The 57,671-nt window shown below is 38.4% G+C and carries 59 protein-coding genes and 1 riboswitch (2 of these 60 only partly in view); of the genes, 56 read left to right on the top strand and 3 right to left on the bottom strand.

The window, feature by feature from the left end:
* The 4 genes in view from RGB74_RS11070 to RGB74_RS11055 are tightly spaced (at most 29 nt apart) and all read left to right on the top strand, a layout consistent with a single transcriptional unit that may run on beyond the window.
* Window positions 1-80: the final stretch of a dihydroorotate dehydrogenase gene (locus RGB74_RS11070; RefSeq protein ID WP_310759369.1), read on the top strand. Its footprint begins 859 nt before the window's first position; only the last 80 of its 939 coding nucleotides appear in the window; the start codon falls outside the window, past its left edge; its stop codon occupies window positions 78-80.
* Window positions 53-787 carry an orotidine-5'-phosphate decarboxylase gene (gene pyrF / locus RGB74_RS11065; RefSeq protein WP_310759368.1) on the top strand — a complete coding sequence of 245 codons (735 nt, stop codon included), beginning with the start codon at window positions 53-55 and terminating at the stop codon, window positions 785-787. Before RGB74_RS11070 ends, pyrF begins: the two co-directional genes overlap by 28 nt.
* Entirely contained in the window at window positions 756-1,394 is a 639-nt protein-coding gene (pyrE, locus tag RGB74_RS11060) for an orotate phosphoribosyltransferase (protein WP_310759367.1), read from the top strand. The genes pyrF and pyrE overlap by 32 nt, the downstream gene beginning before the upstream one ends.
* A gap of 29 nt (window positions 1,395-1,423) precedes the next feature.
* Window positions 1,424-2,089 (top strand): class I SAM-dependent methyltransferase, encoded by a 666-nt coding sequence (locus RGB74_RS11055; RefSeq protein WP_310762854.1) that lies wholly within the window; start codon window positions 1,424-1,426, stop codon window positions 2,087-2,089.
* A 19-nt stretch (window positions 2,090-2,108) separates the two neighbouring features.
* On the opposite strand, the gene RGB74_RS11050 is transcribed toward RGB74_RS11055, so the two are convergent.
* Window positions 2,109-3,818: an Rqc2 family fibronectin-binding protein gene (locus RGB74_RS11050; protein ID WP_310759366.1), complete on the bottom strand. Its 1,710-nt coding sequence runs from the start codon at window positions 3,816-3,818 to the stop codon at window positions 2,109-2,111.
* A gap of 97 nt (window positions 3,819-3,915) precedes the next feature.
* Here RGB74_RS11050 and RGB74_RS11045 point away from each other — a divergent pair, with 97 nt between their 5' ends.
* The 17 genes from RGB74_RS11045 to spoVM all read left to right on the top strand — a co-directional run bounded on the left by RGB74_RS11045 (window position 3,916) and on the right by spoVM (window position 21,872).
* A complete protein-coding gene (locus RGB74_RS11045) occupies window positions 3,916-6,579 on the top strand; it encodes a calcium-translocating P-type ATPase, SERCA-type (protein ID WP_310759365.1) in 2,664 nt (887 codons plus the stop codon).
* A gap of 408 nt (window positions 6,580-6,987) precedes the next feature.
* Window positions 6,988-7,248: an extracellular matrix/biofilm regulator RemA gene (gene remA, locus RGB74_RS11040; RefSeq protein ID WP_310759364.1), complete on the top strand. Its 261-nt coding sequence runs from the start codon at window positions 6,988-6,990 to the stop codon at window positions 7,246-7,248.
* A gap of 15 nt (window positions 7,249-7,263) precedes the next feature.
* Window positions 7,264-7,881, top strand: coding sequence for a guanylate kinase (gene gmk / locus RGB74_RS11035; RefSeq protein WP_310759363.1), 618 nt, complete (start codon window positions 7,264-7,266; stop codon window positions 7,879-7,881).
* Window positions 7,881-8,087, top strand: a complete 207-nt coding sequence (rpoZ, locus tag RGB74_RS11030) for a DNA-directed RNA polymerase subunit omega (RefSeq protein WP_310759362.1) — start codon at window positions 7,881-7,883, stop codon at window positions 8,085-8,087. Before gmk ends, rpoZ begins: the two co-directional genes overlap by 1 nt.
* A gap of 408 nt (window positions 8,088-8,495) precedes the next feature.
* A complete protein-coding gene (gene coaBC / locus RGB74_RS11025) occupies window positions 8,496-9,704 on the top strand; it encodes a bifunctional phosphopantothenoylcysteine decarboxylase/phosphopantothenate--cysteine ligase CoaBC (RefSeq protein ID WP_310762852.1) in 1,209 nt (402 codons plus the stop codon).
* Complete coding sequence (gene priA, locus RGB74_RS11020; RefSeq protein ID WP_310759361.1) at window positions 9,701-12,109, top strand: primosomal protein N'; 2,409 nt, start codon at window positions 9,701-9,703, stop codon at window positions 12,107-12,109. Before coaBC ends, priA begins: the two co-directional genes overlap by 4 nt.
* Window positions 12,110-12,127: 18 nt before the next feature.
* Window positions 12,128-12,601, top strand: a complete 474-nt coding sequence (def, locus tag RGB74_RS11015; RefSeq protein ID WP_310759360.1) for a peptide deformylase — start codon at window positions 12,128-12,130, stop codon at window positions 12,599-12,601.
* 6 nt (window positions 12,602-12,607) lie between these two features.
* Window positions 12,608-13,537, top strand: coding sequence for a methionyl-tRNA formyltransferase (gene fmt / locus RGB74_RS11010; protein ID WP_310759359.1), 930 nt, complete (start codon window positions 12,608-12,610; stop codon window positions 13,535-13,537).
* 1 nt (window position 13,538) lies between these two features.
* A complete protein-coding gene (rsmB, locus tag RGB74_RS11005; RefSeq protein WP_310759358.1) occupies window positions 13,539-14,912 on the top strand; it encodes a 16S rRNA (cytosine(967)-C(5))-methyltransferase RsmB in 1,374 nt (457 codons plus the stop codon).
* Window positions 14,905-15,990, top strand: coding sequence for a dual-specificity RNA methyltransferase RlmN (rlmN, locus tag RGB74_RS11000; protein ID WP_310759357.1), 1,086 nt, complete (start codon window positions 14,905-14,907; stop codon window positions 15,988-15,990). The genes rsmB and rlmN overlap by 8 nt, the downstream gene beginning before the upstream one ends.
* 7 nt (window positions 15,991-15,997) lie before the next feature.
* A complete protein-coding gene (locus tag RGB74_RS10995) occupies window positions 15,998-16,756 on the top strand; it encodes a Stp1/IreP family PP2C-type Ser/Thr phosphatase (RefSeq protein WP_310759356.1) in 759 nt (252 codons plus the stop codon).
* Window positions 16,753-18,702: a Stk1 family PASTA domain-containing Ser/Thr kinase gene (gene pknB / locus RGB74_RS10990; protein WP_310759355.1), complete on the top strand. Its 1,950-nt coding sequence runs from the start codon at window positions 16,753-16,755 to the stop codon at window positions 18,700-18,702. Before RGB74_RS10995 ends, pknB begins: the two co-directional genes overlap by 4 nt.
* 23 nt (window positions 18,703-18,725) lie before the next feature.
* The gene (gene rsgA / locus RGB74_RS10985; protein ID WP_310759354.1) at window positions 18,726-19,610 is read left to right on the top strand and encodes a ribosome small subunit-dependent GTPase A; all 885 of its coding nucleotides are present in this window, start codon (window positions 18,726-18,728) and stop codon (window positions 19,608-19,610) included.
* Window positions 19,611-20,258: a ribulose-phosphate 3-epimerase gene (gene rpe / locus RGB74_RS10980; protein WP_310759353.1), complete on the top strand. Its 648-nt coding sequence runs from the start codon at window positions 19,611-19,613 to the stop codon at window positions 20,256-20,258.
* A gap of 21 nt (window positions 20,259-20,279) precedes the next feature.
* A riboswitch (TPP riboswitch) is annotated at window positions 20,280-20,387 on the top strand.
* A 79-nt stretch (window positions 20,388-20,466) separates the two neighbouring features.
* On the top strand, window positions 20,467-21,036 hold the full coding sequence (gene thiT, locus RGB74_RS10975; protein WP_310759352.1) for an energy-coupled thiamine transporter ThiT: 570 nt from the start codon (window positions 20,467-20,469) through the stop codon (window positions 21,034-21,036).
* A complete protein-coding gene (locus tag RGB74_RS10970) occupies window positions 21,033-21,680 on the top strand; it encodes a thiamine diphosphokinase (protein WP_310759351.1) in 648 nt (215 codons plus the stop codon). Before thiT ends, RGB74_RS10970 begins: the two co-directional genes overlap by 4 nt.
* Window positions 21,681-21,791: 111 nt before the next feature.
* Window positions 21,792-21,872, top strand: coding sequence for a stage V sporulation protein SpoVM (spoVM, locus tag RGB74_RS10965; RefSeq protein WP_310261718.1), 81 nt, complete (start codon window positions 21,792-21,794; stop codon window positions 21,870-21,872).
* A 333-nt stretch (window positions 21,873-22,205) separates the two neighbouring features.
* Here the strand turns inward: spoVM and rpmB are convergent, their stop codons facing one another.
* Window positions 22,206-22,394: a 50S ribosomal protein L28 gene (rpmB, locus tag RGB74_RS10960; RefSeq protein WP_066240673.1), complete on the bottom strand. Its 189-nt coding sequence runs from the start codon at window positions 22,392-22,394 to the stop codon at window positions 22,206-22,208.
* A 233-nt stretch (window positions 22,395-22,627) separates the two neighbouring features.
* On the opposite strand from rpmB, the gene RGB74_RS10955 reads away from it, so the two are divergent.
* The 11 genes from RGB74_RS10955 to rnc all read left to right on the top strand — a co-directional run bounded on the left by RGB74_RS10955 (window position 22,628) and on the right by rnc (window position 33,015).
* Window positions 22,628-22,990: an Asp23/Gls24 family envelope stress response protein gene (locus tag RGB74_RS10955; RefSeq protein WP_066240675.1), complete on the top strand. Its 363-nt coding sequence runs from the start codon at window positions 22,628-22,630 to the stop codon at window positions 22,988-22,990.
* 15 nt (window positions 22,991-23,005) lie between these two features.
* Window positions 23,006-24,676 (top strand): DAK2 domain-containing protein, encoded by a 1,671-nt coding sequence (locus tag RGB74_RS10950; protein ID WP_310759350.1) that lies wholly within the window; start codon window positions 23,006-23,008, stop codon window positions 24,674-24,676.
* A gap of 94 nt (window positions 24,677-24,770) precedes the next feature.
* On the top strand, window positions 24,771-25,433 hold the full coding sequence (sdaAB, locus tag RGB74_RS10945; protein WP_310759349.1) for an L-serine ammonia-lyase, iron-sulfur-dependent subunit beta: 663 nt from the start codon (window positions 24,771-24,773) through the stop codon (window positions 25,431-25,433).
* Window positions 25,434-25,445: 12 nt separating this feature from the next.
* Window positions 25,446-26,333: an L-serine ammonia-lyase, iron-sulfur-dependent, subunit alpha gene (sdaAA, locus tag RGB74_RS10940; RefSeq protein ID WP_310759348.1), complete on the top strand. Its 888-nt coding sequence runs from the start codon at window positions 25,446-25,448 to the stop codon at window positions 26,331-26,333.
* Complete coding sequence (gene recG / locus RGB74_RS10935) at window positions 26,330-28,372, top strand: ATP-dependent DNA helicase RecG (RefSeq protein WP_310759347.1); 2,043 nt, start codon at window positions 26,330-26,332, stop codon at window positions 28,370-28,372. Before sdaAA ends, recG begins: the two co-directional genes overlap by 4 nt.
* A 169-nt stretch (window positions 28,373-28,541) precedes the next feature.
* Entirely contained in the window at window positions 28,542-29,114 is a 573-nt protein-coding gene (gene fapR / locus RGB74_RS10930) for a transcription factor FapR (protein WP_310759346.1), read from the top strand.
* Between the two features lie 6 nt (window positions 29,115-29,120).
* Window positions 29,121-30,119, top strand: a complete 999-nt coding sequence (gene plsX, locus RGB74_RS10925; RefSeq protein WP_310759345.1) for a phosphate acyltransferase PlsX — start codon at window positions 29,121-29,123, stop codon at window positions 30,117-30,119.
* A gap of 3 nt (window positions 30,120-30,122) precedes the next feature.
* Entirely contained in the window at window positions 30,123-31,076 is a 954-nt protein-coding gene (gene fabD / locus RGB74_RS10920) for an ACP S-malonyltransferase (RefSeq protein WP_310759344.1), read from the top strand.
* A complete protein-coding gene (fabG, locus tag RGB74_RS10915; protein WP_310759343.1) occupies window positions 31,066-31,806 on the top strand; it encodes a 3-oxoacyl-[acyl-carrier-protein] reductase in 741 nt (246 codons plus the stop codon). Before fabD ends, fabG begins: the two co-directional genes overlap by 11 nt.
* 92 nt (window positions 31,807-31,898) lie before the next feature.
* Window positions 31,899-32,132 (top strand): acyl carrier protein, encoded by a 234-nt coding sequence (gene acpP / locus RGB74_RS10910; protein ID WP_310759342.1) that lies wholly within the window; start codon window positions 31,899-31,901, stop codon window positions 32,130-32,132.
* Window positions 32,133-32,304: 172 nt separating this feature from the next.
* A complete protein-coding gene (gene rnc / locus RGB74_RS10905) occupies window positions 32,305-33,015 on the top strand; it encodes a ribonuclease III (protein ID WP_310762847.1) in 711 nt (236 codons plus the stop codon).
* 51 nt (window positions 33,016-33,066) lie between these two features.
* Here rnc and RGB74_RS10900 read toward each other — a convergent pair whose 3' ends face one another.
* Window positions 33,067-33,291 carry a DUF1128 domain-containing protein gene (locus RGB74_RS10900; protein ID WP_310759341.1) on the bottom strand — a complete coding sequence of 75 codons (225 nt, stop codon included), beginning with the start codon at window positions 33,289-33,291 and terminating at the stop codon, window positions 33,067-33,069.
* Window positions 33,292-33,504: 213 nt separating this feature from the next.
* Between RGB74_RS10900 and smc the strand changes: the two genes are divergently transcribed.
* From smc to codY, 24 genes are all read left to right on the top strand, one after another.
* Window positions 33,505-37,071, top strand: coding sequence for a chromosome segregation protein SMC (smc, locus tag RGB74_RS10895; protein ID WP_310759340.1), 3,567 nt, complete (start codon window positions 33,505-33,507; stop codon window positions 37,069-37,071).
* A 12-nt stretch (window positions 37,072-37,083) separates the two neighbouring features.
* Window positions 37,084-38,082 (top strand): signal recognition particle-docking protein FtsY, encoded by a 999-nt coding sequence (gene ftsY, locus RGB74_RS10890; protein WP_310759339.1) that lies wholly within the window; start codon window positions 37,084-37,086, stop codon window positions 38,080-38,082.
* 541 nt (window positions 38,083-38,623) lie between these two features.
* The gene (locus RGB74_RS10885; protein WP_310759338.1) at window positions 38,624-38,947 is read left to right on the top strand and encodes a putative DNA-binding protein; all 324 of its coding nucleotides are present in this window, start codon (window positions 38,624-38,626) and stop codon (window positions 38,945-38,947) included.
* Window positions 38,948-38,962: 15 nt separating this feature from the next.
* Window positions 38,963-40,309 (top strand): signal recognition particle protein, encoded by a 1,347-nt coding sequence (gene ffh, locus RGB74_RS10880; protein WP_310759337.1) that lies wholly within the window; start codon window positions 38,963-38,965, stop codon window positions 40,307-40,309.
* An 82-nt stretch (window positions 40,310-40,391) separates the two neighbouring features.
* Window positions 40,392-40,664, top strand: coding sequence for a 30S ribosomal protein S16 (gene rpsP, locus RGB74_RS10875; protein WP_066393596.1), 273 nt, complete (start codon window positions 40,392-40,394; stop codon window positions 40,662-40,664).
* Between the two features lie 21 nt (window positions 40,665-40,685).
* Window positions 40,686-40,913, top strand: coding sequence for a KH domain-containing protein (locus RGB74_RS10870; protein WP_310261652.1), 228 nt, complete (start codon window positions 40,686-40,688; stop codon window positions 40,911-40,913).
* A gap of 123 nt (window positions 40,914-41,036) precedes the next feature.
* Window positions 41,037-41,552 carry a ribosome maturation factor RimM gene (gene rimM, locus RGB74_RS10865; RefSeq protein ID WP_310759336.1) on the top strand — a complete coding sequence of 172 codons (516 nt, stop codon included), beginning with the start codon at window positions 41,037-41,039 and terminating at the stop codon, window positions 41,550-41,552.
* Window positions 41,552-42,298, top strand: coding sequence for a tRNA (guanosine(37)-N1)-methyltransferase TrmD (gene trmD / locus RGB74_RS10860; protein WP_310759335.1), 747 nt, complete (start codon window positions 41,552-41,554; stop codon window positions 42,296-42,298). The genes rimM and trmD overlap by 1 nt, the downstream gene beginning before the upstream one ends.
* A 114-nt stretch (window positions 42,299-42,412) precedes the next feature.
* Window positions 42,413-42,757: a 50S ribosomal protein L19 gene (gene rplS, locus RGB74_RS10855; RefSeq protein ID WP_310759334.1), complete on the top strand. Its 345-nt coding sequence runs from the start codon at window positions 42,413-42,415 to the stop codon at window positions 42,755-42,757.
* A gap of 83 nt (window positions 42,758-42,840) precedes the next feature.
* Window positions 42,841-43,392 carry a signal peptidase I gene (gene lepB / locus RGB74_RS10850; RefSeq protein ID WP_310759333.1) on the top strand — a complete coding sequence of 184 codons (552 nt, stop codon included), beginning with the start codon at window positions 42,841-42,843 and terminating at the stop codon, window positions 43,390-43,392.
* Window positions 43,393-43,402: 10 nt separating this feature from the next.
* On the top strand, window positions 43,403-44,248 hold the full coding sequence (gene ylqF / locus RGB74_RS10845; protein ID WP_310759332.1) for a ribosome biogenesis GTPase YlqF: 846 nt from the start codon (window positions 43,403-43,405) through the stop codon (window positions 44,246-44,248).
* A gap of 196 nt (window positions 44,249-44,444) precedes the next feature.
* Window positions 44,445-45,230, top strand: coding sequence for a ribonuclease HII (locus RGB74_RS10840; RefSeq protein WP_310759331.1), 786 nt, complete (start codon window positions 44,445-44,447; stop codon window positions 45,228-45,230).
* A 1-nt stretch (window position 45,231) separates the two neighbouring features.
* A complete protein-coding gene (locus RGB74_RS10835) occupies window positions 45,232-46,524 on the top strand; it encodes a hypothetical protein (protein WP_310759330.1) in 1,293 nt (430 codons plus the stop codon).
* Between the two features lie 178 nt (window positions 46,525-46,702).
* Window positions 46,703-46,978 carry an EscU/YscU/HrcU family type III secretion system export apparatus switch protein gene (locus tag RGB74_RS10830; protein WP_310759329.1) on the top strand — a complete coding sequence of 92 codons (276 nt, stop codon included), beginning with the start codon at window positions 46,703-46,705 and terminating at the stop codon, window positions 46,976-46,978.
* A gap of 45 nt (window positions 46,979-47,023) precedes the next feature.
* Complete coding sequence (locus RGB74_RS10825; RefSeq protein WP_310759328.1) at window positions 47,024-47,182, top strand: small, acid-soluble spore protein, alpha/beta type; 159 nt, start codon at window positions 47,024-47,026, stop codon at window positions 47,180-47,182.
* Window positions 47,183-47,384: 202 nt separating this feature from the next.
* Window positions 47,385-48,545, top strand: coding sequence for an ADP-forming succinate--CoA ligase subunit beta (gene sucC / locus RGB74_RS10820; protein WP_310759327.1), 1,161 nt, complete (start codon window positions 47,385-47,387; stop codon window positions 48,543-48,545).
* Between the two features lie 35 nt (window positions 48,546-48,580).
* The gene (gene sucD / locus RGB74_RS10815; RefSeq protein ID WP_310759326.1) at window positions 48,581-49,495 is read left to right on the top strand and encodes a succinate--CoA ligase subunit alpha; all 915 of its coding nucleotides are present in this window, start codon (window positions 48,581-48,583) and stop codon (window positions 49,493-49,495) included.
* A 100-nt stretch (window positions 49,496-49,595) separates the two neighbouring features.
* Window positions 49,596-50,462 (top strand): DNA-processing protein DprA, encoded by an 867-nt coding sequence (gene dprA / locus RGB74_RS10810; RefSeq protein WP_310759325.1) that lies wholly within the window; start codon window positions 49,596-49,598, stop codon window positions 50,460-50,462.
* Between the two features lie 101 nt (window positions 50,463-50,563).
* Window positions 50,564-52,639, top strand: coding sequence for a type I DNA topoisomerase (gene topA, locus RGB74_RS10805; RefSeq protein ID WP_310759324.1), 2,076 nt, complete (start codon window positions 50,564-50,566; stop codon window positions 52,637-52,639).
* 12 nt (window positions 52,640-52,651) lie between these two features.
* Window positions 52,652-53,959: an FADH(2)-oxidizing methylenetetrahydrofolate--tRNA-(uracil(54)-C(5))-methyltransferase TrmFO gene (trmFO, locus tag RGB74_RS10800; protein ID WP_310759323.1), complete on the top strand. Its 1,308-nt coding sequence runs from the start codon at window positions 52,652-52,654 to the stop codon at window positions 53,957-53,959.
* 61 nt (window positions 53,960-54,020) lie between these two features.
* Window positions 54,021-54,923, top strand: coding sequence for a tyrosine recombinase XerC (gene xerC / locus RGB74_RS10795; protein ID WP_310762845.1), 903 nt, complete (start codon window positions 54,021-54,023; stop codon window positions 54,921-54,923).
* 24 nt (window positions 54,924-54,947) lie between these two features.
* Complete coding sequence (gene hslV / locus RGB74_RS10790) at window positions 54,948-55,487, top strand: ATP-dependent protease subunit HslV (RefSeq protein ID WP_310759322.1); 540 nt, start codon at window positions 54,948-54,950, stop codon at window positions 55,485-55,487.
* Between the two features lie 23 nt (window positions 55,488-55,510).
* Entirely contained in the window at window positions 55,511-56,905 is a 1,395-nt protein-coding gene (gene hslU, locus RGB74_RS10785; RefSeq protein ID WP_310759321.1) for an ATP-dependent protease ATPase subunit HslU, read from the top strand.
* Window positions 56,906-56,929: 24 nt separating this feature from the next.
* On the top strand, window positions 56,930-57,671 hold the 5' portion of the coding sequence (gene codY, locus RGB74_RS10780; protein ID WP_310261701.1) for a GTP-sensing pleiotropic transcriptional regulator CodY. 38 nt of this gene lie beyond the right edge of the window; the window shows 742 of its 780 coding nt (coding positions 1-742); the start codon lies at window positions 56,930-56,932; the stop codon falls past the right edge of the window.

Genomic DNA, 57,671 nt, shown 5'->3' with positions numbered 1-57,671 from the left:
ATGAAATTGGTGTCGATCAAATCAGTGAACTGACAGGGAGGAGCACAGTAAAATGGAAAACCCCGTTATCGTCGCTTTAGATTTTGAAAATGGTAATAAAGCAAAGGAATTTTTATTATCTTTTGAAGGATTGACTCCTTATGTAAAAGTAGGAATGGAACTGTTTTATGCGGAGGGAATTCCTTTTTTAAACTGGTTAAAAGAACGGAATTTTCCTATTTTCTTAGATTTAAAACTTCATGATATTCCAACGACTGTTTATAAAGCCATGAAAGTACTTGGATCGACCGGTGTCGATATGATAAATGTGCATGCTGCAGGTGGAACGAGTATGATGAAAGCGGCAAAAGAAGGCTTGCTCGACTCAGGTGCACACCAAACAAAATTAATTGCTGTTACACAATTAACAAGCACAGACGAAAAAATGCTCCATACTGAACTTTTGATCAAACAGGCAAATTTGCTAGAATGTGTAACTCATTACGCATCATTAGCAAAACAATCGGGGTTGGATGGAGTCGTATGCTCTGCTCATGAAGTAGAGAGCATCAAAGCAGCATGCGGCAAGTCCTTTTTAACCGTAACACCTGGAATTCGAATGTCAAACCAACAAGTACATGATCAAGTGAGGGTATCCACACCGTGTGACGCTGCTCACAAAGGCGTAGACTACATGGTTATCGGAAGAAATATAACGCAGTCTGATGAACCTGTTAAGGTGTATGAAAAAATCATAAAAGAATGGAGAGAAGTTCATGAAAACAACAATCGCTCAACAATTGCTTAATATTAAGGCTGTGTCATTATCACCTGAAGAACCTTTTACTTGGTCATCCGGTATGAAATCTCCAATCTATTGTGATAACCGGCTTATTCTAGCGTATCCTGAATTCCGTAATCAAGTAGCAGATGTACTGGTATCCTTGATCAAGACACATTATCCTAATATCGATGTAATCGCAGGTACTGCTACAGCAGGGATTCCGCATGCTGCTTTTGTAGCTGAGAAGATGCAGCTGCCGATGTGCTATGTAAGATCGAGTGCGAAAAGCCACGGTAAAGGAAAGCAAATCGAAGGCTTAAGTGAAAATAGTAAAAAAGCGGTTGTGATAGAAGATTTAATTTCTACAGGGAAAAGTTCTATTCAAGCTTGTCAGGCACTTCGTGAGTCTGGTATTGAAGTTGCTGGAGTCGTGGGAATATTTAGCTATGGTCTTAAGAAAGCGGAAGAAGCTTTTGAAAATGAGGGGCTATCCTTTCAAACTGCTACAAAGTTTAGTACATTAATAAAGGAAGCTGAAAAGAGCGGCACGATAAGTGACAGAGGACTTTCTTTATTAAATGACTGGCAGAAAGACCCTGAAAATTGGGAGACCGCAACCATTTCCAAATAGAAAAGGAGATGAGGGTTACCTTGCGTAAAATGAACGGCGAGGAATTTGATGAGCTTGTTTCTTTCTTTGACAGTATGGCGAGAACTTCATGGCTCAAAAAAATTCATGAATCATTAAAAGAAACAACGGGATCGTGGAATGGGAAAGATGTTTTAGATGTAGGCTGTGGAACAGGGAGACTTTTGCTGCGAGGAGCGGAAGAGGCTAATAAATTAGTCGGTGTCGATCTTTCATCAGAGATGGTAAAAGCAAGTATCCAGCAATTTTTTTATCATGAATTAAGCGGCAAAAGTGAGTTTTTAATAGCTGACGCAGAGAAACTGCCTTTTAATGCTCACTCCTTTGATCTTGGAATATCGACATGTGTAATGTTCTTATTGCCTCATCCTGAACAAGGAATTAAAGAAATACACCGCGTGTTGAAACAAGGAGGGCAGATCGCAATGCTCAATCCTACAGAAAAAATGAGTCAGGAAACAGCAGCACAATATGGAAAAGAAAATGGAATTTCTGGCTTTGAGAGAACAGCTCTGTTGAAATGGTCGAATGTCAGTACGAAAAGACACAGATATACTACGGATGAAATGACTGAGCTCCTTGAGAAACTGCATTTTACTGAAATAAGTCACAAAGAAGTACTTGGGGGACTCGCTATTATTACAATTGCAAAGAAAAAGCAGAACATCCCATCTTAATGGACTGTTCTGCTTTTGTTTATTTCTTCAGTTTCCAAACGACATCTTCATCTGGAGTGACATAAAGCGTTTGCTGATTATCATATATAACAAATCCGGGTTTAGAACCATTTGGCTTTTTAACATGTTTAATCAAAGTGAAGTCTACAGGAACTGAACTGGAGTTTTTCGCTTTACTATAAAATCCAGCTAAAACAGCTGCTTCCGTTAAGGCTGTTTCACTCGGAGAATCCGATTTGATCACAACATGTGAACCAGGTATATCTTTCGTATGAAGCCATGTCTCATTTGCTCTGGATAACTTGAAAGTTAAATAATCATTTTGCTTGTTATTCTTGCCGACAAGTATTTCTGTTCCATCTGTAGAGACAAACTGTTCAGGCTTTGGAATGGATTTTTGTTTTTTCTTTTGTTTTGATTGTCTATGCTTCAAATATCCGCCTTCGCTAAGTTCTTCGCGAATTTCCTCTACGTCTTTCATAGATGCCGAATCCATTTGAACAATCAGACGTTCAAAATAAAGAAGTTCTTCTCCTGATTTATCGATTTGATCTTTAATGATAGAAACGGATTTTTTAAGTTTGGCATATTTTTTAAAATACGATTGTGCATTATCAGCAGGATTTTTAAGAGGATCGAGTTCTATTTTTATAATTGGCTGTTCCTCTGTGAAATAGTCTTCAACCTCTATTTCCTTATCGCCTTTTTTTGCTAAATACATATAAGCTGTTAAGAGTTCACCTTTTTTTTGAAATTCTTCTGCGTTTACGGTTTGCTCCAGCTCTTTATTTAGTTTGCCGATTTTCTTTGCGATTTTATCGTACTCATTAGACAAATACTTTTCCAAATCGTTTGCTTGCTGTTTTATACGGTCACGGTCCGCCTTGCCATAATAATAACGGTCAAGCAAGCGGCTTACGTCATCAAACCTTTTTACCTCTCCTGTTACATGATTTAGTTCAATGATAGAAAAATATTCTTTTGTATCATTCGTAATCATCTGAGGTTCATATCGATCATCGTTAAGCTGCGTGATAATTGAAAGGAAAGATTCTGCTACTTTTTCTTTTACTGAAAGTCCCGCCCTGCATACGATTTCTTTAGCGATAAGAGGAGAAAGGCCGCTGAACGTGGAAACGATCTGCTTATCTAGTTTTCCTTCGTTCCAATTTATCTTGGAGATAAATTCTTCTTTGGAGTGTATCGAAAAAGGATTTACTTTTTCTTGTGCAGGAGGAAGTACGTAAGAGAAACCAGGCAATATCGTACGATGACGGTTTTGAAAACTAGGTATATGCTTAATACTGTCTATAATTTTTCCTGTTTTTTCATCGGTTAAAATGATGTTGCTGTGTCTCCCCATAATTTCCACATAAAGAACTTTTGTTGTCTCATCACCGATCTCATCTCTGTTTTTTACAGTGATTTTGATCATTCTCTCCATATCGAGCTGCTCAATAGATTCTATGAATGCACTTTCCAAATGTTTTCTTAATAGCATACAAAACATAGGAGGTGTGTCTGGGTTCTCGTATTGATGTTCTGTTAAATGAATACGGGCGAATGATGGGTTTGCCGATAATAATAATTTGTGATTTCTTCCATTCGCGCGAATTGTAAAAACGAGATCCGTTTTGTGCGGCTGATAAACTTTTGAAATTCGTCCAGATGTCAATGTTTCTTGTAATTGTTTAGCTATTGCGCGTGTCATTATTCCATCAAAACTCATGATTGGTTCACCTCTTATTTCTCATACATAGTATAGCATTTTTACGGACATGCCTGCATATAAATGGCTTTAACTAATCTTAATAGAGGTGGAAGCTATGAATTGGTACCAGCTGCCGCAACATGAAATTGAGTCAATTCTCAACAGCAGGCTGAACGAAGGACTAACGAAGAATGAACAGGAAAAACGTTTAAAGCTTAATGGTCCTAACCAGCTAGAAGAAGGGGAAAAGCCTTCAGCTATTTTGATGTTCTTAGCCCAGTTTAAAGATTTTATGGTACTCGTGCTTTTAGCAGCAACTTTGTTATCAGGGTTTTTAGGAGAATACTTGGATGCGATCGCGATTATTCTTATTGTTGTGATGAATGGGATACTCGGATTTATCCAAGAACGAAAAGCAGAAAAATCACTTGCCTCGTTAAAGGAACTGTCAGCTCCAACTGCGCAAGTTTTAAGAGAAGGGCGATGGGTCTCAATTCCGGCAAAAGATGTAGTAATTGGTGATGTAATCAAAATTTTGAGCGGTGACAGAGTGGGAGCAGATATCCGTCTCCTAAAAACTACTGGTCTTCAAATTGAAGAATCCGCTTTAACCGGTGAATCAGTACCTTCTCAAAAACATAACCGGGAAATCAGCGGCGATGAACTGCCGCTTGGTGATCAGGACAATATGGCGTTTATGGGTACGATGGTTACAAGAGGCGCTGGAGAAGGAATTGTAATCGCAACAGGAATGGGAACAGAGATGGGGAAGATTGCTCATTTGATACAAACGGCAGAGAACATGGCAACTCCTCTCCAAATGAAATTAGAGCAGCTAGGAAAAATTTTGATTGCCCTTTCACTATTATTAACAGTAATGGTCGTCATTGCTGGAGTTATGCAAGGACACGATCTTTATAGCATGATTCTAGCTGGTGTGTCATTAGCTGTTGCTGCGATACCAGAAGGACTTCCTGCGATAGTAACGATTGCTCTTGCGCTCGGGGTTCAAAAAATGATCCGGAAGAGAGCGATCGTCAGAAAGCTGCCTTCGGTAGAAACGCTTGGTTGTGCAACTGTTATTTGTTCAGATAAAACAGGAACTCTGACACAAAATAAAATGACTGTTACTCGAATTTGGGCACAAGGAAATCAATGGAGTGTAGGGGAAAATGGGTTTGAAAGTACGTCAGGAGGAGATGCATCTCGTGAGCACGTACTAACAGAAGTACTGGCTTTTGGTGCACTATGCAATAACTCTACAATAGAAGAAGGGAAAAAGGGATCACTTATAGAAATCGGGGATCCGACAGAAACAGCTTTGTTAATAAGTGCTTATAAAGCAGGAATAACGAAAGAGTCACTAAGTGAGCAATTTTCTGTTGAACATGAATTTCCTTTCGATTCATCGAGAAAGATGATGAGTGTCATTGTCAACGATTCGGATGGAAATAAGATGCTCGTAGTAAAAGGAGCACCAGATGTATTATTGGAGAAAAGTGATTATATCGTGTGGGAAGATAAAAAACAGCTGATTAAACAATCTCATAAAGAACGAATTAAAGAAGCGATTTATGCTTTAGGAAGTCAGGCGCTCCGGACAATCGCAGTTGCTGTTAGACCTTTAAAAGAAGACGAGTATTATGCTCAAGCAACATTCGCTGAAAGAAGTCTCACATTTATTGGACTTCAAGGAATGATGGATCCGCCTCGTCCAGAAGTAGAGCAAAGTATAAGAGATTGTCACACCGCTGGTATCAAAACCATCATGATTACCGGAGATCATGTAGTGACTGCTGCGAGTATTGCCAAAAAATTAAACATGCTCCCTGAAGGCGGAAGAGTAATGGAAGGCGCAGAATTAGCTCAGCTTAACGATGATGAACTCGATAAAATCTCTGAGAATGTATATGTATATGCCAGAGTGTCTCCTGAACATAAACTCAAAATTGTTAAATCTCTGCAGCGACGGGGACATGTTGTTGCAATGACTGGAGACGGTGTAAATGATGCACCTGCTATTAAATCAGCTAATATTGGTATAGCTATGGGTATAACAGGAACAGATGTGGCGAAAGAAGCCTCATCTCTTGTACTTGGTGATGATAATTTCGCAACGATTCGCTCTGCTATTGAAGAGGGAAGAAATATTTACGAAAATATCCGTAAATTCATACGCTATTTACTTGCGTCAAATGTGGGAGAAATTCTCGTCATGCTTTTTGCAATGATTATGGCTTTGCCCCTTCCGCTCGTTCCGATTCAAATCCTTTGGGTAAACCTTGTGACAGATGGGTTGCCTGCAATGGCACTGGGCGTTGACCAAGCTGAAGAAGATGTGATGAGAAGAAGACCAAGGCAAGCAAAAGAGGGTGTTTTCTCCAGAGGACTAGGATGGAAAATCATTTCTCGAGGATTTCTAATTGGTGCAGCTACCATTCTAGCTTTTTGGGTTACGCTAAAAGAGAATCCGGACCAGCTGATCGTTGCACAGTCAGTAGCCTTTGCAACACTAGTCATGGCGCAGCTGATTCATGTCTTTGACTGCCGAAGTGAACATTCAGTGTTCCACCGCAATCCGCTGCAAAATGGCTATCTTGTGCTCGCCGTTATCTCATCAGTACTTCTTTTGCTGGTCGTTATGTATGTACAGCCATTGCAAGAAATATTTCACACGGTTGCTCTAAGCTTAAGACAATGGCTGCTTGTTCTAGGAATGGCATCCATCCCATCTTTTGCTCTTGCAGGATTTCAATTGTTTAAACGGGATAAAATTTGATATAAAAAGAAGCTGGCTCAAAAGTTGTATACTTTTATGCCAGCTTTTCTTGTTATTAAATGAAGTTATTTTTGTAATAGGCAACTTTGGTAAGATTAATCATAACAAACTTAAGATAAAATTTGGTTGAATTATATTGAAGAATTACAGCAAAGGCATGCGTGTATTGCGTTCTTACTTTAGATTAGTCATGCATTCGTCATATTCGCGAAATCCTTTGTAATAAAAAGGATTGTTTGCTAACTGTATTTCATGGTTTTCCAAAAGTTAAGCAAAATATGTTTAGATTCTATGTTTTCTGTGCTAAAATGTAAGAACATGTGTACAGTTTTTCACAATATCGTACAATTAGCGTATGACCCGTTATTCCATTTGACTAGAATAGTAGCAGGTTAGGGGCGTTTAGAGATGAAATTAATTAATATTGGGTACGGAAATATTGTTGCGGCTCACCGTATCATTGCGGTAGTCAGTCCAGAATCTGCACCGATCAAAAGGTTAATTACGGTCGCCAGAGAAAAAAATATGCTGATTGATGCTACATACGGCAGGAGAACAAGAGCGGTTGTTGTTACCGACAGTGATCATGTCATTTTGTCGGCTGTGCAGCCAGAAACTGTAGCTCATAGACTGATGTCGATTGACGAGGGCTCAGCAGAAGAAAGTTAGGTTGTGGAGGTTTTTATGGAAAAAGAAAGAGGCATTCTGTTTGTGCTTTCCGGACCGTCTGGTGTAGGAAAGGGTACTGTTTGTAAAGCATTAAGAGCACAAAAGCTGGACATTCAATACTCAGTTTCAGCCACTACTAGACAGCCGCGTGAAGGCGAACAACATGGGGTAGAATACTTCTTTAAAACAAAAGAAGAGTTTTTACGCATGATTGAAAATAAAGAACTGCTAGAGTGGGCAGAATACGTGGGCAACTATTATGGGACACCGATTGAATATGTGAACCAAACACTCGATGAAGGTAAGGATGTCATTTTAGAAATTGAAGTTCAAGGTGCACTTCAAGTGAAAAATATTTTTCCGGATGGTGTCTTTATCTTTTTAACACCTCCAAGTCTTGCCGAGCTAAGAAATCGTATTGTTGGACGAGGGACAGAAACAGAAGATATCGTTAACAATCGAATGAGTGTTGCAAAAGAAGAGATTGATCTCATGCAGCATTATCACTATTCAGTAGTGAACGATGAGATCGAGTCTGCTTGTAATAGAATTAAAGCCATAATAACTACAGAACACTGTCGCGTAGACCGAGTGCGACCCAAATATCAAAGAATTTTAGGAGCTGACGAATAATGCTATATCCATCCATTGACTCTCTTATGGAAATCATTGATTCAAAATATTCTCTTGTAACTTTAAGTTCAAAACGTGCAAGAGAAATCCAAAAGTATGAAAACCAGCAAATCGCAAAGCCAGTTTCTTACAAATTTGTAGGGAAAGCATTAGAAGAAATTCAATCTGGTATTTTAACTCCGGTCGGCGAAATTCAAAAAGACTAATAATAGCAGTAGAAAATATACAACCTTGAAAAAAGGTTGTTATTTTTTTGCGCTTTAATTTAAGATAATTTGTGAGTAAGTAATAATAGGTACAGGGACAAGTCGGCACGTTAAGACAAGGTGACAGCCGAATCCGAATTTTCTTTATTTATTAGACTCTTTTCTAAAAGATTGTTTCTTCTGAGGGATTATTATAACTGCCTCGCATGATTGGAGAGTAAGGTGAGAGGCTCCTCGAAAATGAAAATCGAAAGTGAGCATCCTGAAACGGAGATCAACTACTTTCAAAAACAACAAAGATTGCGAAGACAGCCATTTATTAATAAGCCAATTAAGTTTTTTAATAGAATTAAATGCTGTAAAATAGATGTGAATTGTATAGGAATGAGCGGAGGAAGGGGTTTGTTTATGGAAAAAAAGAAAATATTACTTGCCGTATCTGGCGGAATTGCTGCGTATAAAGCAGCGACTGTTGCCAGCAGATTATATCAAGGCGGATATGAAGTAAAAGTCATTCTGACAGAATCTGCTCAAAAATTTATTACACCATTAACATTTCAAACATTAACGAGACAAGAGGTGTATACCGACACATTTGATGAAAAAGATCCTTCAGCTGTTAGCCACATTGAAATAGGAGATTGGGCAGATCTAGTATTAATTGCACCTGCTACAGCGAATGTAATTGGAAAACTGGCGAACGGAATCGCTGATGATATGCTGACTACTACATTACTTGCAACGAAAGCTGATGTAATAATTGCACCTGCAATGAATGTAAATATGTTTAATCACCCAGCAGTACAAAAAAATATGGAGACTCTTGCAAGTTTCAACTGGCGTTTTATCGAACCGAATGAAGGCTTGCTTGCCTGTGGATGGATCGGAAAAGGAAGGCTTGCAGAACCTGAGGAATTGATCGAAGCGGTTCATTCTTATTTTAATGAAACGAATAGTGAAAAGCCTCTGCCTCTTTCAGGAAAGAAATTGTTAGTAACGGCAGGACCTACAAGAGAAGAACTTGATCCAGTCCGTTATTTTACGAACCATTCTTCTGGAAAAATGGGATATGCGATTGCTGCAGCAGCTAGAGAATGGGGGGCAGAAGTAACGCTTGTTACAGGACCAACTTCCTTGCAGCCGCCTAATGGGATTAAAGTTGAAAATGTTACCTCGGCTAGAGAGATGTACGAAAAAGTGCTTTCTCATTACAACACTCAAGATATCGTTATTAAATGTGCGGCTGTTGCTGATTATACGCCAGTATCTGTATTTGAAAACAAATTCAAGAAAAAAAATGATACATGGACGGTTGAATTAAAAAAGACTGATGATATTTTGAGAGCACTTGGCGAAAAGAAGGAACATCAAATTCTTGTAGGATTTGCAGCTGAAACAGAAAATCTTGAGAGTTATGCCCACGATAAGTTAGTTAGGAAAAATTTAGACATGGTGATAGGCAACAATGTATCAAAAGAAGGTTCTGGTTTCGGAAGTGATACGAACGAAATTATGATGCTAAAAAAAGATGGATCAAAACGTTCTCTTCCAATCCTATCTAAGGAGAAAGTTGCCAAAGAAATTTTAGAACAAGTGCTGGATATGATGAAACGATGATCGCGGCAGTCGTAGTAGATGTTCCATCAGGCAGTGTGAACAAAACTTTCGATTACAAAGTACCTGAAAAGTGCGCAGAGTGGGCAGAACCGGGGATGAGGGTCATCGTACCTTTTGGACCTAGGAAGCTCCAGGGCTTCATTTTAGAAATAAAACCTTCTTCAACCGTTAAGGGGTTAAAAAACATCTCTGAAATTTTAGATCCATTGCCTGTTCTGACAACTGAACTCATAGAGCTTGGGCAATGGCTGGCTAAGCAAACGCTGAGTTTTTATATCACCACGTATCAAGCGATGCTTCCTGCAGCGATGAAAGCAACATATGAAAAATTCTTTGTGATTTTGACACCGGAAAAGCTTCCCGAACATCTGGCAGTTACTTTTACGCAGCAGGATGAATTGAGCTTTAACGAAGTGATGAAAGATTTTCCTGAGCGATTAAATGAATTGCTTTTATTAGTTAAAGCTGGAACTTTAGATGTCATTTATAAAGTGAAAGACAAGGCAAACAAGAAGAAAATAAAATTCGTAACCATCTTAAATAAAGTAGCAGCTGCAGAATTTCTGGAGGAAAACGAAAGAAAAGCTGAAAAACAAAAGGCAGTCATTTCAGAATTGCTTCATCGTCCGCCTGGGTATTACTCAATGCAGGAAATACTAATGGAAACAGGGGCATCTCTTCCTTCTGTCCTAGCACTAGCTAAAAAAGGATTCGTCAAAATTGAGGAAAAAGAAGTCTATAGAGACCCTTATAATGGAAGGAATATTAAGCAAACAGATCCATTACCGTTAACGGAAAATCAGCAGAGCGCGATACTGCCGATTTTAAACTCCATTGAAAATGATCGGCATGACACCATTCTCGTCCATGGGGTTACAGGAAGCGGAAAGACGGAGGTCTATCTACAATCTATTCAAGCGGTGTTAGATAAAGGAAAGGAAGCTATTTGTCTTGTTCCAGAGATTTCCCTTACACCAATGATGGTAAATCGATTTAAAGCACGATTTGGAAGCAGAGTTGCTGTCTTGCACAGCGGTTTGTCTGTTGGTGAAAAATACGACGAATGGCGTAAAATACTAAGGAAAGAAGTTTCAGTCGTCGTAGGAGCACGTTCTGCAGCCTTTGCGCCTTTTACAAATCTGGGAATCGTAATAATAGATGAAGAACATGAATCCAGTTATAAACAAGAAGATCATCCTCGATATCATGCGAGGGACGTTTCCATTTGGAGAGGAAAGTACCATTCATGTCCGATTGTACTCGGCAGTGCGACACCCTCTTTAGAAACATATGCTCGTGCTAAAAAGGGGCTATACATTCTTTCAGAACTAAGATCACGCGTGCATTCAAATCCAATGCCTGAAGTAAAGATTGTAGACATGCGAGAAGAATTGAAAAACGGCAATAGGTCCATGTTTTCGGACAATTTAATGGAAATGATGAAAGAAGGATTAAGTAAGCAAGAACAAACGGTTTTATTTTTAAATCGGAGAGGTTATGCTTCTTTTATTTTGTGCCGTGATTGCGGTTATGTAGCTGAATGTCCTCATTGTGATATCTCTCTTACTTATCATAAAAGGAATGGAGCATTAAAGTGTCATTATTGCGGTTATCAAGAAACCATTCCTTCAGCTTGTCCATCATGTACAAGTGAACATATTCGCTTTTTTGGTACGGGTACACAAAAAGTGGAAGAAGAACTCGCAAAAGTTTTGCCTGAAGCACGCGTAATAAGGATGGATGTTGATACAACATCAAAAAAGGGCAGCCATGAACGCCTCTTAACTGCATTCGAAAATGAAGAGGCGGATATATTGTTAGGAACACAAATGATCGCTAAAGGTTTGGATTTTCCAAAAGTGACGCTTGTGGGGATCTTAGCAGCTGATACGATGCTGCATCTTCCTGATTTCAGAGCTTCTGAAAAAACATTTCAATTATTAACACAAGTCAGCGGCCGAGCAGGAAGGCATGAACTCGAAGGTAAGGTAATTATCCAAGGCTATGATACGGAGCATTACAGTGTCCAGCTCGCATCCAGACATGATTACCTTTCTTTTTACGATTATGAAATGAAAACGAGAAAACTCCATCAATATCCACCCTTTTTCTATTTAGGTTTATTAACTTTCAGTCATCCTGATCTTATGCAAGTTGTGGCTGCGAGCGAAAAAGCAGCAAGCTTTCTATCTGCCAGACTGTCAAATCAAAGCATTTTGCTTGGCCCTGTGACTTCACCAATAGCACGCATCAAAGATAGATATCGGTATCAGGTCATGATAAAATACAAAAATGAACCAGAGCTAGGCTTGTGGTTTGAAGAAATTATATCTCATTTTCAAAAGGATAAAAGCATTAAAGACCTGCAGATTACGGCAGAATTAAATGCACAAACATTAATGTAGCTGTTATAAGGAGAAAATATGACGATTCGTAAAATAGTAGAATATCCCAATCCTGTTTTAGAAACCAAATGTGAAAAAGTTACAACGTTCGATAAAAAATTAAAAACCTTGATCAAAGATATGTTTGATACGATGTATGATGCTGATGGAGTAGGATTAGCTGCTCCTCAAATCGGCATTCCAAAACAGATTGCTGTAGTTGATGTTGGAGATGATTCAGATCAGATCGTATTGATTAATCCAGAAGTCTTATCGGCTACTGGAACTCAGACTGGACCCGAAGGATGTTTAAGTTTCCCAGGATTATTTGGAGATGTTGAACGGCCTTTAAATGTTTCTGTTAAAGCACAAAACAGAGAAGGTAAAGAGTTTACACTTAAAGCAGAAGGTTTTCTGGCTCGGGCACTTTTACATGAAATAGACCATCTTCATGGAGTTCTGTTTACTTCTAAAGTGATTGCTTATTACGAAAAAGAAGAAATGGAAGGGTAGGATACAATGAAAATCGTATTTATGGGTACTCCAGACTTTTCTGTTCCTGTACTTCGTCAATTGGTTGAAGACGGTTATGAAGTCGCAGGAGTTGTTACTCAGCCGGACAAGCCTGTTGGAAGAAAAAAAGAAATAAAGCAAACCCCTGTTAAAGAAGAAGCGTTAAAGCATGATATTAAAGTGTATCAACCAATAAAACTGCGTGAAGAATATAAAGAGATCATAGATCTACAGCCAGATTTAATCGTTACTGCTGCCTATGGACAAATATTGCCTTCCGCAATATTAGAAGCCCCGAAATATGGATGTATTAATGTGCATGCTTCTCTGCTTCCGAAATACAGAGGCGGAGCACCAATTCACAAAAGTATAATCGACGGTAATGAAAAAACGGGTATCACCATCATGTATATGGTTGAAAAATTAGATGCTGGTGATATACTTACTCAAGTTGAAGTTCCAATAAACGAAAAAGATCATGTAGGATCATTACATGATAAATTAAGTGCAGCAGGTGCGAAGCTATTATCCGAAACTATACCTTTACTGCTTAATGATAAGATTGTATCCATTCCGCAAAATCCTGATGAAGTAACGTTCGCTTGGAATATCACACGGGAACAAGAAAAAATCGATTGGACTTTATCAGGCGGTGAAATATATAACCACATTCGGGGACTTCACCCCTGGCCAGTGGCGTATACAACTTATAATGGTCAGCCACTGAAAGTTTGGTGGGGTGAAAAAGAAGCAGCGTCAAAGCATGCTGAACCAGGGACAATACTTGCATTTGCTGATAAAGGACTCCAAATCGCAACTGGTGATGATACAAGTATTGTAATTACCGATCTGCAGTTATCAGGTAAGAGAAGAATGTCTGCAATTGATTTTTTAAAAGGAACAAATGTAGAACTAGGTTTGAAATTAGGTGAATAATTTGAGTGGCAACTTAAGGGCAATCGCTCTAGATGTATTGGTAAAAGTAGAACAGAATCAAGCGTACAGCAACCTGCAGTTAAATCAGGCACTTCTAAAAGCTGACGTAAATGATAAAGACAAAAGTCTTTTAACGAGTATAGTGTATGGAACAATACAGCGTAAGAACACGATCGATTTTTATTTGGAACAGCTCTTAAACAAACCGATTAAGAAAAAAGATCGCTGGGTACTTAGTTTACTGCGCTTATCCATTTTTCAAATGCTGTACATGGATCGTGTTCCTGATCATGCCATCATTCATGAAGCGGTTGAGATCGCTAAATACAAAGGACACAAAGGATTGGCAGGAATGGTTAACGGCATTCTTCGCAAACTGCAAAGAGAAGGCACTGCTGCAATGGATGAAAAAATCGGCAATAGTGCTGAAAAAGACGCATTGAAATATAGTATGCCATCTTGGCTTTATGAACGTTGGAGCAACCAGTTTGGGGCAGAAAATGCTGAAAAAATGGCAGAGATTAATCTGATTCCAGCGCCTGTAACAGCGAGAATCAATACGATGCTAATAAATCAAGATACTGTTTTCGATATGTTGAGAGAAGAAGGAATAACTGCTGAAAAAGGAGAATTGTCTCCAGAGGGGATCGTTATCAAGGACGGTTACCTTCCTAAGTCGAATGCCTATAATCAAGGTTTGGTTACAATTCAAGATGAGAGTTCAATGCTGGTCGCTAGAGCTGTAAGTCCTGAACCTGGAGAAAAGGTACTTGATGCGTGTGCAGCTCCAGGAGGAAAATCCACTCATTTAGCTGAAATGATGAAGGGTGAAGGAAGAGTCGTTTCCCTTGATCTGCATCAGCACAAAGTTGAGTTAATCAAGAAACAGGCAGACAGATTAGGATTAAACAATATAGATGCCAGAACATTAGACGCTAGAAAAGTAAAAGAAGAATTTGAAATTGAATCATTTGACAGAGTTCTTGTGGATGCTCCGTGCAGCGGTTTTGGTGTGATCCGAAAAAAGCCTGACTTAAAATGGGCGAAGACAGAGCAAGATGTAGAAAGACTTACAAGTATACAAAAAGATATACTTCATGCTGCTTCACAGATGGTGAAACCAGATGGGATTCTCGTCTACAGCACTTGTACTGTTGATAAAGAAGAAAATGCTGAAGTAGCAGAATGGTTCTTGTCACAGCATCCAGAATTTGAATGGGATCCGCATTTTTCAGAAAAGATGCCAGAAACTGTGAAACCATTTATAATAGAAGAAAGATCTGATCTGCAAATTATGCCTCATTATTTTAATAGTGACGGATTTTATATCGCGGCTTACAGAAAAAAGATAACAGGTGGTGAGAAACATGCTTAAACCATTAACAGATAAACAAACAAAGCCAGACATCAAACCTTCCATTTATTCGCTAGAACTGCATGAACTAGAATCATGGCTGACGGATATTAGAGAACCGAAGTTCAGAGGCAAGCAAATTTTTGAATGGCTTTATAAAAAACGTGTGTCTTCTTTTGAAGAAATGACGAACTTGCCTTTAGGACTGCGTGAAAAACTAGAAAAAGATTATTACATCAAGCCTCTTAAAGAAGTGGTGCGTCAAGAATCTTCAGATGGAACAATAAAGTTCCTATTTGAACTTCAAGACGGCTATTCAATTGAAACAGTTCTAATGAGACATGAATACGGAAACAGTATTTGCGTAACAACTCAAGTAGGATGCCGTTTAGGTTGTACGTTCTGCGCCTCGACTTTAGGCGGATTAAAACGGAACCTTTTAGCTGGCGAAATTGTTGCTCAAGTACTTCAAGTACAGCGTGCATTGGATGAAACTGATGAAAGAGTCAGTTCGATTGTAGTAATGGGAATTGGAGAGCCATTTGATAACTATGATGGTCTTATGTCATTCTTGAAAATCGTTAATCATGATTTAGGTCTGAATATTGGAGCTCGTCATATTACGATCTCAACGAGTGGTGTAGTCCCTTATATTTACAAATTTGCAGATGAAGGCATGCAAATTAATTTTGCAATATCCCTTCATGCAGCGAATACAGAAACGAGAAGCCGTTTAATGCCTGTAAACCGAATGTATCCACTTAACGAATTAATGGATTCTATTCGTTATTATATTAAGAAAACGGGCAGACGAGTTACATTTGAGTATGGTTTATTTGGAAAAGTAAACGACTCAGTTGAAAGTGCAAATGAACTAGCTGATCTTATTTCTGATATTAAGTGCCACGTAAACTTGATTCCTGTGAACTATGTACCGGAAAGAGATTATGTGCGAACACCGAAAGCACAAATATTTAAGTTCTTAGAGACGTTAAACTCAAGAGGCATAAATGCCACCATCAGAAGAGAACAAGGTCATGATATCGACGCTGCATGCGGTCAGCTGCGTGCGAAGGAACGTAAAGAAGAGACGAGGTGACGTGAAAATGCAAATTGCCTTTCAAACAGATGTTGGAATGGTAAGGAAGCATAATGAAGACAGCGGGGAAGTGTTCACGAGAGGTGAACACTTTCTTGCAGTTATTGCTGATGGAATGGGTGGACATAAAGCAGGTGATATTGCCAGCCAGGAAGCCTTAAAATGTATTAAAGATGCTTGGGGTCAATTTGAAGAAAATATAGGAAACATTAAAGAGTGGATCACAACGGTATTAAAGGATACAAATCAGCACATTTTTCAATTTTCACAAGAAAATCCTGAAACACGAGGAATGGGAACGACCATTGTTGCTGCTTTAGGTACAAATAAAGAGGTTACTGTAGTACATATTGGGGATAGCCGCTGTTATTTATATTCACAAGGTATTCTGAAACGGGTAACGGATGATCATTCACTCGTCCAAGAATTAGTGAAATCAGGACAGATTACAGAAGACGAAGCTGAAATTCACCCACGACGCAATATGATTATGAAAGCAGTCGGAACAGATGAATCCGTTGAACCTGAGTTTAATATCATCACTTGGGACACAGGCGATTACATCCTTCTTTGTTCTGATGGATTATCTGATAAAGTCTCTTTTAAGAGAATTGAAGAAGCATTGAACAATCCGGATGAAGCTGTCAGTGAAAAAGTAGAAAAATTGATAACATGGGCGAAAAATGCGGGTGGAGAAGACAATATAACTGCTATCCTTATACAAAATAGTTCTGACACAGAGACAAAAGGGGAAGCAAGAACATGATTGGAAAAAGAGTCAGCGGCCGCTACAAGCTTTTAGAGGTTATAGGTGACGGCGGAATGGCCATCGTTTATCGGGCAAAGGATTTAATTCTTGATAGAGATGTTGCTGTAAAAGTGCTTCGTTCGGAGTTTAATAAAGATGAAGATTTTATTAGACGCTTTAAAAGAGAAGCAGAATCTGCTACAAGTTTGGACCACCCGAATATTGTAAGCATTTTTGATGTAGGTGAAGACGACGATATATATTTTATCGTTATGGAGTATGTACAAGGTAAAACACTCAAACAATACATAAAAGAACACGGAAAGCTTTCTGTTGAAGAATCATTGCATATTATGAAACAAATAGGATCTGGAATGGCAGTGGCTCATGATCATGGAATCATCCACCGTGATATAAAACCTCATAACATTCTAATAACTGAAAACGGAGTTGCAAAGCTTACTGATTTCGGTATTGCATTAGCTATAACATCTGCAACGATCACGCATACGAATTCTATTTTAGGCTCTGTGCATTATTTTTCACCAGAACAAGCCCGTGGCGGAATCGCTAATGCAAAGTCTGATATTTATTCTTTTGGTGCTGTTCTTTACGAAATGGTTACAGGAAGAGTACCCTTTGTAGGTGAATCGCCTGTTTCAGTCGCACTCAAACATCTGCAGGAAAATGTGATCGAGCCAAGGAGATTGAACCCTGAGATTCCGCAAAGTGTCGAAAACATTATATTAAAAGCCTTGGCGAAAAATCCATTGCACAGATACAGCAGTGCACAAGAGTTATTAAATGATATGAATTCAGCGTTGGATCCAAATCGGATGTATGAGCAAAAATGGAATGAAGCTTCTGATGATGATGAAAAAACAAAATTCATTACACCAATAGTACCCCCTGATGCTCCAGTAAGTCCTCTTGTTGATGAGGAAAAGGGGAAAGGGAAAAAGAAGAAGAAAAAGAAATGGTGGCTTATTATTCTTCTGTCCTTACTTTTATTAGGTGGTGCTGGATTAGCTTCGGTGACACTGCTTCCTTCTATTTTTCAACTAAAAGAAGTCAGTGTGCCGGATGTAGTAGGAAATGATTATGAAGATGCTTTCGATAAGCTCAAAGCAGAAGGTTTAGATGTAAAACGCCAAGAAGTATTTGATAAAGAAGTGGAGGACGGAAAGGTAATTCGTCAAGATCCGGCTCCCCAAACCAAAGTAAAAGAGCGCAGTTTGGTAACTTTACAAGTTTCAAAAGGCCCTGAAAAAGAAAACATGCCAGATGTAGAGGGTATGAACATTGATTCCGCAGAAGCACTTCTAAATGATAAAGGGTTTACAAATATTAGTAAAAATTATGAGGACTCAGATACAGAGCCGGAAGGAACGGTCTTATCTCAAAATCCTGATCAAGATGAAAAAGTAACACCATCAGATACGACCGTTGAATTGACGGTCAGCAGCGGGAAACCATCGATTCAAGTAGAGAATCTTGCCGGGTTAACGAAGGAGCAAGTATCGAACTATGCGAATGATGCAGGTCTTGTTGTTGAATACAGTGAGGATTTTTCTGACTCGGTAGAAGAAGGAAAAGTTATTTCGCAAGATCCTTCTCCATTTACTCAAGTTGAGAAAGGCGCTACGATCAGTGTTGTGCTGTCAAAAGGACCAGAAGAAACAGAACCGCCGCCACCGCCGCCACAAGAAACGGCTCCTGATCGAACAACTACAGAGAAAATAGATGTTAAAGTCAAAGGGAAACCCAAGAAAGAAACAGTCCATGTGAAAATTGTTTATTCAGATAAAAATGCAACTGACAAAGTTTTTATTGAAGAAGATATCGCTGAAAATAAAATTTACTCCCTTCCGTTAACTATTGCTGAAGGTGGTACAGCTTCTTATACTGTGTTTATTAATGATAAACAAGATCAAGCAGTAACCATAAATTATGATGATATTTAGGAAGGGGACGATGGTGATTAAGCATGACTGAAGGAAGAATTGTTAAAGCGTTAGCGGGGTTCTATTACGTAATGGATCAAGGTCAGATTTTCCAGTGCAGAGGAAGGGGAAACTTCCGCAAAAGGAAAGTAAATCCATTAGTAGGGGACTGGGTAGAATATGAGTCCAGCAATAAAACGGATGGTTATATTATGGACGTAAAAGAACGGAAAAATGAACTCGTTCGGCCGCCGATCGCAAACGTAGATCAAGCCATTCTCGTATTTTCAGCAGTGCAGCCTGACTTTAGTCCTTTGCTACTAGACAGATTTCTCGTTCATATTGAAGCAAACGATATTTTACCTGTTATCTGTGTTTCGAAAATGGACTTAGTTGAAGAAACGTCTGAATATGAAAAAATTCAAATATACATTGAGAAATATAGAGACCTAGGATATGAAGTCATCCCTACCTCAACGAAGACAGATGAAAGTTTAGAAATGTTTTATCCGCTATTTAAAGATAAATTGACTGTGTTTGCTGGTCAATCCGGAGTGGGGAAATCTTCTTTGCTTAACGCAATTAATCCGGAACTTATGCTCGAAACGAATGAGATTTCTACTCACCTGGGACGAGGAAAACATACAACACGCCATGTTGAATTAATATTATTTGGCAATGGTCTTGTAGCTGATACGCCTGGTTTTAGTTCACTGGATTTCTTAAATATCGAAGCGGAAGAATTGTCTGGATATTTTCCAGAGATGAACGCACGGCGAGGAGATTGTAAATTTCGAGGATGTTCACATACATCTGAGCCTAAATGTGCGATAAGAGCAAGTGTGGAAACAGGTGAAATTCCTGAATTCCGCTATGATCATTATGTGAGTTTTTTACAAGAAATAAAGGATCAAAAACGGAGGTACTAAATGATTAAAATAGCCCCTTCAATTTTATCGGCTGACTTTTCAAAGTTGGGTGATGAGATTAAAGCAGTAGAAACAGCAGGTGCAGATTATATTCATATCGATGTGATGGACGGACATTTTGTGCCGAATATTACGTTGGGACCTCTAGTTGTTCAAGCTGTACGACCATTAACAAAGTTACCTTTAGATGTTCATTTAATGATTGAAAATCCAGATCAGTATATTGAAGCATTCGCAAGTGCAGGTGCAGATATTATTACAGTTCATGTTGAAGCATCTGCGCACCTTCATAGAACGATCCAATTGATCAAGAAAACTGGTGTAAAGGCTGGGGTTGTTTTAAATCCGGCGACACCTGCAGATTCGCTCAAACATATTATTCATGATATTGATATGGTCTTGCTTATGACTGTCAATCCGGGATTTGGAGGACAATCATTTATTAAAAGTGTTGTTTCTAAAATAAAAGAAGTTAAAAGCTTAATTGATGAAAATGAATTGGATGTTGAAATAGAAGTAGACGGCGGTGTAAATGCAGAAACAGCTCCATTGTGCATTGATGCAGGTGCAACCGTATTAGTAGCCGGATCTGCCATTTATGGGAAAGACGATTTAAAGCGTGCGATAAACGCTATCCGTGGTGTATAATAGTATTTGGAAAAATAAATAAGCAACCACAGGGGGAGTCTTTTTAAAAGGCTGAGAGGGGAGTGCACTCCCGACCCTTTGAACCTGAAGCTGGATCATACCTGCGTAGGAATGTGGAGTCGTGTAACTTTTTGTAAAGAAAAGCAACCGTGCGCTCACATGCCGGTTGCTTTTTTGTTTTCCTTCAAATGAAGAGGGGGAAGAAGAAATGAATAATAGCAAAATCTTATTTTTGACCGAATTAGCAATTATGGCTGCACTTTCACTTATTTTAGGGTTGATTAAGTTCTCAGGATTATGGGCTCAAGGTGGATCTGTGTCATTGGAGATGGTTCCAATCTTTATCATGGCCTTTAGAAGAGGTGTTAAAGCAGGAGTTTTCACAGGCCTGTTAGTGGGATTGCTGCAGCTGGCTGTAAACCCTCAAATCTATTACTTTGCACAAGTAATATTGGACTATCCGCTTGCATTTGCTTTATCAGGATTAGCAGGATTGTTTGCTCCATCTATTAAACAAAATACGGCAAAGAGAACGGCGTTGATGATTACGGGTATTTTTGTCGGCTGTACTTTGCGTCTTTTATCTCATGTAATCTCAGGAGTTATCTTCTTCAGCCAATTTGCAGGAAAAATGAACGTTTGGTTATATTCTATTTTTTATAATGGTTCATTTATGGTTATTATTTTCGTTATTACTTGCATCGTTGTAATCTTATTAACAAACACAGCTCCGAAACTGCTTCATACAGAACGAAAAACGCTTCAGCCCACAATATGAAAATTAGAATTGTTGCAGGTGGACCGGTTAGCTTAATACCAGATTTAAAAAAATATGTTGGTGGTCCAGATACAATTTGGATAGGTGTGGATAGAGGGACATTTGTTCTTATAGAAACAGGGATCAGACCAAAACATGCATTTGGCGATTTTGATTCTGTTTCTGAAAATGAAAAGGAAGCGATTGTTCATGCGTCTATTCATCTGAATGTGTATCGGTCAGAAAAAGATCAGACAGACATGGAAATTGCATTTGCATGGGCAATGGATCAAGATCCAGAGGAAGTTTTATTATTCGGAGCCACTGGGGCCAGATTGGATCATGAACTTTTAAATATTCAGCTCTTATCTAATTGTCTTCATAAAAAAGGCACTATAGTAAAAGTTGTAGACTGTCGTAATGAAATAACGCTGCATGCTCCTGGCACATATGTCATCAGTCAAGATGACAGGTTTTCCTATATATCATTTTTGCCATTTGAAGGAGAAGTAACGGGTATTACTTTAGAAGGGTTTAAATATCCTTTGCAAAACGCATCTTTGCAGATGGGATCATCTCTTTGCATTTCAAATGAGCTTGTAAATAAAAATGGTACTTATTCTTTTGACTCCGGCATAATAATGATGGTAAAGAGCCGTGATTAATATATAATCGCGGAAAACAGGCCCCGAGGCACCATTTATAAAACGGGGAATAAATTATAATTATTACGTGTTTGCTCTTATCATTTTTTATGGGCCTGGAGGAGGGGTAAGATGAAATTTTATACCATTAAACTACCTAGATTTTTAGGGGGATTCGTTCGAGCCATTTTAGGATCTATGAAAAAAGGATAACAAACAAAAAAAGCGCTAATATAGCGCTTTTTTTGTTTGACAGATTTTTTACTTTTTTTAAAAGACCTTTGAAAAAAATGATTGTTGCATACAAATCTCTTTTTATTCTTCTTTGACAGTTGATTGTAGTGTGCCAGCGACTTGAAAAATCTTCTCGCAAGACATGCGACGAGGAAATAGCTTCGATAGAATTTGCTAGAAGACGCAGGAGCAGATTATTTATGGGCTCACCGCCTGCCCCGCGGAAAGCGAGCAACCTGAATCGAAAATCAACTACTTCCAAGAACAAACTTTTAGACAAAGAAAAAAACAGCAGTTAAACTGCTGTTTTTATTAAACGCGTTCTACTTTGCCAGACTTAAGTGCACGAGCAGATACGTATACGCGCTTAGGTTTTCCGTCCACAAGAATGCGAACCTTTTGGACATTAGCTCCCCAGCTTTTCTTTGATTTGTTCATAGCGTGAGAACGCTTGTTTCCTGTTTTAGGTCCTTTTCCAGTAATAAAACATTTACGAGCCATAGTATGTGAACCTCCTTTACAGCAAAAGCTTTGCATCAATTCAATCGTATGTTAAATACTAAATAATATTAGCATGACTCAAGTTGCAATGCAACACATTCATTTTTCTTTTTCAAGTAATTTTCCTTGACATTACTTTTTACATAGTGTGAAATGTAGATGTCCTTTTAAAAAACGACGATATATAGTACAATGTTTGTTAGCCATTTAACATTCTAAAGGGGGATGTAAGCATGTCCATTGAAATGAAAACAACCTATGGTCAAATTGATATTTCGAATGAAGTAATTGCTACAATAGCTGGCGGAGCAGCGATCGACTGTTACGGGATTGTCGGTATGGCTTCAAGAAAGCAATTGAAAGATGGGATAACTGAACTTTTAGGACGTGAAAATTTCTCCCGCGGGATCGTTGTCAGACAAGAAGAAGATGAAGTACATATTGATATGTATATCATTGTAAGTTACGGAACAAAGATTTCTGAAGTGGCTCACAATGTTCAGAACAAAGTGAAATATACCCTGGATCAAATGCTTGGTTTAGCGGTTGACTCAGTCAATATTTATGTTCAGGGTGTCAGGGTGACAACCCCTTAGTTAGGAGGAAGGTTCGTGTCTTTAAAAGTATTAGATGGAAAAAAGTTTGCTAACATGGTTCTTGAAGGAGCAGCAAACTTAACTAGAAACGCAGCAATGGTTGATGCACTGAATGTTTTCCCTGTTCCCGATGGTGATACAGGAACAAACATGAACTTGACAATTACATCAGGTGCCAAAGAAGTAGAAAAAAACATGAATAATAATGTTAGTACTATTGCAAATGCATTTGCAAAAGGATTATTGATGGGTGCCAGAGGAAACTCAGGTGTTATCTTATCCCAACTCTTCAGAGGGTTTTCTAAAGCTGTTGAAGGCAAAGAAATAATCACAGCTTCAGAGTTTGCCAATGCCTTTGATAAAGGTGTAGAAACAGCTTATAAAGCAGTAATGAAACCTGTTGAAGGAACAATTCTAACAGTTGCTAAAGATGCTGCAAAAAAAGCCGTTAAGGAAGCAAAAAAATCAGATGACGTACTTCATATTATGAAAGAAGTCTTGAAAGAATCAAAAGCTTCTTTAAACCGGACTCCTGATCTTCTTCCTGTTTTAAAAGAAGTGGGTGTTGTAGATTCAGGCGGACAAGGGCTTGTTACAGTGTATGAAGGCTTTTTAGCTGTATTAGAAGGCAGAGAACTTCCGAAGGTATCGGCAAACGCTGCTTCTATGAATGAACTCGTAAACGCAGAGCATCATAAAGCTCAAATTCATATGAAAACAGAAGATATTCATTTTGGATACTGCACAGAGTTCATGGTTAGATTTGAAACAGCTAAATTGAAAAACAATCCATTCGATGAAAATAACTTCCGTAACGAATTAAATGAGCACGGAGATTCATTGCTAGTTGTTGCAGATGAAGAAGTTGTGAAAGTTCATATTCATACTGAGCAGCCTGGTAATATGCTTACACTCGCTCATCGTTATGGAAGCTTAATCAACATTAAAATTGAAAATATGCGTGAACAGCACTCTGCCATTTTGGAAAGCGAGAATACGGTTATTCCTGCTTATACTCAATCTGAAAAAAAGAAAGAGTATGGAATTGTAACAGTTGCAATGGGTGAAGGGATCGAAGAAATGTTCTCTTCTATGGGAGCATCTGTCATTCAAGGCGGACAAACCATGAATCCAAGTACGGAAGATATTGTTCGTGCTATTCGTGAGGTAAACGCAGAAAAGGTTTTCATCCTTCCGAACAACAGTAATATCATTATGGCTTCTGAGCAAGCTGCAAGTGTCGTTGATGAAGAAGTTGTAATCATAAGAACGAAGACTGTTCCACAAGGGATTTCATCGATTCTGGCTTTTAATCCTTCAGCTAATATAAAGGAAAATGAAGAAAAGATGAACGAAGCGATTTCCAGTGTGAGATCCGGTCAAGTTACTTATGCTGTTCGTGACACATCTATTGATGGTGTTGAGATAGCAAAAGGTGACTTTATGGGTATATCTGAAGGAAAGATCATAACTTCGAAAACCGATAAACTGGTAGTAACAAAAGAACTTTTAGAAAAAATGATGGATGAAGATTCAGAAATCGTAACTATTATATATGGTGAAGATTCTTCTGAAGATGAGGCGCAGGAATTAGCAGATTTTCTTGAGGAAAAGTTCCCTGATGCCGAAGCTGAAATTCATAATGGAAAGCAGCCGATTTACTCTTTCATTTTGGCGGTTGAATAAAAACTAAAAGTATTCTCTCTTAAACTTAAAGTATGATAAAGTTAAGAGGGAATACTTATTTTATTGGGAAAAATGTAATGTGAAGGAGATTGACATGAAGTATAAAAGCGTATTTGATATTATTGGGCCGATAATGATTGGTCCGTCAAGTTCACATACAGCAGGAGCTGCCCGGATAGGCAGAGTGGCAAGGCATTTATTTGGAAGAAAGCCTGAATTTGCAAAAATATCTTTTTATGGTTCTTTTGCCAAAACGTATAGAGGACACGGGACAGATGTTGCAATAGTAGGGGGGATTCTGGATTATGATACTTTTGATACCCGGATTGTGGATGCGCTTACAATAGCGAAGTCAGAAGGGATCAAAGTTTCAATGTCGGAAGAAGATGCTGTAACTGATCACCCAAACACAGCTCGCGTCATTATTGGTGACAGTGATGGCCAGATAGAACTAGTGGGGATCTCTATTGGTGGAGGTAAGATTGAAATTACCGAACTGAATGGTTTTGAATTAAGACTCTCGGGTAATCACCCGGCACTTTTAATTGTGCATAACGATAAATATGGTGCCATTGCTGGTGTAGCGAACATTTTGGCAAAGCATGAGATTAATATCGGCCATATGGAAGTATCACGCAAAGAAAAGGGAAAAGAAGCACTCATGGTAATTGAAATAGATCAGAATGTTGATGATGTAATAACCAATGAATTGAATTCTCTTCCGATCGTCCAGCAAGTAGTTAAGATACATGATTAAGAGGTGAGTAGAATGTTTCGGAATGTAGCTGAATTAGTAGAACTTGCAGAATCAAAAAAATGCAAAGTATCAGAAATTATGATTGAACAAGAAATGGAAGTAACCGGGCGAACGAGAGAAGAAGTGTTTGCTTTTATGGATCGAAACTTAACGGTAATGGAAGAAGCAGTTGAACGAGGGATCACTGAGGATATCAAATCTCACTCAGGACTGACTGGCGGTGACGGAAAACTGCTGCAAGAATACATCAAAGCGGGTAAGTCATTATCCGGTGATCTGATGCTTGATGCAGTAAGTAAAGCAATGGCAACCAATGAAGTGAATGCAGCTATGGGGACTATTTGTGCAACACCAACTGCTGGTTCAGCAGGTGTCGTCCCTGGTACTTTGTTTGCTTTGAGGGAGAAGTTGAATCCGACTCGGGATCAAATGATTCAATACTTATTTGCATCAGGAGCGTTTGGATTTGTTGTTGCGAATAATGCATCCATTTCAGGTGCAGCTGGCGGATGTCAAGCGGAAGTAGGTTCCGCTACTGGAATGGCTGCTGCGGCTATTGTTGAATTAGCTGGTGGAACACCTTCCCAATCTGCCGAGGCATTTGCGATTGCCTTAAAGAACATGCTCGGATTAGTATGCGACCCTGTCGCAGGACTTGTAGAAGTACCTTGTGTAAAAAGAAATGCAATGGGAGCAAGCAATGCGATTGTGGCTGCAGATATGGCGCTTGCAGGAATCGTTAGCCGTATACCATGTGATGAAGTGATAGATGCCATGTACAAGATTGGATTGTCTATGCCGTCAGCTTTGCGTGAAACTGCACAAGGCGGTTTGGCAGCAACACCAACGGGAAGAGAGCTAGAAGCAAAAATTTTCGGAATACCGTTGAATAAAAAATGATGCTTCTTAACGATCAAACAACAGCAATTCAAGGTATTGGCGAGAAAAAAGCAGAAGAATTGATGAGTATGGGTATTTATTCAATTCAGGATCTTTTGGAGTATTTACCCTATCGTTATGAAGATTATCAATTAAAAGACTTAGCAGATATTGCACATGATGAAAAAGCAACAATAGAAGGGAAGGTTCATACTGAACCTTCTCTACGTTATTTTCCGAAAAAAAAATCTAGGTTATCTTTTCGGATGCTTGTAAGCAAATATTTGATTACTGCGGTTATTTTTAACCGGCCATTTTTTAAAAATCAAATTTCACTCGGACAAACTTTAACGGTTACTGGAAAATGGGACCGGAATAAAATGACATTAACAGTAAGTGATGTTCATTTTGGTACATTTTCAGAAGATCATAATATCGAGCCTGTATACTCTCTAAAAGGGCAAATGCACGGAAAAACGATGAGAAAAATAATGGCACAAGCTTTTGCTCAGTATAAAGGCCAGATCCCTGAGCCGCTCCCGGAGTATTTACGCGATACCTACCGCCTTCCGGGAAAAGAAGCGGCATTAAAGATGATGCACTTTCCACTGAATTTTAAGGAATTAAAGGCCGGCAGAAGAAGGCTAGCATATGAAGAACTTTTGTTTTTTCAATTGAAAATGCAGATTTTCAGGAAATGGAACAGACAACAATCTGAAGGGTCTTCAATAGTATTTGATCGCTCAAAAATAGAAATGTTTATTAAAGGTCTTCCATTTCAATTAACTGATGCTCAAGCCAAGGTGGTAAATGAAATATTAACAGATCTTACTGATACAAGCCGTATGAACAGACTTCTTCAAGGAGATGTAGGCTCTGGTAAAACAGTAGTAGCAGCGATTGCTCTTTATGCAGCTGTTACAGGAGGCAGACAGGGTGCTTTAATGGTCCCAACCGAGATATTGGCAGAACAGCATTTTACTTCACTAAAAGAATTGTTTGCTCCATACGGTATCACGGTAGCGCTATTAACGAGTTCTGTAAAAGGGAAATTAAGGAAAGAAACCTTACACATGCTGAGTCAAGGTGAAATACAGATCATGGTCGGGACACATGCCCTTATACAAGATGAAGTGAATTTTCAAAGACTTGGTTTAGTTATTACCGATGAGCAGCACCGGTTTGGAGTTAACCAAAGAAGAGTATTGCGTGAAAAAGGTTCGAGTCCCGATGTGTTGTTTATGACGGCTACTCCTATACCTCGTACACTCGCGATTTCTGCTTTTGGTGACATGGATGTTTCTACAATCGATGTAATGCCCGCTGGCAGAAAGCCAATCATCACCCATTGGGCAAAACACGGTATGCTTGAACAGGTGTTAGATTTCATGAAAAAAGAAATTTTGGCTGGAAGACAAGCCTATGTGATATGTCCTTTAATTGAGGAATCAGAAAAGGTAGATGTGCAAAATGCGATTGATGTACATGCTCAGTTAAGTGTATATTTTCAAGAATATCAAGTTGGATTAATGCATGGGAGGCTGCACTCTTCTGAGAAAGATGAAGTAATGAGGCAGTTCGCTTCAAATTCTTGCCAGATACTTGTTTCAACAACTGTTGTTGAAGTGGGTGTAAATGTTCCAAATGCTACGGTAATGGTTATTTATGATGCTGAAAGATTTGGATTGTCACAGCTGCATCAATTAAGAGGAAGAGTCGGCCGGGGAAGTGATCAATCATATTGTGTGCTGATTGCAGATCCAAAAACCGAAGAAGGTCAAGAACGTATGAGAATAATGACTGAGACAGTTAACGGATTTGAACTTTCAGAAAAGGATTTAGAGTTGCGAGGACCGGGAGACTTTTTCGGAAACAAGCAGAGCGGTTTGCCTGAATTTAAGGTTGCAGATCTAATCCATGATTATCGAATATTGGAAACGGCAAGAAATGATGCACAAAAACTAGTTAATTCCGAAGAGTTTTGGAATGACGAAATATATGCACCTATTAGAGAACTCCTTGAGAGTAGAGGAGTCTTGGATAAGGAAAGACTCGATTAATTGTTGAAAGATGAATACTGATACTATATACTACTATTAGTACCAGCTCATAATATCGGAAAACATATGCAGGTATGCCTTGTTATGGCACCTGCTTTTATAACGCCTTGCAACAATGAGGTGTTTTTGACATAAATGAGACCTTTCCAAAGGAAGAAGGAAATGATTTATGAAGAAAACGAAAAAGGAGCGACAAATGCTTCTTACTGAAACGATCAAACAAACACCATTCATAACAGACGAAGAGCTCGCTGAAAAGTTTGGAGTAAGTGTCCAGACAATCAGACTGGACCGCCTTGAACTTTCCATTCCTGAACTAAGAGAACGAATTAAATCAGTTGCGGTTACGAAACTAGATGAAGTTAAGGCTTTGCCTCTTGATGAAGTGATAGGTGAAATTATCGACCTACAATTGGATCAATCTGCTATTTCAATCTTGGATATTAGAGAAGAGCACGTTTTCTCAAGAAATAAAATAGCAAGAGGTCATCATGTTTTTGCACAAGCTAATTCTTTAGCTGTCGCTATTATTAATGATGAGCTTGCATTAACGGCAAAAGCAAATATTCGTTTTTCCCGGACGGTAAAAGCAGGGGAAAGAATTATTGCAAAAGCAAGGGTTTTAGAAAAGGCCTCAGAACGCACAATTGTCGAAGTAAATAGTTTTGTTGATAAAGAACTTGTTTTTAACGGTGAATTTACGATGTACAGATCAAAACAAGATTCGAAGGAAGGAAGTTAAATCAACATGAATATCGCAATAGACGCAATGGGCGGCGACAATGCACCAAAGGAGATTGTTAAAGGTGCACTGCTAGCTGTTGAACAATATCCTGATCTTGTAATTACATTAGTCGGTAATGAAAATAAAATCAAAGAGCATTTAACGAATGATCACCCTTTCAAGATCATACATACAGAAGAAGTGATCGAAACATCGGAAGAACCGGTTCGCGCTGTTCGTCGTAAAAAAAATGCTTCTATGGTTCTAGCAGCTAATGAAGTGAAATCTGGTAATGCAGATGCTTATATATCAGCAGGAAATACCGGAGCACTAATGGCAAGCGGATTATTCTATGTTGGAAGAATAAAAGGAATCGAAAGACCAGCACTTGCACCAACACTTCCAACGTTAGACGGCCGCGGATTTTTATTTTTAGATGTAGGTGCAAATATGGATGCGAAACCTGAACATTTATTGCAGTATGCACTTATGGGTTCAGTTTATTGTAAGCAAGTAAGAGGAATCGAAAATCCTCGAGTAGGTTTGCTGAATGTAGGAGCAGAAAACGAAAAGGGAAATGCTTTAACAAAAGCAGCTTTTCCGCTTTTACAAGAAGCTGACATTAACTTTGTTGGAAATGTAGAATCCAGAGATCTTCTTATGGGTGCTGCTGATGTTGTTGTTTGTGACGGATTTGCAGGGAACCTCGTTTTAAAATCAATCGAGGGAACTGCTATGAGTATGTTCTCGATGATAAAAGAAACACTTACATCAAGTTTAACGAGCAAGATTGCTGCCGGCGTATTAAAACCAAAACTTCGCGGAATCAAAGATAAACTCGACTACACAGAGTATGGAGGAGCGGGACTTTTTGGATTAGCAGCTCCGGTTATTAAAGCACACGGTTCTTCTAATGCTAATGCGGTCTTAAATGCTATTAGGCAGACCAAAGAAATGGTTGACAAAAACGTCGTAAACACCATTTTGGATCATGTTCAATCAAACGATAATAAGGAGGAATAGGATATGGGCAAAATCGCTTTTCTATTTCCTGGACAAGGGTCACAATTTGTAGGAATGGGTAAACAATTAGCTGAACAGGAAACTGCTGCGAAAGATGTATTTTCAAAAGCGGATGAAAAACTGAAGCTGGACTTATCAAAAATCATTTTTGAAGGACCAGAAGAAGTATTAAAGAAAACAGAATATACACAGCCTGCGCTGTTAACTGTAAGTACTGCAGTATTAGAAGTATTTAAGCAACATGGGATAAAACCAGATTTCACGGCAGGGCATAGCTTAGGTGAGTATTCAGCATTAGTAGCAGCAGAAAGTATATCTTTTGAAGATGCCGTTTTTGCAGTAAGAAACAGAGGACTCCTTATGGAAGAAGCTGTCCCTTCAGGTGTCGGTACGATGGCAGCTGTTTTAGGGATGGATCAAGAGCAATTAGAATCTATTACTAGCGAAGTAACAGAATCAGGAAACAGTGTACAAGTAGCAAACTTAAACTGCCCTGGACAAATAGTTATTTCCGGAACTGTAAAAGGTGTGGAAGACGCTGGAGCGCAGGCGAAAAAAGAAGGTGCAAAAGTAATTCCGCTGCAAGTGAGCGGACCTTTTCATTCTTCATTAATGAAACCGGCAGCGGAGAAGTTTTCTGAAGTTTTGTCAGCGATTGAAATAAAGGATGCAAAAACACCTGTAATCGCTAATGTAACAGCGAAACCTGTAACTGCCGGAGCGGAGATTAAAGTAAAACTGATCGAACAGCTTTATTCGCCTGTTCGCTGGGAAGAAACAGTCCGTGAATTGATGGATCAAGGTGTAGATACATTTATTGAAATCGGACCAGGAAAAGTTTTATGCGGTCTTATTAAAAAAGTAAACCGAAGAGCTAATTGTATGGCAATCGGTGATATGGATTCATTAGCAGCAGCTGTTGAAAAACTGAAGGGAGAATCTATTGATGCTAACTAATAAATCTGTTTTAGTAACTGGAGCTTCAAGAGGAATTGGCCGTGCTATTGCACTTTATTTTGCCAAACAAGGTGCAAAAGTAGCTGTTAACTATTCAGGCAGTGAAGAAAAAGCAAACGAAGTAGTAGCAGAGATTAAAGAAAACGGCGGAACTGCTTTTTCTATAAAGGCAGATATTTCGAGCAGTGATGATGTTGCAAATATGATTAAAACAGTGATCGATGAATTTGGAAGCCTGGATGTTCTCGTTAATAATGCTGGAATCACTAGAGATAACTTACTGATGAGAATGAAAGAAGAAGATTGGGATGCTGTTATTAATACAAACCTTAAAGGTGTGTTTTTAACAACAAAAGCCGTTACTAGGCAAATGATGAAACAAAGAAATGGCCGCATTATTAATATCGCATCCATTGTTGGTGTATCTGGAAATGCTGGACAAGCAAATTATGTGGCAGCAAAAGCGGGAGTAATCGGTTTAACGAAAACAACGGCTAAAGAACTTTCATCCAGAGGGATTACGGTTAATGCAATTGCTCCTGGTTTTATAGAGACAGATATGACAGGTAAACTTGAAGAAGGAATTAAAGAAGATATGTTAAGAAACATACCTTTAGCCCGATTTGGACAGCCTGATGATATCGCAGCCGCAGCCGCTTTCCTTGCGAGTGACCAAAGTTCTTATATTACTGGTCAAACACTGCATGTTGACGGCGGAATGGTAATGTAATCCTTCTAATTTTTGTTTTAATGAGGATTGGTAATTCCTCTAGTTTTTTTAGAAGAAAAAGCATATACTATTGAAAGGAGGTGACACACATTATGGCAGACGTAATAGAAAGAGTTTCAAAGATTGTTGTAGACCGTCTTGGTGTTGACGCGTCTGAGGTTAAGCCTGAAGCTTCCTTCAAAGAAGATCTTGGTGCAGATTCTCTTGATGTAGTTGAACTTGTAATGGAACTTGAGGATGAGTTCGAATTAGAAATTTCTGATGAAGATGCTGAAAAAATTGCAACTGTTGGTGATGTTGTAAATTACATAAACAGCAAACAGTAAGGTTTCGGATAAAGTCCCGTTTTTTAACGGGGCTTTCTTCCCTTTTATGGGAAGGAACAATAAAATAGCCCTTTTACGAGATTTTTGGAGGAAGTTTATGAAAGGTTCAAAACATCAATCTACTCAAAAGAAAATAATTAAAAATCGGTTTAAATCCGTTTCAAAAAAGGGTATGGACGATAAGGTCCGCATCCAGAAAGTAGCCCCTTTACAGGAACATTTAAACGTAACTTTTGAAAATGTAAAACTTTTAGCACAAGCTTTTACCCATTCATCATATGTGAATGAGCATCGAGGAAGAACATTTGAAGATAACGAAAGGCTGGAGTTTTTAGGGGATGCCGTTTTGGAATTGACCATTTCTCAATTTTTATACAGTAAGTTCACAAACATGAGTGAAGGCGAGCTCACCAAATTAAGAGCTGCGATTGTATGTGAACCATCACTCGTGCTTTTTGCAAACGAATTGCACTTTGGTGATTATGTATTACTGGGAAAAGGTGAAGAAAACACGGGTGGAAGAACTCGCCCGGCACTGCTAGCCGATGTCTTTGAAGCTTTTATCGGAGCGCTTTACTTGGATCAGGGACTTGAGAAGGTTAAAGAATTTTTAAACCAGCACGTGGTTCCGCGTATTAACGAAGGTGCTTTTTCTCATGTGATGGATTTTAAGAGCCAGCTGCAGGAATATGTTCAGCGAGAAGGATTAGGTCACATCGATTATAAGATTGTTCAGGAAAAAGGACCTGCGCATAACAGAGAATTTGTTTCTGAAGTAAGATTAAATGAAGAAGCATTTGGAATCGGCTACGGAAGGTCGAAAAAAGAAGCTGAACAACATGCTGCACAAGAAGCTATTGGTAAATTCTCTAAAAAGATCTAGTAAAAAACCCCCTCGAATGATGTTTACCACACATCGATTCAGGGGGTTCTATTATTTCTTTTTCAGAGATGCAAGCTCTTCAACAATACTTTCCATATCACGAATGCTGAAAGAAGGCATCTTCATCACCATTTCATAAAGCTCTTTAACATCTTCATATTTATTTAACTCATAATCTTCGGGTTGAATAATACCGCTGTTTACAATTTGCAGTTTCTTTTTTAAACTTTCGATCATAAATGAAATATTTTCATGGTTTTCGATAGACAAGTCCATTGGAAAGCTCCTTTTGTGCAATTTTAATAGTATATAGATATGAAATAATACATGAAACAGCCGTCCTAATAAGCTTTCTTCATTTTAGCACAATATAATCTTTGTGACTATGCAAGGTCAAAACTATGATAAAATAAATAGGTTAGATTATACATAATCAGAAAAATGAATCGACTATAATAGTGATTCATGTAACGTAAGGGGGATTAAAAGATGTTCCTCAAAAGAATTGATGTAGCTGGGTTTAAATCTTTTGCTGAAAGAATCCAAGTTGAATTTGTTCAAGGGGTAACAGCAGTTGTCGGTCCAAATGGAAGCGGGAAGAGTAATATTTCTGACGCAGTTCGTTGGGTCCTTGGAGAACAATCTGCAAAATCACTGCGCGGCTCTAAAATGGAAGATATTATTTTTGCCGGAAGTGATAACCGTAAACCATTAAACGTGGCAGAAGTGACACTTACTTTAGACAATGAAGATCAGCATCTGCCGCTTGATTATAATGAATTATCGATTACTAGAAGAGTGTTTCGTTCAGGAGACAGTGAATACTTGATCAATAAACAACAATGCAGATTAAAAGATATAGTTGAATTATTCATGGATTCAGGCTTGGGAAGAGAAGCTTTTTCTATTATCGGTCAAGGCCGGGTAGAGGAAATTTTAAGCAGTAAGTCTGAAGAAAGAAGGAAGATTTTTGAAGAAGCTGCTGGTGTTTTGAAATACAAAACAAGAAAACAAAAGGCAGAACAAAAATTATCTGAAACCCAAGAGAATTTAAATCGTGTGGAAGATATTTTGCATGAACTAGAAGATCAAGTTGAGCCGCTAAAAATACAGGCTTCAATCGCTAAAGATTTTCTTGAAAAAAAACAAGAGCTTGAAGTTGTTGAAACGGCAGTGCTTGTTCATGAAATCGAGGACTTGCACCAGCGCTGGGAAAAGCAAAAACTCTTTGTAGCGGAATTACAGCAGCAAGAGGAGGCATTATCGCGCCAAGTCAGACACGGAGAAACAACCATTGAACGTGCAAGACTGGATATGCAGGCGATGGATGAATCTATCGATGAACTGCAGGGGGCACTCCTATTAGCTAGTGAAACGCTTGAAAAACTTGAAGGTAAAAAAGAAGTATTAAAGGAAAGAAAGAAAAACTATGATCAGCATAAATCTTCTTTAATAGAGCAGATTCAGCAGCTTAAAGAAAAAAGAGACCATCTTGAGAAACAATTAAAGATCGAGAATGAAGTGCTTTCTGAGAAAGAAAAGCAGTTAAAACAAGTAAAAAAACAAGTGAAAGAAGAAGAAGGTCGTTTGGCAGTTCTTGAAATGGACGTAGAATCTGAACTAGAAAAGCTTAAAAGTGATTATTTTGATCGTCTCAACGAACAAACGACAATTAAAAATGAGATTCGATACATTGAAGAACAGTCCAAGCAGCAAAGTTTCAAAAGTGGAAAATTAGATGAAGAAAACAATAAATATATAATTCAAAGATCAGAATTACAAAAAGCAAAATTAGAATTCCAGAACAAATTCCAATTGGCTGAAACGGAATTAAAACAAAAGCTTGAAGAATATCAAAATGTACGTTTTGTGATATCAAAAAAAGAAATGGATAATCAAAAAGTTCAAGAAAAATTATACCAAGCTTACCAGTTTATTCAGCAGTTTAAATCAAAAAAAGAGATGCTGGAATCTATGCAAGACGAATACGCAGGTTTTATGCAAGGTGTAAAAGAAGTATTAAAAGCTAAGAATTCCCGTTTGAATGGTATAGAAGGAGCCGTGGCCGAGCTCATTTCTGTTCCATCTGAAGTTGAAACAGCTATAGAAACCGCTTTAGGCGGTTCAATGCAGCATATTGTCGTTGATCATGATCAAAATGCGATGAAGGCAATACAGTATCTGAAACAAACAAGAGCAGGCAGAGCAACATTCTTACCATTAAACGTGATAAAGGCACGATCTGTTTCGAATGGTGATGCACAAAATGCGAGTATGGTTGAATCGTTTGTTGGAGTTGCTGCAAATCTAATCAAGTATGATGAGAAATACGAAAACATTGTTGGAAATTTATTAGGTAATATCATCATTTCTAAAGATATTAAAGGCGCGAATGAAATTGCAAAAAAAGTGAGCTATCGTTACCGGATTGTAACTTTAGAAGGTGATGTTGTAAGTCCAGGCGGTTCTATGTCAGGGGGAAGCCTGAAGCAAAAGAGCACATCTCTATTAAGCAGGCAGCGTGAAGTTGAAGAGCTGTCAGAAAAGTTAATCGTAATGGAGAAACAAACTCTTCAGCTCGAATCGAAAGTTTCCAAGCAAAAGGAAGAACTAATTAAAGAAAAAGAACGTTTAGAACAATTAAGGGTTCAAGGGGAACAATATAGAGAGCTAGAACAAGAATTAAAATCCCAATTACGTGAAGCAGAATTGGATGAAAAGAATTTGAACGACAGACTTCAGTTGTATGATCGGGAAAAACAATCGTTTAATACCGAGAAAACAGCTGCAGAAATTAGATTATCCGATCTTCAAAGTAAATTCAATTTAGCTGTGCAAGCTGGAAAAAATCTTGAAGACAAAATTGCGGATTTATCAGAAAAGAAAAAGATGCACCAAACCTCCAAAGAAGAATTGAGAGAGACTTTAACCGCTCTGAAAATTAAAGCGGCAGAACTTGAGCAGCAAGTTGCTAACCAAAAAGAAAAAAGTGAACGGCTGCAAGAGGAGTTTCATATTGCAAAAGAAAAAACAAAAGAAAATGAAGAAGATTTCTGGCTCCTTGAAAAAGAAATGAATACAAGTTCTTCTGGTGAGGATTCGCTTGATGAGCAAATCACTCAAAAAAGACATGAAAAAAATTCAGCGATTAAATTGATTGCTGAAAGAAGACAAGAGAGAATGAAATCCTTCCAATCCGTTGAATTGATGGAAACTGAACTGAAAGAAGCAAAAAGACAATATAAGCAGTTAAGTGACGGTCTGAAGACAGAAGAAGTAAGTATCAACAGACTCGATGTTGAATTAGAAAATCGTTTGACGCTTTTACGTGAAGAGTATGAACTTACTTATGAAGGTGCGAAAGAAAAACATAAATTAGAGATTCCTCTGCAGGACGCCAAGAAGAAAGTTAGACTTATTAAAATGGCGATTGAAGAGCTTGGTGTTGTAAACATTGGCGCGATTGAGGAATATGAGAGAGTCAGTCAGCGGTATAACTTTTTGATCGAACAAAGAAATGATCTAACCGAAGCGAAGGATACTTTATATGGTGTAATCTCTGAAATGGATGAAGAAATGAAAAACAGGTTTGAAGAAACATTTACAGCGATCCGTTCTCATTTTGGAGTTATCTTTAAAGAGTTGTTCGGCGGTGGCCGTGCAGATCTTGTCCTGACGCAGCCTGATGACATGCTTTCAACAGGCGTAGATATAATGGCTCAGCCTCCAGGAAAGAAATTGCAGCAGCTCGGCTTGCTGTCGGGAGGAGAACGTGCCTTAACAGCTATCGCATTACTGTTTGCGATCTTGAAAGTCAGACCAGTACCATTCTGTATACTAGACGAAGTAGAAGCAGCGCTGGATGATGCAAATGTACATCGCTTTGCTAAATTTCTTCGTGCATTTAGCAAAGACACCCAGTTTATCGTGGTTACTCATCGAAAAGGAACAATGGAAGAAGCAGATGTATTATATGGCGTTACGATGCAGGAATCAGGTGTATCAAAGCTTGTCTCTGTTCGATTAGAAGATACACGTGAATTAGTAACATCTTAAGGAGGAAATGCAGTGAGCTTTTTAAAACGACTAAAAGAAAAATTTTCAAATCAATCAAATGAATCAGATGCTTCATCTGAAAAATTTAAAAGCGGTCTTGAAAAAACAAGAAATTCATTTTCTTTTAAAGTAAATGATCTTTTGAAAAGATACAGAAAAGTGGATGAAGATTTTTTTGAAGAACTGGAAGAAATCTTAATTAGTGCTGATGTTGGAGTTCACACTGTAATGGATATTATTGATGAACTAAAGGATCTTGCACGTACAAAAAATATAAAGAATCCAATAGAGCTTCGTTCATCCATTACTGAAAAACTTGCCGAAATGCTGCAAAAAGACGATGGCGACAGTGAACTTAACATTCAAACAGACGGGATGACCGTAATATTGTTTGTTGGTGTTAATGGGGTTGGAAAAACAACGACCATCGGAAAACTTGCTCATCAGCTAAAGAATGAAGGCAAAAAAGTAATATTAGCTGCAGGAGATACATTCCGAGCTGGAGCAATCGATCAGCTTGAAGTTTGGGGAGAACGTGCTGGAGTAGATGTGATTAAACATCACGAAGGTGCTGATCCAGCTGCTGTTATTTTTGACAGCATCCAGGCTGCCAAGTCACGAAAAGCAGATGTGCTTTTATGTGATACAGCCGGAAGACTGCAAAATAAAGTAAATTTAATGAATGAGCTGTCAAAGGTGAAACGTGTTATTGAACGCGAGGTACCAGGAGCTCCACATGAAGTGCTATTAGTTGTAGATGCAACGACTGGTCAAAACGCAATGAATCAAGCGAAAACGTTTGGCCAGTCAACTGATGTTACAGGCCTAGTGCTGACAAAATTAGATGGAACGGCTAAAGGCGGGATTGTTCTGGCTATTCGTCACGAGCTTGATATTCCTGTAAAGTTTGTAGGTTTAGGTGAAAAAATAGACGACCTTCAAAAATTTGATTCAGAACAATTTGTTTACGGATTATTTGCTGGAAGTGAAGATGAGGAAGAAGCAGAGTAATTCTGCTTCTTTTTTTAGGCTCTGTTTTTGTAGCCTTTAAAAAAATGGAGGGGTTGATTTCCTTTCCAGGGTGCTCGCTTTCCACGGGGCGTGCGGTGAGCCCCCTCGCCGCTTTGCGCCAGGAGTGGTCTCACCTGTCCCGCTCGTCCCGTAGGAGTCTCGCACCTTGCACTCCAATCAACTTTACAATGGGGAAAATAAACAAAGTGCCGAAAGCAACCATTTTATAACAAATCAAAAACACCTTATGTTCAATTTATGGGAGATGAAAATCCATGGGTCTCATAGCTCTCATAACTTCTAGTTCACCTTTATAGAACAACGCTGAAGTTTAACAAAATCTTTTACTATAGAAATAAACCGTAAATCAGGAGAACTCTGATTTTATCGTTTTTATAGCGGATTGTGGTTCTTTTCGTCAGACTTAAATTTTAAATTGAGCCACCGAAGTTTTTCTGACAAGAAAAAAACTTGACATCTTAAACGCCCAATTGTATGATATTCACGTAAAGGCATTTCACTTAACAAGGGTTGTGAAAGTATGCTCGATAAAACGATGAGAATGAACTACCTTTATGATTTTTATCAATCACTTTTAACCCCTAAACAAAGAAATTATATGGGGTTGTATTATTTGGATGATTATTCTCTCGGTGAAATTGCCGAACAGTATAGTGTCAGCCGCCAAGCCGTTTATGATAATATAAAACGGACAGAGGCGATGCTCGAGGAATACGAAGATAAGTTAGGGCTTTTTGCAAAGTTTCAGGAACGTGAACAGTTGCTGTCATCTTTAAGAGAGCTGCTGAAATCTGAACCTGATAACGTACTTGCAATTATCGATCGCCTTGAAAATATGGAATAGGAGGCGTTCAAAAAGATGGCATTTGAAGGTTTAGCCGACCGTCTTCAGAACACTTTACAGAAAATCCGCGGAAAAGGGAAAGTAAATGAAGCGGATGTAAAGGAAATGATGAGGGAAGTACGCCTCGCCCTTCTAGAGGCAGACGTTAACTTTAAAGTGGTAAAAGATTTTGTGAAAAAGGTATCTGAACGTGCAGTTGGTCAGGAAGTCTTAAAAAGTTTGACTCCCGGACAGCAAGTTGTAAAAGTAGTAAATGACGAACTTACAACACTAATGGGTGGAGAACAAAGTAAGATTGCAGTTTCAAACCGGCCACCTACAGTTATAATGATGGTTGGTCTCCAAGGTGCTGGTAAGACTACCACTACTGGAAAGCTTGCAAATCATTTACGAAAGAAACAAAATCGAAAACCACTGCTTGCTGCAGCAGACATCTATCGTCCCGCGGCGATAAAACAGCTAGAAACAGTTGGAAAGCAGCTTGATTTCCCCGTGTTTCAAATGGGTGATCAAGTAAGTCCTGTTAAAATTGCTGAATCTGCTATCGCTAAGGCGAAAGAAGATCATCATGATTATGTCATTATCGATACAGCTGGACGTCTTCACATTGATGAAAATTTGATGGACGAATTGAAGCAGGTTAAAGAAATTTCAAAACCTGATGAAATTTTTCTAGTTGTAGACGCGATGACCGGTCAAGATGCGGTCAATGTAGCGCAAAGTTTTAATGAAGCATTGGGAATCACTGGTGTTGTATTAACAAAGCTTGATGGAGATACACGCGGTGGTGCCGCACTGTCAATAAAAGCTGTAACAGGACTTCCAATTAAGTTTGTAGGTCTTGGAGAAAAGATGGATGCTTTAGAGCCTTTCCATCCTGACAGAATGGCTTCAAGAATCTTAGGGATGGGTGACATGCTTACTCTAATCGAAAAGGCTCAAACCTCAGTAGATGAAGAGAAGGCACGTGATCTGCAGAAGAAGATGCGTGATATGTCTTTCACATTTGATGATTTTCTCGATCAAATGGGGCAGGTCCGTAACTTAGGTCCTTTAGATGAAATACTTGGAATGCTTCCAGGTGCAAACAAAATGAAAGGCTTAAAAAACGTACAGATTGATGAAAAACAGATCAATCACGTTGAAGCCATCATTCGATCGATGACGCTCAAAGAAAGAGAGCAGCCAGAGATTATTAATGCAAGCCGTAAGAGACGTATTGCTAAAGGAAGCGGACGTCCGGTGCAAGAAATTAATCGCCTTATCAAACAGTTCGAGGACATGAAGAAGATGATGAAACAAATGTCCGGAATGATGAATGGCAAAAAGAAAAAAGGCGGATTTAAATTCCCTTTTATGTAAACTGAATTTTCAGGTTTACAAACCTGTCAATTTATACTATTATATTATTTTGTGTGAACTATTTTCGGAGGTGCAAGTTATAATGGCAGTAAAAATTCGTTTAAAACGCATGGGTGCTAAGAAAGCTCCTTTTTATCGTGTAGTAGTAGCAGATTCTCGTTCTCCTCGTGATGGACGTTTCATTGAAGAAATCGGAACTTACAACCCAGTTGCTAACCCAGCTGAAGTTAAGATCAATGAAGAAAAAGCTCTTGAGTGGATGACAAATGGTGCAAAACCATCTGACACGGTTCGTAACCTATTCTCAAAAGCTGGTCTTATGGAGAAATTCCACAACGCTAAAAACCAAAAATAATTGTGACTGAGGGGTACTGTGATGACAGAGTTAATCGAAGCGATTGTTAAGGCTCTAGTTGATCATCCAGAGGAAGTCAGCGTCAATGAAGTAAAAGAAGGTCATCGCCTTGTTTATCAGTTAAGTGTTCATCAAACCGATATGGGGAAAGTGATCGGTAAGCAAGGAAGAGTGGCTAAAGCGATTCGTACTGTTGTTAACGCCGCAGGTACGAACCAAAATAAAAGGATTTCAATCGAAATCGTATAAAAAAGGATGGGGGAAACCTCTTCCTTTTTTTCTTATTTATAAAGTATACATACACTGGATTATGCTAAAATTTAGTTTATGAGATTTTTTTTCGAGTGATTACATATAAGGGCAGGTATAGATATGGACAAATGGCTTAATGTTGGGAAAATTGTAAATACACATGGAATTAGAGGAGAAGTGCGTGTTATCTCGAGAACGGATTTTCCAGAAGAACGGTATAAAATTGGAAACACATTATATATCGAAAAGGAAACAGGTGATCTCACTCCTGTAACGATTGAAGCTCATCGTAAACATAAACAATTTGACCTTTTAACATTTGAAGAATTTAAGAACATTAATCAAGTAGAACCATTTAAAGGTCTCCTTTTAAAAGCGTCAAAAGACCAAGCGGTTTCACTAGATGAAGGTGAATTCTTTTATCGTGACATTATAGGCTGTTCAGTTTTTACAGCAGAAGGTGAAGAACTTGGCAAAGTGAAAGAAATTTTATCACCTGGAGCTAATGATGTATGGATCGTTAAACGGAAAGGATTTGGTTCTGATATTCTGATCCCTTACATCCCACCTGTAGTAAAAACTGTTGATATTGAAAATAAAAAAATAATCATTGAGCCTCTAGAAGGTTTATTTTAATGAAGATCGATGTCTTAAGTTTGTTTCCTGATATGTTTTCTGGTGTATTTGGCCAATCTATTCTGAAGAAAGCACAAGAAAAGCAAGCTGTAGAATTTCGAGTTTTGGATTTCAGAGAATTTTCCACGAATAAGCATCGCAATGTAGATGACTACCCATATGGCGGCGGAGCAGGGATGGTATTGACGCCTCAACCGCTGTTTGATGCTGTAGAATCTTTGAAGGCAGGTAATTCGTCAAAGCCTAGGATTGTACTCCTTTGTCCTCAAGGGGAACGATTCAATCAGCAAAAAGCTGAAGAATTTTCTAAAGAAGATCATTTAATCTTTCTTTGCGGCCATTATGAGGGATACGACGAGCGTGTTCGGGAATTCCTAGTGACAGATGAGATATCGATTGGTGATTATATTTTAACAGGCGGGGAACTTGGAGCAATGGTTGTCATCGATGCTGTAACTAGACTACTTCCTGGTGTCTTAGGAAAGGAAGAATCCCATCTGCAAGATTCATTTACTACTGGTCTGTTAGAACACCCCCATTACACAAGACCTGCTGAATTCAGAGGAATGAAGGTTCCGGAAGTACTCATGTCAGGGAATCATAAACATATTGAAGAGTGGAGAAAGAAAGAATCATTAAGAAGAACGTATGTTAGAAGACCTGATTTATTAGAAAAGATGAATCTTTCTGTATTAGAAGAAAAGTGGCTAGAAGAAATAAAGCAAAATAATACGAAAACAACTTGATAGGCAATTGTTTAATGTGGTATTATATTATTTGTGGCTTATGCCCGTTTAATCCGGTGTTCCGCTGCCTCGTATAAAGTGCAAGAACATCTTTGGGAAGGGAGGCAATAAACTATGCAACAGCTTATTGCAGATTTAGCAAAAGATCAATTAAAAACAGATTTACCTAAATTCCGTTCAGGTGACACTGTTCGTGTACACGTGAAAGTAATCGAGGGTACTCGTGAGCGTATCCAGCTTTTTGAAGGCGTTGTTATTAAAAAGCGTGGATCTGGGATTTCTGAAACGTTTACTGTTCGTAAAATTTCTTACGGTGTTGGTGTGGAGCGTGCGTTCCCAGTACATTCACCAAAGATTGCGAACCTTGAAGTTGTACGCCGCGGTAAAGTTCGCCGTGCGAAGCTATACTATCTTCGTGCACTTCGTGGTAAAGCAGCTCGTATCAAAGAAATTCGCTAATAATTCTCGAAAGGAGCTTGACTATTCAAGCTCCTTTTTCCATATTATAAGTAGGTAATTTCTAAAGATGGTGAGGATTTAATATGGTACGTAAAAAAAATGAAACATTGGAATGGGTCAAAGCATTAGCAGCAGCATTATTATTAGCAGGGATTATCAGGTTTTTCCTGTTCGCACCAGTAGTCGTAGATGGACAATCTATGATGCCTACTCTGCACGATGGAGATCGTCTTATTGTCAGTAAGATCGGATATATGATTGGTGAACCAAAAAGATTTGATATTGTTGTTTTCCATGCTACAGAAGAAAAAGATTACATAAAACGTGTGATTGGTTTACCAGGCGATGAGATCGAGTATAAAGACGATAAGCTTTATGTGAATGGTAAAGAAGTGAAAGAAGAATACTTAAAACCGTATAAAGCAAAAACAAAAGACGGCAACCTGACTTATGATTTTACATTATATGAATTAACAGGCAAACAGAAAGTTCCGAAGGGGCAATTGTTTGTTTTAGGAGATAATCGCCGTAATTCGAGTGACAGCAGAAACATTGGCACGATCGATAAAGATTTACTATTAGGTAAAGCTTCGTTCCGTTTTTGGCCATTATCAGATATTGGATTTGTAAAGTAGGGTGAAATAAATGACCATTCAATGGTTTCCGGGCCATATGGCAAAAGCCCGCAGAGAAATAACTGAAAAACTGAAAATGATCGACGTTGTATTTGAACTAGTGGATGCAAGAATTCCGTTGGCTTCACGCAATCCGATGATTGATGAAATATTGGCAGGAAAACCCCGTATAGTATTGCTAAATAAGGCTGACTTAGCTGACCCTAAAGTTACATCACTTTGGCAGTCTTATTTTTCAGAAAAAGGAATACCGTCATTAGCTATTAACTCACAAGACGGAAAAGGCATTAAGAAGATTGAGCCGGTTGCTCATGAACTTGTTAAAGAAAAATTTGATAAGATGAGAGCAAAGGGAATAGTTAAAACACGGGCAGTTCGGGCATTGATTGTAGGTATACCCAACGTAGGAAAATCTACAATCATAAACAGAATGGCAGGTAAAAACATAGCTGTTACGGGGGATAAGCCAGGTGTAACAAAAAAGCAGCAATGGATAAAAGCAGGGAAAACCTTAGAGTTATTGGACACCCCAGGAATATTGTGGCCGAAATTCGAGGATGAATCTATTGGTTTGAAACTTGCTGTAACTGGAGCTATAAAAGAAACGTTATTTGATTTTACAGAGGTCGTATTGTTTGCTGTGAAATATTTAAATGATCACTATCAAGAACGTATAATTGACCGTTATAAACTTTCTAATTTGCCTGATGATCCGCTTAAACTTTTTGAAGAAATCGGCAAAAAAAGAGGATGTATTATGAGCGGTGGAGAAGTCGACCTTGAAAAGACAGCCGAAATCGTACTTCGCGATTTAAGAGCAGAAAAGCTTGGCCGATTATCATATGAAACACCATAATTTGAAGGAAAAGGCGCTTGATTTTTAAGTGTCTTTTTTCTTTATACGATAGCCCTGTTAGAAAATAGCCTATACTTAATGTAGCTGTAATTGTGAAAGTAGTTATTCGATAAAATACAAATTAGAATTTGAAGTCTATCTTAATACTTTTCTTATTTGTACGATATATAAAATACATATAAAGAGCGTGGGGAAAATGAAGCTTTCAATTAAAGAGTGGGATTCAGCGTTAAAGTCGTGTTCAATTAAGGACTTGCCACATTTGCTCAAACAACTCTCGACAGATGAGCGGCAAGGTGTAAAAAGATTGGTTGAAGTATATAAAAAGCGAATCCATTTATATGAAGAAGAGCAAGAAAGACTAGAAAAGATTAGTTGCTTTGAAAAGCAATGTTATAAAAATGGAAAGAAACGAATTGCAGGGGTAGATGAAGTGGGCAGGGGGCCGTTGGCGGGACCGGTAGTTGCTGCTGCAGTAATATTGCCAGAAGGATTTACTTTAGAAGGAATAAATGATTCAAAAAAACTGTCCGAAAAAAAACGAAAAACATTATTTGAATCGATTATAGCTAATGCTATAAGTTACAGTATTTGTTTAATTGAACCAATCCAAATCGATGAAATCAATATTTATCAAGCATCTAAACTCGCCATGACAGAAGCGGTTTGTAAATTAGAAGTTGAGCCTGATCAATTATTGATCGATGCGATGGAAGTTCCTTTGAATATCGATCAAATGAAAATTATTAAAGGGGATGAAAAAAGCATTTCCATTGCTGCAGCATCCATCGTTGCAAAAGTAACAAGAGATAGCTACATGAAAGATCTAGACGAAGTATATCCGCAGTATGGCTTTAAGACAAACATGGGATATGGTACTAAAGAACATATTGATGCCTTAAGGGAATTTGGTGCTACAGACGTTCATCGTAAATCATTTAACCCAGTTGGAGAATTTATTCAAATCACCGGGAGTGAATAAAGTGCTGCAAGTAAATTCTGTAAATCAGCAATTGCCCGCATCAAAAATACAGGAAGCCATACTATCACTGAAACCTAATCAGTTGTTAATGGCGAAAATTTTGGAGATCTTTCCTGATCAGTCAGCCAAAATTTTATATGAGGGACTTACCATCCACGCAAAGCTTGACGCACCTTTAAGTAAGGGAGAACGTTATTTGTTTGAGGTCATGTACCATTCAGATAATCAAACAATCATTTTAAAAAAAGTAGATGCAGATCCTGTCCGATCCGCCCCTGAACAAATCCTGCAAAAGCTCAAAATGCCTGTTCAAAAAAACGAAATAAAGGCAGTAGACTATGCGATAGCAGAAAAATTACCTTTAACAAAAGAAAATATAAAGCTAATTGCAGATATTTTACAGCAAACTGCAGGATTGCCATTTAATGAGAAGAAACTGGTTATTCAACAAATGCTTAGACTGCAATTACAAGCATCACCTTCAAATATAAAGACTATTATATCGTCTATTAATCAGCACAATGAAAAGATGGATATGAAACCATTGTTCGATTCATTACTTGCTGTAGCGCATAAAAGCGTGCATGTAGAGAAAACGATAAATCTCCTGGAAAGTCTATTTGGCTTGCAAAGAAATGCTGACAAACTTAACGATAAGAGTGCTGCAAGCAATAAAACTCAAGAAATTATGAATACAGTACAGAACATGTCTAATAAATCTTTGGGAAATGGAATTGAAGATGCTGATGTTATGTCTGTAAAGTCAGTAAGAAATTTGACGCATGTTCAACCACAAGTCTCTGCTTCAGAGCTTGTGGTTCAATCGGCTGTCCAAGAAAAATCTGGCCGGCACCCTGCTTCAGAAATGTTTTTGCAAGCTGCTGAAAAATGGCTGAAAAATTCAGGTTTGCTTCATGAAAGAACGTTGTTTTTAAATCCTGAACAATTAAAACATACAGAAACATTAAAATCCCAGCTTTTGTTCTTGCATCAAAATGCAGAACAGCTTAAACTTACGGATTCAGTTAAGCAAAGTATAGATCATGCAATAAGCAGGATTACGAATCAGCAAATTCAGAATTTACCTTCTAATGATGGCATGCAGCAATTTATTTTACAAATTCCATTTCAAACAGAGATTCAGCCTAAAGAAATGATAATTCGCTGGGAAGGCAAACAGGCAAATGGAGAATCGTTAGATCCAGAACATTGCAGAATGCTGTTTTGGCTTGAAATGGAGCACATAAAGAAGTGGCTGTTGATGTACACATTCAAAATAAAATCTTATCTATAAAAGTATATTCAAATTACCCTTCTTTAGAAAAAATGTCTGGTAATTTATTGCCTATGTTAAAAACAAGTTTGAATAAAATGAAGTATACTCTCTCGTCAATAAGCTTTGTTGAGAAATCAATTCAAGAAATAAAACCAGTAGAACCCGTACTATCGTATAAAGGGATGGATTTACGAGTATGAATAACAATCAAAAAGAAGCGATTGCACTTACATACAATGGGAAGGAAGCAAGGGCACCTGTAGTTATTGCAAAAGGCAGAGGTGAGATTGCAGAAAAGATAGTAGACACAGCATCCAGTCATGATATTCCGATCCAGGAAGATCCATCACTTGTACATTTACTTTCGAAGCTAGAAATTGGAGAAAGTATACCTGAAGAATTATATGAAGTAGTGGCAGAACTTTTTGCATTTATATATCAACTTGATAAAGAAGCAGGGAAGAAAACATAATTGTCGTATGTTTTGGGCATTGCTAACGTAAAAGGAGTGTTTAGTATGCCTAGAAACAAATTAGTTGTAAAGCAATCCGAACAACTCGTCAACACATTTAAGGAAGAAATGGCTGAAGAATTTGGTTTATATCGCTCAGCAGTTGAAAGAGAAGCGATAACGCCTAAACTAATTAAAAAACACAAAAACGACAAAAACAAATGAAAGAAAATTTGGATTTCCTTATTTTCTAAGAAGAAAAGCAAGTAAACCAAAATCACTGCAATGTGATTTTGGTTTTTTTATATAGCTGTGATCACTGTATACGCTTGCAATTTTCTGAAGAATAGTAGACATAAGACGCTTCGTCCGATACAATGGATAACGGTACTTTAAGTTTTCACCATGATAGGAGGATGGAGAGTAAATGAATATCCACGAATACCAAGGTAAAGAGATACTTAGAAAATATGGTGTGGCTGTTCCTAACGGAAAAGTAGCATTTACTGTCGAAGAAGCTGTAGAAGCTGCTAAAGAATTGGGGAGCGCTGTATCAGTAGTGAAGGCACAGATTCATGCTGGCGGCCGCGGTAAAGCCGGCGGCGTAAAAGTAGCCAAGAATCTGGATGAAGTGCGAACATACGCAAATGAAATTTTAGGAAAAGTGTTAGTAACACATCAAACAGGCCCAGAAGGTAAAGAAGTAAAGCGCTTACTTATCGAAGAAGGCTGCGATATTAAAAAGGAATATTACATCGGTTTAGTATTAGACCGCGCCACTTCCAGCGTTGTAATGATGGGATCTGAAGAAGGCGGTACTGAAATTGAAGAAGTTGCAGAGGAAACTCCTGAGAAGATCTTTAAAGAAGTAATTGACCCTGCTATCGGACTTCAAGCATTCCAAGCAAGACGTCTTGCTTATAACATTAAAATTCCGACTGAACTTGTAGGTAAAGCTGTTAAGTTCATGATGGGATTATATTCTGCGTTCGTTGACAAAGATTGCTCAATCGCAGAAATCAACCCGCTTGTTGTCACAGGTGACGGTAATGTAATGGCACTTGATGCTAAGATGAACTTTGATTCCAATGCTCTTTATCGCCACAAAGATATCGTTGAATACCGCGATTTGGAAGAAGAAGATGCAAAAGAAATTGAAGCTTCTAAATACGACCTAAGCTATATTTCACTTGATGGAAATATCGGCTGTATGGTTAATGGTGCTGGCCTTGCTATGGCAACAATGGACATCATTAAACATTACGGCGGAGATCCCGCGAACTTCCTTGATGTTGGGGGCGGTGCTACAACTGAAAAGGTAACTGAAGCATTCAAAATCATTCTTTCTGACAAAAATGTTAAAGGGATTTTCGTAAACATCTTTGGTGGAATCATGAAATGTGACATCATTGCAAATGGTGTTGTTGAAGCTACAAAACAGGTTGGACTTGAACTGCCTTTAGTTGTTCGTCTAGAAGGTACAAACGTTGATCTTGGTAAGAAGATCCTTAAAGAATCCGGACTTAATATTACAGCGGCAGATTCTATGGCTGACGGTGCAGAGAAAATCGTCGCGTTAGTGAAGTAATAGAGAAAACATTGTAGGAAGGATGGATTGGAAGCATGAGTATTTTTATAAATAAAGACACAAAAGTCATCGTTCAAGGTATTACAGGTTCCGTTGGTCTTTTCCACACGAAACAAATGGTTGAATACGGAACAAAAATCGTTGGCGGAGTAACACCTGGAAAAGGCGGCACCGAAGTTGAAGGTCTTCCTGTTTTCAATACAGTTGTTGACGCGGTTAATGAAACGGGAGCAAACGCTTCTGTTATCTATGTACCGCCAGCTTTCGCTGCAGAAGCGATCATTGAAGCTGTAGATGCTGAACTTGACCTTGCTATCTGTATTACAGAAGGAATTCCTGTAATGGATATGGTAAAAGTTAAGCGTTATATGGAAGGTAAAAAAACGCGCCTAGTTGGACCAAACTGCCCAGGCGTTATTACACCTGAAGAGTGTAAAATCGGTATTATGCCTGGTTATATTCATACAAAAGGCCATGTTGGCGTTGTTTCCCGTTCTGGGACATTAACATATGAAGCTGTACATCAATTAACAGAGCGCGGCATTGGTCAGTCTACTGCTGTTGGTATTGGTGGTGACCCAGTTAACGGAACGGACTTTATCGACGTTCTTAAAGCCTTCAACGAAGACGAAGACACTTACGCTGTAATCATGATCGGTGAAATCGGCGGAACAGCGGAAGAAGAAGCTGCTGAATGGGTAAAAGCAAACATGACTAAACCAGTTGTTGGGTTTATCGGCGGACAAACAGCACCTCCTGGAAAACGTATGGGACATGCTGGTGCGATTATCTCAGGTGGTAAAGGTACTGCTGATGAGAAAATCAAAACGATGAAAGAGTGCGGAATTAAAGTAGCAGCTACACCTTCAGTTATGGGAGAAACTTTAGTAGAAGCACTAAAAGAAAACAATTTGTATGATCGCTGTGTAACAAACAAAGCAAAAGCATAAGCCATATAGACATCACATCGTGAAAAAGCTCCCAGATCCGGGAGCTTTTTTTACCTTTATTAGATAGTAGTTTTGTATGATTCATGAGGAGGGAAAAGAGTTGGATAAAGAACGTTTAATTTTTCTCCATCATTGTGAAGGCTTAAGCTGGCAGCACATAAATAAAATCTTAATGTCTGATAAAGATTTGAAGCGTGTTTTTTCGATGAGTGTAAATGAAATAATGCTGGATTTAGGCCTATCAGAGCAGATTGCAAAGCGTTTGTATCGCCATATGAATCATCAGTCTATCAATTACATAATGAAAGAATTAAAGAAGTATTCAATATCGGCTGTCACCTTTTTAGATGATGATTATCCTGTAAGCCTCAGGTCTATTTTCGATCCACCCTGGGTACTCTATTGCAAAGGGGATATCCGATTACTGAAAAAGAAAAATATTTTAAGTGTAGTAGGTACTAGAACCCCAAGTTATCAGGGAAGAGATGCATTAAAGAAAGTGATTTTGCCTCTTATACAAGAATCTTGGGTTATGGTCAGCGGTCTAGCAAAAGGGATTGATACTTTTGCACATGAACTTTGTATAAAAAATGATTCATTAACTGCAGCTGTTCTCGGCTCAGGTTTAGAATGCATTTATCCGAAAGAGAATCATAAACTTGCTGAGCAAATCAGCAACAAAGGAATTTTACTTTCGGAATTTCCACCCAAAACCCAGCCGAAACGATGGCATTTTCCTTTGCGAAACAGAATAATAAGCGGATTGTCAAAAGCTACTTTAGTCGCTGAGGCAAGAACTAAAAGCGGGTCACTAATAACTGCTGATCAGGCTTTAGAACAGGGCAGAGATGTATTTGCTATTCCTGGATCTATCCTTCAAGAATGTTCAGCAGGTACTAATTATTTAATTCAAAATGGGGCAAAACTTGTAATGTGTGCAGAGGATATTTTGTATGAATGGCAATGATTCATTTCGATATGAAAAAAGGAAACAGTTTGACAAAACCAGATACATTATTTAATAATAGGGAAGATTTCACTAAACCCTTAAAGGGGGATAAACTGTAAATGGAAAAATACTTAGTCATTGTTGAGTCTCCCGCAAAAGCAAAGACAATAAAGAAATATTTAGGGAGCAAATATGACGTAAAAGCATCAATGGGGCATGTGCGAGATTTGCCAAGAAGCCAAACAGGTATCGACGTTGAGAATAATTATGATCCTAAATATATTACCATCCGAGGGAAAGGTCCTGTATTAAAGGACTTAAAGACAGCAGCTAAAAAAGCGAAACAAATATTTCTCGCAGCTGACCCGGATCGTGAGGGAGAAGCTATTGCATGGCACCTGGCACATAGCTTAGAAATGGATGTAACATCGGAATGCCGGGTAGTATTCAATGAGATTACTAAAACGGCAATTAAAGACTCGTTTAAACGGCCTCGAAAGATAAATATGGACCTTGTGAATGCACAGCAAGCACGAAGAGTTCTAGATCGGCTCGTTGGTTATAAAGTCAGTCCTTTATTATGGAAGAAAATAAAAAAAGGATTGAGTGCAGGGCGTGTACAAACTGTAGCTGTTCGATTAATCGTTGAACGTGAAAAAGAAATTGAAGCTTTTAAACCTGAAGAATATTGGAAGATTAAAGGTTTGTTCCTAACAGGCAAAGAGGAATTTGAAGCACAATTTTACGGCGTGAACGGGAAGAAGAAAGAACTTTCGAATGAAGAAGAAGTAAAAGAAGTGCTTAGCAAAATGAAAGGCAATTCTTTTACAATAGATTCAGTTCAGAAAAAAGAGAGAAAAAGAAACCCTTCTCCGCCATTTATCACTTCCTCTCTTCAGCAAGAAGCGGCACGCAAACTAAATTTCAGAGCGAAGAAAACAATGATGCTTGCTCAGCAGCTTTATGAAGGGATCGACTTAGGAAAAGAAGGTACGGTAGGTCTGATCACATATATGCGTACAGACTCCACGCGAATATCAGATACTGCAAAAGATGAAGCAAAGAATTTTATTACTGATGAATATGGAAAACAATACGTAAACATTGGCAGAGCTGAAAAAAAACAAGGGAAAAATGCTCAAGATGCTCATGAAGCCATTCGACCGACTTCGGTAATGTATAACCCGAAAGACCTTAAGAATTACTTATCTAGAGATCAGCTGCGGCTTTACAAATTGATTTGGGAACGTTTTCTTGCAAGCCAAATGGCATCAGCGGTTCTCGATACAATGACTGTAGACCTTCAAAATGAAGGTGTTATGTTCCGCGCTACAGGTTCAAAGGTGAAGTTTCCAGGTTTTATGAAAGTCTATGTGGAAGGTAATGATGACGGCAAAAAAGAAGAGGATCGTATTCTTCCTGATCTAGTAGAAGGCATGAAGGTTAAGAAAAAAGAACTTGAGCCGACTCAGCACTTTACGCAGCCGCCCCCACGCTATACAGAAGCAAGACTGGTAAGAACAATGGAAGAGCTTGGTATAGGAAGACCATCCACTTATGCTCCAACTCTTGATACGATTCAAAAACGTGGTTATGTGGCTTTGGATGACAAGAAATTTGTTCCTACTGAACTTGGCGGACTTGTTCTTGAGATGACGCTTGAATTTTTCCCGGAAGTATTTAATGTAGAGTTTACCGCTAAGATGGAAAATGATCTGGATGAAGTGGAAGATGGGAAAGAAAACTGGGTTGAGATCATTGATGAGTTCTATAAAAACTTTGAAAAGAAATTAAAAATCGCAGAAGCTGAAATGCAAAAAGTCGAAATTAAAGACGAGCCTGCAGGTGAGGATTGCGAAAAGTGCGGACATGAGATGGTTTACAAGATGGGCCGTTTTGGTAAGTTTATGGCTTGTTCAAATTTTCCGGACTGCCGAAATACGAAAGCAATCGTTAAAGATATCGGTGTAACATGCCCAACCTGTCATAAAGGGACAATTGTAGAAAGAAAAAGTAAAAAGAAAAGAATATTCTATGGTTGTAATCGCTATCCTGATTGTGAATTTGTTTCTTGGGATAAACCTCTTGCCAGAAGCTGTCCAAAGTGTAATAGTATGTTAGTAGAAAAGAAATTAAAAAAAGGAAAAGTCGTACAATGTGTATCATGCGACTATTCCGAAGAGGAATCAAAGTAAGGAGTTTTCTTCATGAGTCATCAGCATATAAATGTTATTGGAGCTGGTCTTGCAGGCAGTGAGGCTGCCTGGCAGATCGCTTCAAGAGGTATAAAAGTAAAATTGTACGAAATGAGGCCTGTTAGACAGACACCGGCGCACCATACAGATAAATTTGCAGAACTAGTATGCAGCAACTCATTAAGAGCGAATACATTAACAAATGCTGTTGGTGTATTAAAAGAAGAAATGAGAAAATTAAATTCGGTTATTATTTCTTCAGCAGATGATTGTGCCGTTCCAGCCGGAGGTGCACTAGCTGTTGACCGCCATGAGTTTGCTGCTCTAGTAACAGAGCGTGTTAAAAATCACCCGAACGTTGAAGTCATCCATGAAGAAGTGACAAATATTCCAGATGGACCTACTATAATTGCAACAGGTCCGCTGACATCTGATAATTTATCAAATTCACTTAATAAATTAACAGGTGAAGAGTATCTATATTTCTACGATGCTGCAGCTCCTATTATTGAAGTGGACAGCATCAATATGGATAAAGTATATTTAAAATCGCGTTATGATAAAGGCGAAGCAGCTTACTTAAATTGTCCGATGACAGAAGAAGAGTTTGATCGTTTTTACGAGGCTCTTATAACGTCTGAAACCGTTCCATTAAAAGAATTTGAAAAAGAAATCTTTTTTGAAGGCTGTATGCCTGTGGAAGTTATGGCGAAGCGTGGGAAGAAGACGTTATTATTCGGACCGATGAAACCTGTAGGCCTTGAAGATCCCAAAACAGGGAAGATTCCATACGCTGTTGTTCAATTAAGACAGGATAACAGTGCGGGAACGCTATATAATATTGTAGGATTTCAAACGCATTTAAAATGGGGACCTCAAAAGGAACTTTTGCACCTCATACCTGGGTTAGAAAATGCAGAAGTTGTTCGTTATGGTGTTATGCATAGAAATACATTCTTAAATTCGCCGAAGATGTTAAAGAACACGTATCAGCTGCAATCCAGAAATGATTTATTCTTTGCTGGACAGATGACAGGTGTTGAGGGCTATGTTGAAAGTGCAGCATCCGGTTTAATTGCAGGAATCAACGCTGCTAAACTCGTAAAAGGCGAAGAGCTTGTTACATTCCCAAAAGAAACAGCAATCGGAAGTATGGCGCATTATATTACGACGGCTAACCCTGATAATTTCCAGCCAATGAATGCTAATTTTGGTTTATTGCCGGCATTGGAAAAAAGGATTCGAAACAAGCAAGAACGAAATACGGCATTAGCTGACAGAGCGTTGGAAACAATTCAGAATTTTATAACAAATTTGTGAACATCTATTGCTTTAGCCCCTAAGTTGTGATACGATTTAGGGGCTTTGTGAGGTGTTAGAAATGGTATCAGAACGCGAGCTCATTAATGATTTTCTTCAATACTTAATGATTGAAAAGAACTGCTCAACATACACGATCGAACACTATGAAAAAGATATTTTAGACTTTTCTTCTTTTTTGAAACAGCAAGCAATCGAAGGATTCGCTGCTGTTTCTTATGTTTTAGTCAGGCATTATCTTGTAGTTCTTCATGAAAAGAAGTATGCAAGAAATTCAGTCGCACGCAAAATTTCGGCGCTGCGCAGTTTTTATCGTTTCTTAAATCGCGAAAAAATAATGGAGGAAAACCCGTTTGCAATGGCATCGCTGCCTAAAAAAGCAAAAAGGCTTCCCCAGTTTTTATATGCAGAAGAATTAGAAAAACTGTTTAACGTATCCGATTTAGAAACACCGATTGGACAAAGAAATCAAGCCATTCTCGAACTGCTCTACGGAACAGGCATCCGAGTCAGTGAATGCTGTAAAATACAGTTAAGAGATGTAGACTTGAAGATGGAACTCGCCTTAATAAAAGGCAAAGGAAAAAAAGAAAGATATGTACCCATAGGATCGTATGCTAAAGAATCAATTGAACGATATTTAGCTGACGGCAGAAAGATTCAGCTTGAAAAAACAGAAAATAAAACAGATTCTTTATTTTTAAATTATAAAGGGGAACCTTTAAGTCCGAGAAGCGTAAGAGATATATTGAACAAGTTAATTGAAGAATCGTCTCTTACAATACATATTAGCCCTCACGTTTTAAGACACACCTTTGCTACCCATATGCTCAATGAAGGTGCAGATCTAAGGGCGGTTCAGGAATTGCTGGGCCATGCTCAACTGTCATCTACTCAAGTTTATACGCACGTGACTAAAGATCATCTAAAAAAAATCTATAATAATACTCATCCTCGAGCATAAAAACAAAAAGGGAGGGATTTTAATATGTCAACTTTTCATGCTACTACCATTTTTGCTATTCAGCATAATGGAGAATCAGCCATGACTGGCGATGGTCAAGTCACATTTGGGAATGCGGTTGTGATGAAACATACTGCCAAAAAAGTAAGAAAGCTTTATGGCGGCAGGGTATTAGCGGGTTTTGCCGGTTCTGTTGCAGATGCATTTACACTTTATGAAAAATTCGAAAACAAACTTGAAGAATATAGTGGAAATCTGCAAAGGGCAAGTGTAGAACTGGCAAAAGAATGGCGTACAGATCAAGTCCTAAGAAAACTTGAAGCACTCCTAATTGTAATGAATAAAGAACATATGCTTCTTATTTCTGGAACAGGGGAAGTAATTGAACCAGATGACGGAATACTAGCAATTGGATCTGGAGGAAATTACGCACTTGCAGCTGGTCGGGCTCTTAAGAATAAAGCTCCTAATCTTTCAGCAAAAGAAATAGCACTGGCTTCCTTACAGACAGCAGGAGAAATTTGCGTTTACACGAATACAGAAATCGTGTTGGAAGAACTTTAAATTTTATTTAAGGAGCGAGTCAGATGAATAGTCAATTAACCCCAAGGCAGATTGTTGAAAGGCTTGATCAATACATCATCGGACAAAAAGATGCTAAAAAAGCAGTTGCTGTTGCACTCCGCAACAGATATAGAAGAAGCCTCCTGGATGATAAAATGCGGGATGAAGTATCTCCAAAGAACATACTGATGATCGGCCCTACAGGTGTAGGAAAGACTGAGATAGCCAGAAGGCTGGCTAAACTTGCTCAAGCGCCATTTATTAAAATTGAGGCAACAAAGTTTACAGAAGTGGGATATGTTGGCCGGGATGTAGATTCTATGGTTCGTGACTTAGTCGAAACTTCCATTAGACTTGTAAAAGAATTGAGAATGAATGATGTTAAAGACAAAGCCGAGAATAATGCAAATAAACGCTTGGTTGAATTGCTTGTTCCAGGTAAAAAAGCGGAAACAAGTTACAAGAATCCATTGGAAATGTTTTTTGGCGGTGGAAACCAGAATCAGGATCCTCCATCTGAAAAAGATGATGAAGCGGCGCTGTCGCAAAGCCGAAAACAGATGGCGCATAAGCTTGCACTAGGCGAAATGGAAGATCATCTTGTAACTGTGGAAGTTGAAGAACAAAATCCATCCATGCTGGATATGTTTCAGGGTTCTGGACTGGAGCAAGTCGGCATGAACATGCAAGATATGCTTGGCGGCATAATGCCTAAGAAAAAGAAGAAACGAAAGCTTACAGTCCGGGAAGCTAGAAAAGTGTTAACCCAGGATGAAGCTGCTAAATTGATAGATATGGACGATGTTGCTAGTGAAGCGGTTTATAAAACAGAGCAAACAGGTATTATATTTTTAGATGAGATTGATAAAATTGCCGGGAAGAACCAGAATTCAGCTGATGTGAGCAGAGAAGGGGTTCAGCGTGACATACTGCCTATCGTAGAAGGTTCAACGGTAATGACGAAATACGGTTCAATTAAAACAGACCATATCTTATTTATCGCAGCGGGAGCGTTTCACATGGCGAAGCCTTCAGACCTAATTCCCGAGCTTCAAGGCAGATTTCCGATCAGAGTTGAATTAAATAACTTGTCTGTAGATGATTTTACACGTATATTAATAGAGCCTGATAATGCGATAATAAAACAGTACAAAGCTCTATTAAGTACAGAAGGTATAAATGTTGAATTTTCTGACGATGCTATTGCTAAGATTGCAAGTATCGCATATGATGTAAATCAAAACACTGACAATATTGGTGCAAGAAGACTTCATACGATATTGGAGCGCTTATTAGAAGACTTGTCTTTTGAAGCCCCGGATATCAGTTTGGACCAAATTACAATTACACCCGAGTATGTAGAAGAAAAACTGGCGAACATCGCTAAAAACAAGGATTTAAGCCAATATATTTTATAGGACGCAGTAGGAGGAAGAAATAAAATGAATTTATTAAACAAAGCAAGAAGCATTAACTCAATGCTACAACAAACAGGTGGTAAGCAAGTAAACTTTAAAGAGATGGCTGAAACTTTAAGTACGGTTATCGGTGCTAATATATTTGTAGTAAGCCGACGAGGTAAGCTTTTAGGAACTGCTCTCAAACAGGATATCGAAAATGAACGCATGAAAAAAATGATTCAAGATCGTCAATTTCCTACAGAATATACTAAAAATCTTTTTAACATTACTGAATCAATGGCTAACATTGATGTCGAGAGTGACTACACAGCATTCCCTGTTGAAAATAAAGATTTATTTTCTACAGGTTTAACTACAGTTGTACCAATTGTAGGAGGCGGTGAAAGACTTGGAACATTGATTCTTTCCAGACTATCAACTTCTTTTGAAGAAGATGATCTAGTTTTAGCGGAATATGGTGCAACGGTAGTAGGAATGGAGATCCTACGTGAAAAGGCTGAAGAAATTGAAGAAGAAGCGAGAAATAAAGCTGTAGTTCAAATGGCGATCAGTTCACTATCTTATAGTGAACTTGAAGCGATTGAACATATTTTTGAAGAACTTGAAGGCAATGAAGGTCTTCTAGTTGCAAGTAAAATTGCAGATCGAGTAGGTATTACGAGATCTGTGATTGTAAATGCACTTCGTAAATTGGAAAGCGCTGGTGTCATTGAATCTCGCTCACTAGGAATGAAAGGTACTTACATTAAAGTATTAAATGATA

The sequence above is a fragment of the Bacillus sp. NEB1478 genome (assembly GCF_031582965.1).
Taxonomy (GTDB): domain Bacteria; phylum Bacillota; class Bacilli; order Bacillales; family Fictibacillaceae; genus Fictibacillus.
This window is presented reverse-complemented; position numbering and strand designations above follow the sequence as displayed.

Excerpts from the sequence above, each read along its gene's own strand:
- sdaAB (WP_310759349.1), top strand. The coding sequence starts at position 24,771 with ATGAAGTATAAAAGCGTATTTGATATTATTGGGCCGATAATGATTGGT.
- xerC (WP_310762845.1), top strand. The coding sequence starts at position 54,021 with ATGGTATCAGAACGCGAGCTCATTAATGATTTTCTTCAATACTTAATG.
- rpoZ (WP_310759362.1), top strand. The coding sequence starts at position 7,881 with ATGCTATATCCATCCATTGACTCTCTTATGGAAATCATTGATTCAAAA.
- lepB (WP_310759333.1), top strand. The coding sequence starts at position 42,841 with ATGGTACGTAAAAAAAATGAAACATTGGAATGGGTCAAAGCATTAGCA.
- hslV (WP_310759322.1), top strand. The coding sequence starts at position 54,948 with ATGTCAACTTTTCATGCTACTACCATTTTTGCTATTCAGCATAATGGA.
- rimM (WP_310759336.1), top strand. The coding sequence starts at position 41,037 with ATGGACAAATGGCTTAATGTTGGGAAAATTGTAAATACACATGGAATT.
- rnc (WP_310762847.1), top strand. The coding sequence starts at position 32,305 with ATGGACGATAAGGTCCGCATCCAGAAAGTAGCCCCTTTACAGGAACAT.
- thiT (WP_310759352.1), top strand. The coding sequence starts at position 20,467 with ATGAATAATAGCAAAATCTTATTTTTGACCGAATTAGCAATTATGGCT.
- priA (WP_310759361.1), top strand. The coding sequence starts at position 9,701 with ATGATCGCGGCAGTCGTAGTAGATGTTCCATCAGGCAGTGTGAACAAA.
- acpP (WP_310759342.1), top strand. The coding sequence starts at position 31,899 with ATGGCAGACGTAATAGAAAGAGTTTCAAAGATTGTTGTAGACCGTCTT.
- remA (WP_310759364.1), top strand. The coding sequence starts at position 6,988 with ATGAAATTAATTAATATTGGGTACGGAAATATTGTTGCGGCTCACCGT.
- RGB74_RS10955 (WP_066240675.1), top strand. The coding sequence starts at position 22,628 with ATGTCCATTGAAATGAAAACAACCTATGGTCAAATTGATATTTCGAAT.
- rpmB (WP_066240673.1), bottom strand. The coding sequence starts at position 22,394 with ATGGCTCGTAAATGTTTTATTACTGGAAAAGGACCTAAAACAGGAAAC.
- topA (WP_310759324.1), top strand. The coding sequence starts at position 50,564 with ATGGAAAAATACTTAGTCATTGTTGAGTCTCCCGCAAAAGCAAAGACA.
- ffh (WP_310759337.1), top strand. The coding sequence starts at position 38,963 with ATGGCATTTGAAGGTTTAGCCGACCGTCTTCAGAACACTTTACAGAAA.
- pknB (WP_310759355.1), top strand. The coding sequence starts at position 16,753 with ATGATTGGAAAAAGAGTCAGCGGCCGCTACAAGCTTTTAGAGGTTATA.
- rplS (WP_310759334.1), top strand. The coding sequence starts at position 42,413 with ATGCAACAGCTTATTGCAGATTTAGCAAAAGATCAATTAAAAACAGAT.
- RGB74_RS11050 (WP_310759366.1), bottom strand. The coding sequence starts at position 3,818 with ATGAGTTTTGATGGAATAATGACACGCGCAATAGCTAAACAATTACAA.
- sucC (WP_310759327.1), top strand. The coding sequence starts at position 47,385 with ATGAATATCCACGAATACCAAGGTAAAGAGATACTTAGAAAATATGGT.
- RGB74_RS10870 (WP_310261652.1), top strand. The coding sequence starts at position 40,686 with ATGACAGAGTTAATCGAAGCGATTGTTAAGGCTCTAGTTGATCATCCA.
- rlmN (WP_310759357.1), top strand. The coding sequence starts at position 14,905 with ATGCTTAAACCATTAACAGATAAACAAACAAAGCCAGACATCAAACCT.
- rsgA (WP_310759354.1), top strand. The coding sequence starts at position 18,726 with ATGACTGAAGGAAGAATTGTTAAAGCGTTAGCGGGGTTCTATTACGTA.
- RGB74_RS11055 (WP_310762854.1), top strand. The coding sequence starts at position 1,424 with ATGAACGGCGAGGAATTTGATGAGCTTGTTTCTTTCTTTGACAGTATG.
- smc (WP_310759340.1), top strand. The coding sequence starts at position 33,505 with ATGTTCCTCAAAAGAATTGATGTAGCTGGGTTTAAATCTTTTGCTGAA.
- gmk (WP_310759363.1), top strand. The coding sequence starts at position 7,264 with ATGGAAAAAGAAAGAGGCATTCTGTTTGTGCTTTCCGGACCGTCTGGT.
- RGB74_RS10970 (WP_310759351.1), top strand. The coding sequence starts at position 21,033 with ATGAAAATTAGAATTGTTGCAGGTGGACCGGTTAGCTTAATACCAGAT.
- RGB74_RS10825 (WP_310759328.1), top strand. The coding sequence starts at position 47,024 with ATGCCTAGAAACAAATTAGTTGTAAAGCAATCCGAACAACTCGTCAAC.
- fabG (WP_310759343.1), top strand. The coding sequence starts at position 31,066 with ATGCTAACTAATAAATCTGTTTTAGTAACTGGAGCTTCAAGAGGAATT.
- RGB74_RS10885 (WP_310759338.1), top strand. The coding sequence starts at position 38,624 with ATGCTCGATAAAACGATGAGAATGAACTACCTTTATGATTTTTATCAA.
- ylqF (WP_310759332.1), top strand. The coding sequence starts at position 43,403 with ATGACCATTCAATGGTTTCCGGGCCATATGGCAAAAGCCCGCAGAGAA.
- coaBC (WP_310762852.1), top strand. The coding sequence starts at position 8,496 with ATGGAAAAAAAGAAAATATTACTTGCCGTATCTGGCGGAATTGCTGCG.
- plsX (WP_310759345.1), top strand. The coding sequence starts at position 29,121 with ATGAATATCGCAATAGACGCAATGGGCGGCGACAATGCACCAAAGGAG.
- trmD (WP_310759335.1), top strand. The coding sequence starts at position 41,552 with ATGAAGATCGATGTCTTAAGTTTGTTTCCTGATATGTTTTCTGGTGTA.
- RGB74_RS10995 (WP_310759356.1), top strand. The coding sequence starts at position 15,998 with ATGCAAATTGCCTTTCAAACAGATGTTGGAATGGTAAGGAAGCATAAT.
- recG (WP_310759347.1), top strand. The coding sequence starts at position 26,330 with ATGATGCTTCTTAACGATCAAACAACAGCAATTCAAGGTATTGGCGAG.
- fabD (WP_310759344.1), top strand. The coding sequence starts at position 30,123 with ATGGGCAAAATCGCTTTTCTATTTCCTGGACAAGGGTCACAATTTGTA.
- RGB74_RS10900 (WP_310759341.1), bottom strand. The coding sequence starts at position 33,291 with ATGGACTTGTCTATCGAAAACCATGAAAATATTTCATTTATGATCGAA.
- pyrF (WP_310759368.1), top strand. The coding sequence starts at position 53 with ATGGAAAACCCCGTTATCGTCGCTTTAGATTTTGAAAATGGTAATAAA.
- rpsP (WP_066393596.1), top strand. The coding sequence starts at position 40,392 with ATGGCAGTAAAAATTCGTTTAAAACGCATGGGTGCTAAGAAAGCTCCT.
- sdaAA (WP_310759348.1), top strand. The coding sequence starts at position 25,446 with ATGTTTCGGAATGTAGCTGAATTAGTAGAACTTGCAGAATCAAAAAAA.
- fapR (WP_310759346.1), top strand. The coding sequence starts at position 28,542 with ATGAAGAAAACGAAAAAGGAGCGACAAATGCTTCTTACTGAAACGATC.
- RGB74_RS11045 (WP_310759365.1), top strand. The coding sequence starts at position 3,916 with ATGAATTGGTACCAGCTGCCGCAACATGAAATTGAGTCAATTCTCAAC.
- spoVM (WP_310261718.1), top strand. The coding sequence starts at position 21,792 with ATGAAATTTTATACCATTAAACTACCTAGATTTTTAGGGGGATTCGTT.
- def (WP_310759360.1), top strand. The coding sequence starts at position 12,128 with ATGACGATTCGTAAAATAGTAGAATATCCCAATCCTGTTTTAGAAACC.
- rpe (WP_310759353.1), top strand. The coding sequence starts at position 19,611 with ATGATTAAAATAGCCCCTTCAATTTTATCGGCTGACTTTTCAAAGTTG.
- RGB74_RS10830 (WP_310759329.1), top strand. The coding sequence starts at position 46,703 with ATGAATAACAATCAAAAAGAAGCGATTGCACTTACATACAATGGGAAG.
- pyrE (WP_310759367.1), top strand. The coding sequence starts at position 756 with ATGAAAACAACAATCGCTCAACAATTGCTTAATATTAAGGCTGTGTCA.
- sucD (WP_310759326.1), top strand. The coding sequence starts at position 48,581 with ATGAGTATTTTTATAAATAAAGACACAAAAGTCATCGTTCAAGGTATT.
- trmFO (WP_310759323.1), top strand. The coding sequence starts at position 52,652 with ATGAGTCATCAGCATATAAATGTTATTGGAGCTGGTCTTGCAGGCAGT.
- hslU (WP_310759321.1), top strand. The coding sequence starts at position 55,511 with ATGAATAGTCAATTAACCCCAAGGCAGATTGTTGAAAGGCTTGATCAA.
- fmt (WP_310759359.1), top strand. The coding sequence starts at position 12,608 with ATGAAAATCGTATTTATGGGTACTCCAGACTTTTCTGTTCCTGTACTT.
- RGB74_RS10840 (WP_310759331.1), top strand. The coding sequence starts at position 44,445 with ATGAAGCTTTCAATTAAAGAGTGGGATTCAGCGTTAAAGTCGTGTTCA.